Source organism: Nocardia mikamii NBRC 108933, from assembly GCF_001613505.1.
GTDB classification, from domain to species: domain Bacteria; phylum Actinomycetota; class Actinomycetes; order Mycobacteriales; family Mycobacteriaceae; genus Nocardia; species Nocardia mikamii.
Genome location: NZ_BDCM01000015.1, coordinates 172,042 through 229,013, shown reverse-complemented (window position 1 = coordinate 229,013; position 56,972 = coordinate 172,042). Strand labels below are relative to the sequence as shown.

Sequence of the window (56,972 nt, the reverse complement as noted above, 5' to 3'; positions counted from 1 at the left end):
CTTTCTGATCGACATTTCCGATTGGCGCCTGGTCTTCGCAGTGAACGTGCCGATCGGTCTGTTGACCGTGGTGGCGGCGCTGCTCTGGTTGACCGAGGCCAGAGACAGTACCGCGACCACGAACCCGGACAAGGTGGCGATCGTCTGCTCGGCCGGCGGCTTCGGGCTGCTGGCGCTGGGAATCGTCAAGGGCAACGACTGGGGCTGGACCGACTGGCGCACGATCAGCGCCCTCGGCGCCGGAATCGTTCTGGTGCTGTGGGTGGTTCAGCGCTGCCGCACCCATCCCGCGCCGTTGATCGAGGCTCGGATTCTCGCAGACCGCACCATTGCCTCGGCGAGTGTGAGCACCTTCGTCTTCGCGGCGGCGTTCTACGCGTATCTGCTCGCGAACGTATTGTTCCTGACCTCGGTCTGGCACTACTCGACGTTGCGCGCCGGTTTGGCGATGACGCCGGCTCCGCTGTTCTCCACCCTCGCCGCCCGCCCGGCAGGGGCGATCTACGACCGCTTCGGCGGTCGCTGGGTCGCCGTCACCGGCGCGGTGCTCGTGGCCGCCGGACTGCTGTGCTACGCCCTGCTCGCCGGCGCGGACCCCGATTTCCTGCTCGGCTGGCTACCCGGTGCGATCATCAGCGGTGTCGGAGTGGGAATGGTGTGGCCGAGCCTGGCCACCGCGTCGGTGCAGGGTGTCACCGGCACGCGATTCGCGACCGCGACGGCGTTCAACGGCGCCCTGCGTCAACTCGGCGGCGTCCTCGGCGTCGCCGCCTGCGTGTCGTTCCTGACCGCGCGCGGCGGTTCGGACCCGCTGCGGTCGTTCCACATGATCTGGATCGCGGGCGGCATCGTGTGTATCGCCGCGGGAATTGCGGCGTCGAGCCTGCGGCGCCCGCTTCCGGTCGCCCCAGCCGAGGTGAGTGTGCCGGCCGAAGCGCCGCTTCGGAACTGACGCCGGAGGGGCACCACCACCGATTGCGTCGCAATAGCTCACAATGGGGCGGAGGCCGTCCCCGAGGTCACAACTTCCCACCCAGAACGACCTGCCTAGGTGGGGCGACTCGCCACCCGCCCAGGCGACCGCGCGGCGGTCGCCCGGGCCGGGCGATGCGGTTGCTACATCACCGGCAGCGGCGGCGATTTGGGGAAGACGACCGGCAACGAAGCCAGCGCCCGGTGGAACGGACCGGGCCGCCATTCCAGTTGTGCGGCCGGGACGGCCAACTGGATCTCCGGCAGCGCGTCGAAGAGTTGGTCGATGGCGTTCTGGACCGTCAGATAGGCCACCGATTTGGCGGGGCAGGCGTGCGGTCCGGTGCTCCAGGCCAGATGCGAGCGGTTGCCGATACTGCTCGCTGCTTCGCCGCGGATCTTCGGATCGTTGTTGCACGCCGCGAGGCTGATCAGGACCGGCTGGTTGGCGGGCAGCCACACGCCGTCGATCATGATCGGCTGCCGCGGATAGGTGGTGCAGAAGTTCGCCATCGGCGGGTCGTTGAACAGGATTTCGTCGAGGGCGTCGGTGGTGGACAGGTTGCGGCCCAGGATGTCGCCGAACCGGAATCGCTCATCGGTGAGGATGAGCATCAGCGCATTGTTGATGAGGTTGCGCTGGGCCTCGAAGCCCGCTCCGTAGAAGGACATCAGCTGGGCGAACACCTCGATGTCGTTGAGGCCGTTCGGGTGATGGGCCAGGTGTGAGGTGACGTCGTCGCCGGGCTGCTCGCGCCGGAACGCGATGAGCTCCATGAGCGCTTCCTTGAGCATGTCCATACCCTGTTGACCCCTGACGGTGTCGAACCGGGCGGCCATGCCGTTGGCGACCCGGGTCCCGATGTCGGCAGGGCAGCCGACCATCCGGTTGAGGACCTCGAGTACGAGCGGGAACGAGTACTGCATGACGAGATCGGCCGAGCCCTGCTCACAGAAGGAGTTGACCAGCGGAACGGCAACCCTTTCCACGATCGCGGGCACGCTGTGGAGGTCGATGTGGTCGATCGCGGCGACCGACGGAGCGCGGTAGCGGGCATGGGGCGCACCGGTGTTGTACCGGGCCGCCGGATACCACTCCATCATCGGACGCACGGGTGAATCCTGCGGAATGGTCTTCTGCCAGGTGCGCGGATCGGAGGGAAAGTGGTCCGGGTCGTTGAGGATGCGAACCGCGACGGCGTAGTCGATGACCAGGGTGGCAGGCACACCCGGAGCGAGCTCGACGGGAACGAGGGACGGGTACTGCCCTCGCATCTCGCGATAGGCGGCGTGTGGATCGGCGACGAATTCGGCCGTGTACATCGGGAATCGGTCGTCGTCGGCATCGAAGGGCGAGCCGTGCTGGACGGGGCACATTCCGGTCGCCGTGGTGTAAGGCTCGGGGAGGGGTGACGGTGGTGTGGTCAAAGACGGGACTCCAGACGGATGGAACAAAAATTCGACGAGAGCTCGGCGGGTGCGGCACCTGTCGCACTCACATGGGCGGTACGAGGAAGACTGTGTGCCGGACCGTCTCGACGCCCACAGATCTGCAGACTTCGATGACCTGTCGTGCGGTGCCTGGCGGTTCGCCCACGCAAGCAACATAGCAGCGACGCGGCGACGGTGTCTGCGAACGTGGGAGTAGGGCCACCGCCACCGGCGTCCGGAGTCGATCGGATGTGCTTGTGGGTCAGTGCTTTCCGCTCATATCCGGCGATTGCACCGCCGCGGCCACGGCGCCCGGATCCGGGTCGCGCTCCGGGTCCGGGTCGTGCTCAGAGTCCGGGGCGTGCGGCGGACGGGACGACGGGTCGCCGCCGCGAGATATGCCGAGCAGACGGAGCATCGGCGCCGTCGAGGCGGTCGTCACCAGTGCCATTATGACCAGCAGCGAATACAACTGGGTGCCGATGAGGCCCGTGGTCAAGCCCACGTTCAGAATCACCAGTTCGGTCAGACCTCGGGTATTGAGCAGCGCTGCCACGGCGGCGGCCGCTCGCGACCGCATCCCGGTCAGCCGGCCCGCGATGTAGACGCTACCGACCTTTCCCACCACCGCCACACCGATGACCGCGATCAATTCGCCGATCGACGTCGCGTCGACCGAGCCGAGATCGACGGCCAGCCCGGCGATCACGAAGAAGCCGGGCATCAGCAGGAGGCACAGAATTCGCACGCCCGACTCGACCGTCTCGCGGCGTTCGCGCGGGAATATGACGCCGAAGGCGAAAGCGCCGAAGATCAGGTGCAATCCGATCCATTCGGTGATCGCGGCGAGCCCGAGCGCACCACCCACGCCGAGCACGATCATCGTCTGCTGGGTGCCCGATTCCGAGATCCGGGCCAGCACCGGTCGCACGAACCACCACAGCAGGCCGACCAGCGGGAGGAGCAGGACGAGCCGCCACTGGACCCCACCCGGGTGCGCGAGTGCGAGCACGACGGCGAGGACCGACCATGCCACGACGTCGACCAGCGCCGCGCAGGCCAGGCTGAGTTGCCCGATCTCGGTGCGAACAAGATTGCGGTCGTGCAGGATTCGCGCCAGAACCGGGAAAGCGGTCACCGCCATCGCACAGCCGACGAACAGGGCGAAGTGAAGCCGGTCGCCGGTCGTGTGGCGCGCCAGGACGGTGATCGCGACCGCGCTTCCCAGCGCGAAGGGGATCGCGTAGGCCGCCGCCGAAACCGCGGGTATCGAACGGCGGGCACCGCGGAAGATCTCCCGATCGAGTTCCAGACCGGCGACGAACATGAACACTGCCACCCCGATATTGGCGAGCAGTGTCAGATACGAGCGCCCGGCTTCGGGAAACAGGGTGGTGGACAGGTGATGTCCGATGACGGTGGGACCGGCGAGGATTCCGGCCGCGATCTCGCCGATGACCGGTGGCTGCCCGATCTTTTCGGCGAGCCGGCCGAGCAGGTGCGCGGCCGCCATGATGAGAACCAAGTCGAGTAGGACCGTGATGGTGGGAGCGGGCACTCGATTCTCCTCGAAAGCATTCGGTGGCAGCGGAAGTGGCGGCTGCCGGCTCGGCATGCCGGCAGCCGGAATCACGGCAGCCGGCGTGGGTCCGCGTCGTCGATCCGGATCGAGGGCCGATGCGCGGGCGACACGGTGGCGGGTCCCGGTTCGTCCTGCGGAGCCGGTTCCGGCCGCGGACCGGTCGTGTACGCGGGTGGGACGACCGCGGGATGGAAAACTTCGCGGATGTAGCACACGGGATGGCGGCCGAGCGTCATGACGTATGCCCTGGACGCACTGGGCCGGCCGTCCGGCCACGGCCGGATGCCCGCCCAGAGCAGGCGCCGGCGCTGCGGCAGGCCGCGGGTGAGCAGGCCGTGGCCGATCGGCATCCGGACATCGTCGATGCCGCTGGCTGCGGCCGATTGTGGCACGGCCACAACGTAATTGATCGACACGGTCGCCAGTTCGGGGGTGACCAGACGCGAGCGCCGGACCAGCGCGCCCTCGGCATCCTGCAGCCGGAGTTCGTCGACGATGAATGTGGGCAGTGTCCGCGGTGGCACCTGGTGCTGGCGCAGGACGTGCACGCTCAACGTCGTCTCGAGGATGTGTTCGAGCGCGGTCGTCGTGAAGTCCTCGCCCGACAGCAGGGATCGGGTCGTGGGGTCGTGGAATCGCTCGATCTGCGTGGCCGGGTTCGTCCGGAATCCCGGCCCGCTGGGCGTCGGTTCGCTCAGCGGGCCGGGGACGGATCCTGTGACGGTCACTGTCGACTCCACGTCTCGGTTCGCACCGGGAGTCCTGGTGACGTCACCGCTACAGTGCGGCGCCGGCGCCCTTGCGGGGCGGTTGGACCGGGAGCGCCACGGCCTCGCGCTCGGCGTCGGAGCGCGGACGGCTCGTCAGGCCGAAGACCGGTTCGGTGGTGATGCGGATCTCGCCCATCGTGGTGTCGGACAGCGGATCACGCCAGTGGTCCCAGACCGGCGACATATCCAGTCCGCCCATGTACTTGATGTTGACCCCGTCGGTGTCCGGGGCGGTGTGCAGGCGCTCCGCCTCGGAGACGATGACCTCGGTGCCGGTACGGTCCTGATCGCCCGTGGTCTCGCCGACATCGGTCAGACCGGCCATGATCCGGGTGAACGACTGCTCGGGCGAGTCACCGTCGTGGACGTCGGTGAGCTTGTGCGCGTGCGCGAAGTATTCCTCGGAGCCGATGTAGTGCTCGTACATCCGGGAGACCAGTGAGAGGAACCGGGTGTAGCCGCGGCGGTAGGTGTATTCGTAGTACGCCAGCGCATCGGTCTCGGACATCTCACCGCGCAGTGTGGTCGCGATCGCCGCCGCGGACACGAGCCCGGAATAGGTCGCCAGGTGGACTCCGGTGGACAGCAACGGGTCCAGGAAGCACGCCGCGTCGCCGACGAGGACGTAGCCGGGGCCGCAGAACCGGTCGGCGACATAGGAGTAGTCCTGTTCGGCCCGCACGTCGGCGATCTGCTCCGCACCCTCGAGCATTTCGCACATCGGCTTGCTCTCCCGGATGGTCTCCAGGTAGTACGACTGGCGCGAATCGTGCGCGCGCAGCTTTTCCGCGGCCAGCCGCGCCGAGACCACGTAGCCGACGCTGGTACGACCGTCGGCGAGCGGAATGTTCCAGAACCAGCCGCCCTCGGGGGTCGACACCACGTTGATCGCGCCCTCCGGGCTGTCCGGGTGCAGATGTGCGCCCTTCCAGTACGACCAGACCGCGACGTTGCGGAAGGCGGGATGTTGGCGACGCATGCCGAAGTGCTTGGCCAGCAACCCGTCTCGGCCCGTGGCGTCGACGAGGAAGTCGAACTCGGCGGTGTGGACGGTGTCGTCGCCGGCCTTGACCCATTCCGCCGCGGTCGGACGCTCACCGTCGAACAGGATGTTCTTGACGGTCGCCTGTTCGATGACCTGCGCGCCCTGGTCGGCGGCGTTGCGCAGCAGCAGGTCGTCGAAGGCGGCCCGGTCGACCTGCCAGGACCATGCCTCGGCATCGACGAGCTTGGACCAGTCCAGCAACCAGGTGTCGTTCTGCCACTGGAAGTAGCCGCCGCGCTTGATCTGGAAGCCGTGCGCGGCGACCTTGTCGTAGGCGCCGGATATCCGCAGCGTGGACAGGCACGAGGCCAGCAGTGATTCTCCGATGTGGTAGCGCGGGAACGTATCCCGCTCCAGGAGGGTCACCTGCACTCCGGACCGTGCGAGCAGTGCGGCGGCGGTGGACCCCGCCGGGCCGCCGCCTACCACCAGAACGCGCGGAATTTCGTTGTTCCCCATAGCAACTCCCTGGAACTGCGTACGAACGGACGGTGCGCCGGATCGGCTACCGGACCGAGTCCGGATGGTATGTCCTATGACAAAACCCGAGACCTCCGTAGCCGCTTGTTAACTCGAACTCGGCACACGGGAAATCAGTTTATCAGTAGTACTTGAATCATCAAGGGAAACAGTAAGTTTCGATGTAAATTCATACGGACAATGAGTAGCTAGAAAATAGCTGATATAAGTACGAAAATGCCGCTGTCTGTGATGCGCGGCTAGGGGTCACGACAGGGGACGCGACGTTGCGTTAGGTGAGTGCCGTTTTCGGCGAGCAAAGTGGAAGAGACGGTGACGGCGGCCCCGAGACGGGTTCGCGGTCCCGGTCCGGTCACATCCGGCATCACCCCACTTCCACCGACTCATCCAGAGTAAGGCCTTTGTCCGGTTCCCGCGTGGCATCCGCCGGATTCCGGCGGCTCCCTTCCGCGTATAGCCTGGTCGCGAGGCATGCGACGCAGAATCATTGGGGCCGAACGGGATTGCGGTATGCGGGCGACCGGGCCGGGCCGCGGTGCCGTGCGTCAGGGCGCTGACGTACGGCACCGGGACCCGTGCGGGTGGTGCTAACCGGTGGTCGTCTCGGCGGTCAGTGCCGCGGTCGTCTCGGCAGCGCGCCGCGCGTCCGCAACACTGCAGCGGCCGAGGCCGCACGCGGTCGCGACGCCGAACGCGGTGCGCCCGGCCGCCTGTTCGAACAGTTGCAGAGCGTGAGCGCTGTCGTCGGCGGAATCGGGTGACACCACCCCGGCGATGACATTCCAGTCCGGGTCCAGCCGGCGCAGGGGCGCGTAGAACGCGGCGTCCTGCGGCGCGGGTTCGGCACCGAACGCACACGGAATGTGCACCGCCGGAAAGGGAGTGCCGTCCGCGCGCAGCCGGCGGGCGGTGTGCTTCAGCAGGGTGACCGCGGGCGCCAGCGAACGCGGGCTGAGCAACGCCTTGTGCTGGTAATCGCCGTAGCACAGGTGGACCACCGCCTGTGCCCCGATCTCGTGTATGCCGGTGAGTACCCCGGCCAGCTGGCGAGCCAGCAGCGGCCCCGCCGCCCATTTCGCTCCCAGTTGGTCGGCCTTGACCATGCCCAGCAGCGCGAACGGTGATTCGACCTGCCAGACCACGCGATCACCGTAGCGCGCGTTCACCTCCGCGATCTCGTGCAGTGCGGCCTCGGTGAACACCGGCAGATGTCGCAGCGCGGCCGCGATGAGATCGGATCGGCGCAGTGCCGGACCGAGCGGGAAACCGTTCGACACCGCCGCACCGGCGAAGACGAACATCGCCAGATCCAGCGGATTGGGCTGGCTCAGTTGCAATCTCGTCCCGTCCAGTTCGGGCCGCGCGGCGCGCACCTCGTCGAAGGCGGCTACCACGGCGCCGATGCGGTCGAGCCGGTCCATCGCCACGTGCCGCGGTTCCAGCTCGGCCCCCGGGCGCAAGCCGTAGCTCGGGAAATCGCTGTAGTCGGAGTAGTCGCCGGTGCGGACGACATCGAAGACGTCCTCGTGCTCTCTGCGCCGGCGGAGGTAGTCGAGGATCCAGTCCGGATCCAGATCACAGGGCAATCCGGTCACGGGACGGCCCGCACTGCGATCGGCGAACCACTGCAGCACCGCAGCATCCCCGGTCATCAACTCGGCTGGAACACTTCCGACATAATGCGCACACCTGGTCATCGCACTCCTCGTAATTCCGTTTGCCCGTCTACATTCTCAGCCAGATCGTTTGCAGGTGAAAGAATTCCGGGAACCGGGAGGTAGACGCGGTGCTGCGCGGGAGGTGTGGGCGGTATTACGGGACGGCGGGGGTGCCGCCGGGAGCTACCGGCAGGCCGGCCGCCTTCCATGCCCGGAACCCGCCGACCAGATCGGTGGCGCGGGCCAGTCCGAGGCGCTGTGCGTCCGCGGCGGCCAGGCTCGATGCGTACCCCTCGTTGCAGACGATGATGACCTCGGTGTCGGACGTCAGGTCCGGGAGCCGGTGCGTGCCGCCGGGGTCGAGCCGCCATTCCAGCACGATGCGCTCGACGACGACCGCGCCGGGGATCTCGCCCTCGGCGAGGCGGTCGGCGTGCGGGCGGATGTCGACCACGAGGGCGCCCTCGGCCAACCGGTGCGCTGCGGTGACGGGCTCGACGCGGTTCAGTCCGGCGCGTGCCCGGGCGAGCAGGTCCTCGGCGCTCATATCGTCACTCCTCGGCGATCGGGCGATGGGGGCTACCGGCATGGTCACACACCGGTGAAATCCCGCAGCGACCGGTATTCGCGGACCGGTCGCAGCGGTGGCGAGTAGGCGTGCACCGTGGTGGCCGGCCGGGTGCTGCGGTTGTGCAGCTGGTGGGCGCGTTCGGGGCCGAACGCGATCGTGTCGCCGGCGCGGCGGCCCGCCGAGCGTACGGGTCCGGTGGGGTAACGGTAGTCCTCGTCGAGTTCGCCGATCGAGACGGTGAACGAACCCGACGCACCGCCGTGGTCGTGCGGTTCGGTGCCTTGTCCGGGCGCCCACGACAGCAGCCACAGTTCCACGCCCATCGTCAGCGCGAGCCGGGTCCACCAGCGCCGCGTGGTGTCGAACCGCACGATATCCAGCAGCGGTGTCGCCAGTTCGCTCGCCACCACCGCGGTGAGCTCGTGCAGTTCGGCCGGTGTCCACAGCGTGCGCTCGGCGACCACGGCGTCGCGGAGTAGGGGCACGTCGACGCCCGGATGAATGTCTTTCGCGTGCTCGAGTCGCACAGGCACGGACGTCGTCACCACTACCCCTTCCACACCGCGGTCACGCGAATTCTTCGCCGCCACACGCGGTTTGCCACCATCCAGACTCACCGTGAGCGAAACTCCGCGGCCCGCCGCACGGGATGAACGAGTGGCGGGACGGCCACGTGAATGAGACACCGTGTCCGACGGCCTGCGTCCCGAGAATCGATTCCTGGTTTATCCGCGAGCGGCCCGGCTTCGAATCATTAGGTGTTACGCCGGTGGCAGAGGTGTTCGTCGCCGGCGGCGTGACATCAGCTGCTGTCTCGCCGAATCACCGCGGTGATCCGGCCACGGATGAGGTGCTCGGATGACCAGTGCTGCCGGAATCGATGAGATGGGACCGATCGACTATCTCGTCATCGAGTTCCCCGCGGGCCGCCCGCCGGACGGTTCGGCATTGCCGGTGCTGCGTGATCTGGTCGGCCGGGGCATCATCCGCGTGCTGAATCTGGCGTTTCTCCGGAAGGAGGGCGACGGGTCGCTGACCGGCATCGACATCGCCGATATCGGACTCGAGTGCGAAGCGAGCGTGGCCTTGTTCGCGGAGGAGACGACGGGTGTGCTCGACGACGGCGATCTGCGGGAGGCGGGCGCCGCGTTGCACCCCGGGCGTTCGGCCGCCGTGCTGATCTACGAAAACACCTGGGCGGCACCGCTGTCGGTGGCCCTGCGACGCAACGGCGCCGAAACGGTCGCGGCGGGCCGCATTCCGGTCGAGGCCATTTTGACGACTTTGGACAGCCTCGACGACAAGAACTGACACCGGCGATTCAGCTGCCGAGGACGTGGATGCGCACCTCGTCCGTCCATTGCACGTACTCGACCCGCGTCCCGTCGGGGTGGCGGGCGTAGACGACCTCGCCGGTGGCGGAGGTGACCGGCTCGCCGAGGATCGAGCCGCCGATCTCGGCGAGGAACTCCGGGAGCGCGCTCAGATCGTCCACGATCACCGGGCCGACGGTGCCGCGATACCCGTCGATCGCCGCATCCGTCCCCGCGACGACGAGAAAGCCACCGACAGCGGCGATTTCGGCTTGCTCGAAATGAAAACGCAGGTCGGCCGGCGCGCCGACCAGTCGTTCGTAGATGGGCAGGGCCGCATCCATATCCGCGACGAACAGGCGGGCATAGGTCTCGAGAATCCGCACTCCTCGCACGCTACGGTCGATCTCTACGCTGGGTAAGTACGCACTTCCAGGTGAGAGGTACGCGGTGAGCGGGACGGAACAGGAGCAGGCGGCGGCTGTCGCCCGCCGAGTCTTCGCGACCCTGTCCACCAAGTGGGCGCTGGCCGTGCTGGAGGCGATCGGTGACCGCGAGTGCCGGTTCGCCGAACTGCACCGGGCCGTCGAAGGTATCAGCTACAAGATGCTGACCCAGACGTTGCGCACTCTCGAAGCCGACGGCATCGTCGCCCGCCACGACCACCACACCGCGAATCCGCGCGTCGACTATTCCCTGACCTCGGCAGGGCGCGACCTGCTCGCCACGGTCCATCAGCTGTGCACCTGGTCGCGCGCGCATCTGCGCGAGTTGCTCGACGGGGCGCCCGAGCAGGCGGGCGCGTAGCTCGAGCCCCCGCGGTAACGGCCGGTCGAACGCGGATCGGCCCGCGCGTTCGACCGGCCGAGACGAAGCGATGCCAGGCCGTGTCGTCCCCGGTCCGGCACCGGACGCCGTCACCGCACGTTGGGCTCGTCCGCGAGGTAGGGCGGGGCCGGCTCGTACTGCATGTGTTCGCGCACCCGCCGGGCGTGATCGCGGCCGTGCAGGGCCCCGATCAACCACAGCGCCATGTCGATGCCCGCCGAAATGCCTTGGGAGGTCACGAGATCGCCGTCCACGACGTAGCGGCTCCCGGTCACCACGGTGACGTCGCCGCGGGCCTGGAGCGATTCGTGGAACAGGCGATGCGTGGTGATGCGCCGCCCGCTCGCCAGACCCGCCTTGTGCAGCAGGAACGCTCCCGTGCACACGCCCGCGGTCCAGCTCACCCCGGCCGAGGTGGTGCGAATCCAGTCGACCAGGGCCGGATTGTGGACCTGGACGCGGGTGCCCTGGCCCCCGGGCACCAGCAGCACGTCGAGGGCGGGGTGGTCGTCGAAGGTGTGGTCCGGCAGGACGCGCATGCCGTTGACACAGCGGATCGGATCGGTGCGTTCGGCGATCAGCGCCGCGCGGTCCTGGTACTCGCGCAGCATCGCCGAGACCATGAACACCTCCCACGGCCCTGTGAAGTCGAGTTCCTCGACGTCCTCGAACAGCAGTACCCCATATGTCGTCATGAACGTGGTTCCTCCGAGAGCTGACGTGGATCGGACGATTCGATGCTGCCCGGCGCTCGTCGCGCCGGACCCTCTTCCCGCCACTGATGGCGGTTGTGCCAGCGCGCCAACGGTTTCGGCGCCCACCAGTTGGCGCGCCCCATCACCTTCATGAAGGCCGGCACGAGAAGTATGCGAACGAGGAAGGCGTCCATCAGCACGGCCAGCGTCAAGCCGAAGCCGAGACCGCGCGCGAACGACACCTGCGACACCATCATCGCGGCGAAGGCGATGGCCATGACGGTGGCGGCGGCCGTCACGATCCGTCCACTGCGGGCGAGCCCCACCGCGACGGATTGCCTGCTCGCGGCGTCGGAGCGATCCGAGCGCAGCCACTCCTCCCGGATGCGGGAGAGGACGAACACCTCGTAGTCCATGGCGAGACCGAAAGCCATGCAGCCCAGCAGAATCGGCATGGTCACCACGGTGCGCCCGATGGCGGTGGTGCCGAGCCCGCCCAGGTGGTGATCCTGGAACACCCACACCATCGCGCCGATCGCGGCGGTCAGCGAGAGGACGTTCATGACGATGGCCTTCAACGGCAGCACGACACTGCCGGTCATCATGAACAGCAGTGCGGCGGTGGCCAGCACCATCAGGGTCAGCGCGAGCGGTAGCCGGTCGCTGATTCCGTGCACCGCGTCCAGATCGCGTTGGGTCAGGCCGCCGAACAGGGTTTCGCCCGGCGCCGCAACACCTTTGAGTTCGGCCAGTTGGTCACGCCCGGCCTGCGAGAACGGGTCCTTCGTCGTCTGTACCGTCAGATACGCAGCATCCGCATGTGCGGCCGCATCCGTCGCCCGGTCGGACACCACTTGTCCCTTCGCGACGGTGGCGCCGGGGGATTGCACGGCGACGACCCCGTCGACCAGGGACAACCGCTGGGCGTAGGCGGTCAGTTCGGCGGCGGGCGGCGCGGCGTCCGGGAAGACGATCGGAGTTCGTCCCTGGCTGTCCACCGGGAACTGCGCGCGCAACACGTCACCGGTCCGACGCGACTGCGTACTGCCCGGCAGCGCCCGGTCGTCGGGATAGCCGAACCGTGCTCCGAGCAGCGGCAGGCTCAGGATCACCAGGAGGCCGGAGACCAGCACGATCACCGGCACGGCGCGGCGCATGGCGAACCTCGCGCCCCGGTACCAGGCGGTGCGCTGGACCTCGGGAGCCGCCGCGCCGGAGCGGCCGAACAGCCGCCGGATCGGCGGCCGGACGTCGAGGGCGTCCAGCCGGTCGCCGAGTACGACGATCAGTGCCGGCGCCACCACCAGCGCGCCGATGAGGCAGAACGCGATGGCGCCCAGACCGCCGAAGGCCAGCGAACGCATGAAGTACATCGGGAACACCAGCATCACCGACATGGCGATGCCGACGGTCAGCGCCGAGTACGCCACCGTCCGCCCCGCGGTGTTGAGAGTGCGGATCAGCGCCTGCTCCGGTGTCAGGCCGGCGGCCTTCTCCTCGCGGAACCGGCTGATGATGAACAGCGTGTAGTCGATGGCCAGCGCCAGGCCCAGTGCTTGCGCGACGTTGACCGCGAAGACCGCGACATCGGTGAACGACACCAGGATTCGCAGCCACGCCACCGATCCGGCGAGTGCGAACATCGAGATCGCGAGAGGCACCGAGGCCGCCAGTACGCTGCCGAAAACCCACACCAGCACGAGGAACGTCAGCGGGATGGCGATCATGTCCATCTTCACCGCGTCCACCTGCGACTGATGGTTGAGCTCGTACAGCGAGACCGCCTGACCACCGGCGGTGACCGTGACGCCGTCCCGATCGCCGATAAGGGGCGTGGCGATGTCGTGGGCACGCTGCATGGCGTCCTTGTCGGTGCCCGCGACCAGCCCGGCGATCAGCCCGGTTCGCCCGTCCCGGCCGGCCAGCGCCGACCGCTGCTGCGCTGGTTCGTCCCAATAGGACACGACCTGGTTGACCTGCGACGACTGATGCAATGCGGCGAGGATCGCCCCGGCCCGGTCGCGGGCCGGGGCGCTGTCCACGCCGTCCGGCGCGGTGACGGCGAACACGAGGGAGAAACCACCGGCGCCGAAGCGGTCGGTCAGGATCCGCTCGGCTCGGGAGGATTCGGCATCGGGTGGGTCGTAACCGCCGGCCGGTAGCTGCGTGAGCACCGAGGTGCCGAAGCCGCCTGCCAGCAGCAAAAACAGGAATGCGGCGATCAGGGTGATGCGCGGCGCTCGCAGTACGACCGCCGCCAGGCGCGTGAACATAAGGCTCCCAAAGGTTTCGGGGCGGGCCCCGGCGGGTTGCACGCCCGTCTAGGCGTCAGTAGCATTCCGAAAGTCGCTCCTACTTATAAGTTATTTGTAGCATCGAGTTCCAGAATGGAGAAGCTGATGGTCGAAGCGGTCACCGCGGAGAAGATCGACGCCTACGACCTCGGATATATCGCCGGCAGCAGGCTGGAGACCGAGGACGGCGTGCACATCTACTACGAGCGCTACGGCATCGAATCGCCGACGACGATCGTGCTCATCCCGAACCTCTTCCTGATCGCACCGCTGTGGCGCAACTTCAGCGCCGAACTCGCGACCAAGTACTCGGTCGTCTCCTACGACATGCGCAACAAGGGGGCGTCGACACAGGTCGACGGGGTGGTGGACTTCGAGCGGCACATCCACGACCTGCGCGCCGTGCTCACCCACCTCGGGGTCGAGCGCCCCTATCTGGTCGCCTCGTCGGACTCGACGCTGCTGGCGCGGGAGTACGCGCTGGCCTACCCGGACGAGGTGGGCGGGCTGGCGCTGTACGGCCCGGTCTTCAACGCGATCGGCGGCCGGCGGCGGCGCCGGCTGATTCAGGCGTGGCTGTCGACGGTGACGAACGTCGGCCCGACGGCGCTGTTCAACGAGATGTATCCGCTCATCTACTCGCACCACACCGTCGAATTCGGCGGCTCGCCGGCCTATCTCGCGCTGAAGGAACGATTCATCGCGCTGAGTTCGCAGCAGCAGTTGATCACCAACCTGAAGACATCGCTGACGGTCAGTGACGAACCGGACCGTCTGCGCCAAATCGCTTGTCCGGTACTGCTTTCCGCCGGCGAGAACGACTTCCAGACCTCCGGGGCGATGATGCGCGAGGTGGCGGCCATCATGCCCGATGCCGAGGTGGAGGTGATCCCGAACTCGGGCCATGCGCCGTACTTCGAGGCCACCGCCGAATTCGAAGCCTCGATCGACCGGTTCGTCCGGGCGACACTCGCCCGCTGACCGTCGCGGCCGAGGTCGAACCATGACTACTTTCGACACGCTCCTGACCGGGTGGGCCGCCGACTTCGGTGACCGCACGGCGGTCGGCGACGGCGTCTCGGGCGGGTACAGCTACCGCGATCTGGATGCGGCGGCCCGCGACGTGGCGGCCTGGTTGCATCGCGTCGTTCCGCGTCCGCCGTTCCTGCTCTTACCCGGTAATACGCCCGACGACGTGGCATTCCTGCTGGGCGCACTGCGGTCCGGCCTGGTCCCCTTGATCGGCGATCCGGCGTGGAGCGAGCGCGAGATCGAGGACACGGCCTGCCGCACCGGCGCTTCCGTGGTGATCTCGGGACGGCGAGGCGACGACGACCTGCCCGGTTACCGCGGTCGTGGTGGTGCTATGCGCACGGTGCGCACCGGTGCGAACGAGAACGGCTGTGCCACCCACGATCTGACCGGCATCGACTTCGGCCGCTTCACTTCCGGCAGTTCCGGCGCACCCCGCTGCCTGGGCTTCGGCAGCGCCGCCATGGTGAATGCCGCGGCGGCGTGGCGCACCGCGACCGGGCTCGACGCCGACGACTCGGTGATGTGTTTCGCCTCGCTCAACAACGGGCTTGCCTTCAACACGTCGCTGCTACCGGTCTTCGCCTCCGGCGCCACCTTGATCCTGCCCGGTGTGAGCCCGATTCCCTCGCAGTTGCTGAACGCGCTGCGTGACGGGGCGCCGTCGGTGCTGGTGGCGTTTCCGTTCATCTACGAGGTGCTCGCGAAACGCGATCTCAGCGCGCTCACCTCGCTACGCCTGCTGGTCAGCTCGGCCGCGCCGCTCACAGCCGATGTCGAGCGCCGGTGGTTCGAGGCGGTGGGACGGCCGGTGTGCAACTACTACGGGCTGGCCGAAGTAGGCCCGGTGACCTTCAACGACGGCCGGACCGCGGGAGCGCTGGGCCGGGCGCTGCCCGGGGTGGACATCGCCACCCATCGGACCGGCGGCGCGGACGACCCGGCCGCGCGCATCGCGGTCCGGACGCGGTCGATGGCCACCCGGTACCTCGATCCGCGGCCCCCGGAATTCGGCAGCCATCTCGACGCCGACGGCTACTTCCGCACCCAGGATCTCGGATACCTCGACGACGGCGACCTTTTCGTCACCGGCCGCGCCGACCGGATCGTCAACATGGCCGGACGCAAGATCGATCCCGCCGAGATTTCGGAGGTGCTGCAGCGCCATCCCGCCGTCACCGGCGCCCTGGTGCGCGGGGAGGGCGCCGGATCGCACACCGTGCTGTGCGCGTATGTGGAATCCACCGTCGCGACGCGCGAGGAGCTGGTCGAGCACTGCCGAAAATACCTGGCCCCCTTCAAGATTCCGCAGCGCTGGACGATCGTGCCGGCGCTGCCCCGATCCTCCGCGGGCAAGATCATGTCCGCCGGACTGGCAGCGATAGGAACAGCTTCGCGATGAACCACGCAGAGATCATGAGCACTCTCAAATCCCTGATCGTCAAGGAGTCGGGTGGGCAGATCGAGGAGTCGGATATTCAGGGCGGCCCCGAATCGCTGCGCCGATTGGGACTCAATTCGCTGGCCACCCTGCGCATTCTGGTGGCCGTCGAGGACGAGTTCGGCATCGAGTGGGACGACGATGTCGACGAGGCGGTCATGAGCGACGTGCAGGTGATGTGCGACCACATCGCGGACAAGCTGGGCATCGCGGCCTGACCCGCGCCGAGCCGGAATCAGGAATCGCCATGACATCGAGCCCGACGCCCGCCCGGCAGCGGCTGGCCGTCAATCTCGCCCTCGGCAGTCTGCAGCTGTCGGATACCGGACACGACGACTTCAATCAGGGGCAGATATCGGCACGCCTGCCCCGTACCGACCATTTCTTGATCAAGAGCGCGCTGTGCGGCTTCAGCGAGGCGACGCCCGCGGACATGATCGTCGCCGAGGTCGATCCGGAACTGCCGGTGCACCGGATGGCGCCGCCGGAACTTCCCTTGCACCAGGCGATCTACCGCGCCCGGCCGGACGTGAACGCGATCGTGCACAGCCACGCGCCCAACACCCTGGTCTTCGGCGCGCTGGATGTGGAGCTGGCCGCACTCTCGCACGACGCGGCGCCTTTCGTCGACCACTGCCCACGATTCACGCTGACCAGCAACACCATTCTCGATATCGAAACCGGCCGGGCCGTCGCGCGGGCGCTGGGCACCGCCCCGGCGGCCTTCCTGCGCAACCACGGTGGCGTGATCGTGGGGCGCACGCTGCGCCATGCCGTGGTCGCCGCACAACTGCTGGAACGCGCCTGCGAACTGCAACTGAAGGCGCTGGCCACCGGGGTGAAGTTCTTCAGCTCGACCGGCAGCGACATCGACGCGAAGAACGACTACATCTACAGCGATATCGCGGTGAAGAGCTACTGGGATTACGGCGTGCGGGCGATCGAACACCGTCACCCCCACGTGCGGGACTGGGCGGTGGCGCCGTGATCCGCATGGAACGGGTGCTGCGCCGGCAACAGCTCGACAGCTCCGCGTCCAAGGTCCGGCCCGTCTTCGGGCGGGTGCGGTCGGAGTCGTTGCGCGGACCGGCCGTGCGCACGCCCGGCGACGACCGGCTGCGGACCCTGCAGCGACTGCTGGAATCCGGATACGGCTGCACCACCTCCGACGGCGGCCGGATCCGCCGCCGCGCGCCTTCCGCGGGCGGGTTGTATCCGACCGAGGTGGTCTGCGTCGTCGCTCTCGAGGGGCACTGGACGGCACTCGCCTACGACTTCCACCGCCGGCTCTTCCGGGAACTGGCCCGCATCGACCGCGATATCGTGACCGCCGTCTGCGCCGCCCGCGACGATCAGGCGATCGTCGTGGTGACCAGCACGCTGTGGCGGACCCTGCAGCGCTACGGATTTCGCGGCTACCGCTACTGCCTGCTCGACGCGGGGATCGTGATGGGCACCCTCGCCCAGGTGTGCGGCGCCGAGCGGCGCACGGTGACCTATCCGGACAACTGGTCGCTGGCGCAGATCCACGAATCGCTCGGCCTGCCCGACAGCGAGATCGTCGCCTGCGCGGCGGTCGTGGACTGCGCCACGGCCGCGGCCGGTGATGTCGAGCAGCACCCCGATATCGTCACCGGGGCGGCCGTATGGCAGCAATCGCCCATGCTGGCAGCGGAATTGGAGCGGACCATCCGGCTCGATCGAGCCATGCGGGTGGCCGAGTCGCCGCACGAATCCCTGGTGCCGGTGGCGGCCGCCGCCGAGGTTCCGGCCGACCTTCAGGATCTGCTGGCCCGGCGCCGTTCGGCCCGGGGCCTGCGGCGAGGGCAGTTGGACTATGAACGCTGCGCGCCGCTGTTCCGCGCGATCGGCGCGGCGCTGACGGACTGGCCGGATCGATTGCGCGACAGCATCGTCGTCGGTGTCGCCGTACGCGACGAGCAGACCCGGGTGGCCGCCGTCCGGCAGGCGGTGCCGGAGTCGGTGGGGGTCGCCGACATCGGCCACCTCTCCGATTCGGCCGTGGCGGCCCTGTTCGGCGGCCAGGCGCTGATGGCCGACGCCGATCTGTTCCTGATCGCCGGAATGCGTTCGGACCGTGCGGAAGACGCCGTCGCGATGTTTCGCACCTGTCTGCTGCAGATCGGCCTGCTCACCGCCACGCTGCAACTGCTCGCCGTGCGCGCGGAGGTGGGGCACACGGTGGTCGGCGGATTCGACGACGAACGGCTGTCGACGGTGTTCGGCCACACCGTCACGCCGCTGATGGCGATCGCGTTCGGCACCGCGACGGAATGTACGACGAAGAACGACACGCTGAGGAGAACATCGTGACCGGATATCTGGTCGACGGCGCCACCGAATTGCTCGGAGCCGCACTGATTCTGGAACTGCTGGATCGCACCGACCGGCCCGTCCACGCCACGGCCGCACCGCATACCGGTGACGTCGCGACCGTGTTGCGGGCCGCCGCGAGCGCGTACGGATACGACGGCGAGAACGGCGGCGGTTTCCTCGACCGCCACGCGGAACGGCTGCATATCGCCGAGAGCGCACAGGCCGCGCTGGCCACCGGGACGATCGGCGACGTCTGGCACTGCCCGCAGCGGGTGGTCGTCGAGGACGAACTGCCCGGCGGGGATGTCGCCGTCGACGTCGAGGCGGCCCGCGCTCTGCTCGCCGCCGCCGAGGCGGCCGGAGTGACCCGGTTCGAACTGCTCGGCACGGCCTATGTGTCCGGGTCGGCCACCGGCCGCATCGATGAGGGCGACCCCGTCGACGGCGCCGTGGCGGGTAACGAATTCGAACGCAGCCAGCTCGCGATCGAACAGCTCGCCGGTGCGTCGGCGCTGACGACCCGCATCTGGCGGACCGGCATCGTGACCGGTCACAGCCGCACCTTCGAGGTCGTGGGCACTTCGCCGTTCTACGGTCTGTTCGACGCGATCGCCCGCACCAAGCACGGGGTGGAAGCCCTGGTCGGCTCGCTGATGAGCATGCGGGCCATGGCGATCGCGCTCGATCCCGCACTCGAACTGAATCTGGTTCCGGTCGATGCGGCGGTCGCCGCGATCGTCACCGCCTCCCTCGATTCCGAGGTCGGCGCCCCGATCGTCCACGTGACCAGTGCGCGGACCGTCACCCTGGGCGGGGTGTTCGCCGCGGCCTTCGACGCCCTGCGGATGGCGGCGCCCGACTACGTCGAGTCCACCGGGTCGTGCCTCGGCTTGGAAGAACAGTGCGATGCCGAAATCCGTTCCTACGGTTCATGTTTCACGGTACCGAAGCAGTTCGTCGGCGGGGCGGCGCACACCGGTGGCGCACTCGATATCGAGATCTCGCCCGAGGTGCTCGCGGGGCTCTTCCGGGCTCGCGCGGGGCTCGTCGAAGCGGGGCGCTGAGGTGGGCTTCGACCGCGAGGCCTTCACCGCCATCGCCGGCACGCTGAACCCGGAGGAGGTCGCCGCCCAGGAAGCCGCCGGTGCCCACCCGGGCGAACTGTTCCGCGCGCTGCTCGACACCGGGCTGGCCGAACTCGTCATCGCCGGTGTGCCGGGGTCCGGCGACCGCTGGGCCTTCTGCTCGGCGATCTCCGACCTCGCGCAGCGCTGGGTCGGCTTGGCGGAATCCATTCACTACCAGGTGCTGTCGATCTGCGCCTTCGCCGAATCGGGCTCGCCCGACCAGCATTCGCGCTATCTCGAGGCCATGTGCCGCGGCCGGCTGATCGCCTCGAACTGCTTCAACGAGGCGGGCGCGGGTTCGGATCTGGCGGCGATGCGGACCTCGGCGCGGCGCACCGGCGACGGTGACTACGTCCTCGACGGCACCAAACAGTGGATCGGCCACGCCCAGATCGCCGACCTGCTGTTCGTCTACGCCAAGACCGCCGATCGCGGACTGCGCGGGATCACCTGCTTTCTCGTGGACGCGCATGCGCCGGGCATCACGGTCACGCACCGCCCGAAAACGACCGGCGCCGGCAGTCTCCCGTCCGGGGATATCCGGTTCGATTCGGTCACGTTGCCGGACGACAGTGTGGTGGGCCGGGTGAACCGCGGCATGCTCGCCGGCGAGAGCCTGTTCACCCAGGGCCGGTTGGGGGTGGCCTCCTGTGCGCTCGGCCTGGCCCGCGCCGCGGTGGGCAGGGCCGGCGCCTACGCGGCCGAACACCACCAGTTCGGCAGTCCGATCATCGATTTCCAGGGTGTCGCGTTCCCGCTCGCCGAGATCAGCACCGATATCGCGGCGAGCGCGGCGCTGCTGCGGGCGGCCTGCGCCGCGGTCGAAGATCAGCGTCCGGACGCGCAAGTGCTTGCCGCCCAGGCGAAACTGCACGCGACCCGCACGGCCCGGCGGGCCACCGATACCGCCATCGGAACTCTCGGCTCGCGAGCCTTCGACGCGGCCGAACCCGTCCTGCGGTGGGCCTCCGAAGCGCATCTGCTGGAAGTGGTTCAGGGCACGCCGCAAATCCAGAAGATCGCCATCGCGGCGCAATTACGTTAGGAGCCAACGGTGCTGCCCACCTCTTTCGGATGTTTCACCCTGCCCTTCCATCCGCCCCGGCAGGACCCCTTCCACTCGCTCGGCGACGATATCGACCTGGTGTTGCTGGCGGAGGATCTCGGTTTCGACGAGATCTGGATCGGCGAACACCACGCCGGCGGGTGGGGCACCCTGACGGCGCCCGACCTGCTGATCGCGGCGCTCGCCCGGGAAACCCGCACCATCCGGCTGGGCACCGGGGTGGTGCCGCTGCCGTACCACCATCCCGTGCACGTGGCCGAACGAATCCTGTTGCTGGACAATCTCACTCGCGGTCGGGCGCTGCTCGGCTGTGGTCCGGGAGCCTTCGTGCAGGACATGGAGATGATCGGCGTGGACCCGGCGCAGGTGCGCCCGCACTTCGCGGCGGCCCTGGAGACGGTGACGGCGCTGGTGCGCGGCGAGACGGTCGACGTGCACACACCGTGGTTCACCGCCCGGGAGGCCCAGTTGCAGCTGCGCCCGTATCGCGATCCCGTCGAGGTCGTCGTGGCGAGTTCGCTCGGCGACCCCGCGATCGAGCAGCTGGCCGGCACCGGCACACACCCGCTGGTGAATCTGACGCCACCGTGGGGTGCGCTGCGGGCCGGCATGGTCGGCGATCCGATCGGTCAGCTGGCACAGCGGCTGGCGGTGCTGCGCGAGCACGCGGCGGGGCCGATCCGCCTGAATGTCTTCGTGCACGTGAGTGACTCGCGGGAAAGCGGTATCGATGAGATCTTCGAGGGCTGGATGCGGCAGCGTCTCGAGCTGTACCGGGGCACGCTGGGCATGCCGGTGCCCGGCTCGGAGAGCGCGGGCCGGTCCGCACTCGAGGCGTTGATCGACGCCGGGGCCTTCATCGTCGGGCCGCCGCAGAGCTGCGTCGAGCGGATCACCGAATTGTCCACGCGGCTGGGCGGTCTCGACACCCTGATCCTGTTCGTGCCGGGGTGGGTGCCGAACCCGCTGCTGGAACGCAGTCTGCGCGCCTTCGCTCGCGAGGTGGCCCCGGCGCTGCGCGGCTGGCACGCGGGAGTCGAAAAGTCTCTGGCGGCCGCCACCGCCGGGTCCGCTCGGCGCGCCGAAGTGCGGGCCGCCATGGCGAACGCGCCCGTCAGCGTCTGATCCGGCGGCATCCGATCGGGCAGCACCGCGGCGGCGGTCAGGCTCCTCCGGGCAGGCGGGAGGGGCCGCCACCGCCGTCGCGGCCGATCGCCTGCAGTACGCGCCAGCCGTCGCCGACCTCGCCGAGGCAATAGTCGCGCGGGAGTTCCACGCGGTCGAGAAGGACGGTGTCCACGCCGGCCCGAGGGGTGGCCCGGGCCTTGGCGACGGCCACGCCGGGTGCGGTCATATCGCAGATGAAACAGGTGAGGCCGTCGTATCCGGTCGCGGCCGGATCGGTGCGTGCCAGCAGCAGACCCCAGCGGGGTGCGTGTCTGCGGACGCCGAGCAGTTTGGTGCCGATGACCGACCAGTATCCGCCCATCCAGCAGGCTCTGGTCTGGACATCGGCCAACTCGGGGCCGGAGGTGAATTCGTCCAGTAGCTCACACCATTCGGCCCCCTGTGCCAGTGGCCGGGGCCAACCGGCCGCGCGCTCGTGCGCGAGATAGCGTCTGATCCGGTCTCCGGCATCACCGGTTCCGGCGGTACGGCGACGAATGCGGAACGCGGTGAGTTCATGGTGGTCTGCCGACGCGGTGGGCATCGTTCCCTCCTTCGAATCACAGCCATTCTCGAAGCCCCCGGTCGTGCCCCGCTCGTCGCTTGTGAACGAACCGGGGTCCGGTCCGCTGGACGAACTATCCAGCACCGCCGGTAACGAAGACCGCATGCCCCGGTCTCTAGGCTGAAGGCAGTTGTCGGACGAACGGTGGAACCGGACAGGAGAACGGTGGGTGGCGGCAGTACGCGGTGAGGGCTCGCCGGGCAGGTCCCGCAGGCAGCGATCCCAGCTCTCGGACCAGGTCGCTCACGAACTCCGGGCCCGGATCATGGCGGGCACGCTGCGCCCGGGGGACGCGATCCACCTGGAGGACACCGCTGCCGAACTCGACGTCAGCATCACACCGTTGCGCGACGCGCTGCTGACGCTGCGCGGCGAGGGTTTCGTCGAACCGGGCGCGCGCCGCGGCTTCGTCGTCAGCGAGCTCAGCCGCGACGACGTCATGGATGTGTTCTGGCTACAGCGGCAGATCGCGAACGAACTGGCCCGCCGCGCGGCGCGCCGGCTCACTCCGGAGGCGTCGCAACGGCTCGACGACCGCATCGGCTCGCTGCGCGCGGCGGTCGCCGGAGGTGATGCCGAGGCGATCTCCGATGCCGAGTTCGCCTTCCACCGCGAACTCAACCGCCTGGCGCGCGCGCCGAAACTGGCGTCGTTCCAATTGAAGATGGGATGGTACGCACCGCATCGCCTGTACTCGGCCGATCGTTCCTGGGGTGAGTTCGCCGTCGCCAGTCACGAGCGGCTGGTCGCCGCGATACGGCGCGCCGATATGGACGAAATCGACGCCGAGACGCGGGTGCTGTTCGCCGACGCCGCTCAGCGCCTGCTCGCTCATCTGGATCGGGTCGGGATGTGGGAGGAAACCGCCGACGAGTCCGCTGCCGAGTCCGGTGCCGACCGCTCGGCGATGCGATCGTAGAGTTGCGCGGCCGTGAACCAGCCCGCGGGCAGCCGCACCAACTCCCCGGCCAGCCGCAACGCCCCCAGTGCCGCCGCCCGGATGTCGCGCACGGAATGGTTGAGCTCCAACGTTTCCGGGCCCGCGGTGAAGACGACGTGATGGTCGCTGACCGCCGGTCCGTACCGCACGGAGGTGATGTCGGCGTGGCCGCCCATCGTCTCCCGGAGCAGGCGTGCGGTTCCGGACGGGGCATCGCGTTTGGTGGTGGGATGGCGATCGACGATCATCGTCTCCACATCGTCGGTGATCGCCCCCGCCAGCTGCGCCGCCAGCGCCGCGGTACGCACCTGAATCCAGTGCAGCGGACTGAGATTCGTGGCCACGGCGACGGGTATCTCGGCGCTCAGTTCGCGCAGCAGGCGCAGCCGCTCCCCGCCGGGATCGGAGACGCAGTACAGCAGGGCAGAGCCGGTGCGCCGGCACAGATCTGCCGTATCGTCCAGTGCCGCAGGGTGACTCGCGTCCACGACGACATCCGGACGCTCGGTGCCGATCCGCCGGCCGCCGGACCACACCTCGGCCACGATCGGCAGCCCGCGCCGCGCGCATTCGCGGGCGACAGCACTACCGAGCCGGCCGGTGGACCCGACGATGGCGACCGTGTTCACATCCATGGGCGGCGACGCTACGACCGCGGCGTGGGCGGCGCCATGGCGGAGTCGGCCGATCCGCGCACCGCGTTCTTGGACCGAACATCCAGTGCCACAGGCGTTTCCGTGAGTTGCCGATTATCCAGGGCTGGTGTCGCGGGTGGATTCGTCGATGCCCAGCGATGCCGCGCACCGCAACGCGACCTCGAGCTCCAGACGCCGCGCCTCGATGGGATGGCCGAGCAGGTGTTCGATGCGTTCGAGGCGGTATCGGACGGTGTTGCGGTGTATCCCCAGCTCGCGGGCGGTAGATTCCACACTGCACATGCGCTCCAGATAGCAACCCAGGGTCTCGCGAAGGCGTGCCAGCGCCGCCCCTGGCCCCGACAGGGCGCTGAGTTCGCGCTCGACGAAGGCACGCATCGCCTCGTCGTCCTGACTGACCAGGTAGTCGAGCTCGACCGAGTCGTAGAGCACCACCCGGCCGGTGCGCCGCCGCATACGCTGAATACGTTGCGCCGCCAGCGATTCCAGGTGACTGCGGCGGAACCCGGCCAGTCCGGGCGCGGGAAGGCCGAAGGCGAGGCGCATCGAACCGGCCGCGGCCAGACCGGACAGCTCCGGGGTGGCGCACCGGTTGGTGCGGGCCCAGGCCCACACGGTGCGGCTTCCGCCCGCCAAGGCGAAACTGCCGCGCGCGTCGAGCTGTGCCGCGATGCGCTGGGCGGCCCGTTCGAGGTCGGCGAGGCTGCCGGGCGCGTCGTCGTCGAGCCACAACAGATAGGCCAGGTGGACGTCGTCGAGGCAATATCCGAGCCGCAGTTCGGCCACCGCGGGATCGATGACCGACCCGGACACGATCGCGCGCACCGTCTCGCGGCGGCGGGCGAACCGGCCGGACTGGTCGGGGGCGTGCTGGGTGGCGAAGGTCGGGCTGAGCTGTTCGACGCAGGTGCCGGCCCAGTCGGTGACGCATCCGGCCGCGTGCCGGACCAGCTCACGGGTGGCGTCGGCGTCGAGGGAGGCCAGGCTGATCTGATCGGTCAGGACCCGGATCATCGCCTGCTGTCCGGAACGGTAGATGCGCAGCAGGACCCGCAGGTCCATGCCGTTGTGCGCGATCGATTCCGCGAGCACGTACGCCTCGTCCGGAAGTTCGGTGGGGGTGGCGCCCGTCGCGAGATTGGGCAGCATGATCCGGCCCAGGGCCAGTGTGCTCGCGTGCAGATTGGCGCGCAGCGCGGGCGTATCCATCTCCGGCACGTCCCGCAGAATGTGGCCGTCGGTATAGGCGACGATCGACTCGAGTTGCTTGTTGTCGAGTAGGTCCGGGATCAGGCTGTCCAGCCATGCGCGGGCCTCGGGTCCGATCGTCGCACCGGTCATCACACCCCCATCGGCGAGTCGTGTCGATGCGAACCGACTCGCAGCAGCCATTGCCGAAAGGAGTGTGCGGGACTCGCTTTCGAATGTCAGGCAGCTTACCAAGCTGCGACTCCCGTGTGAAGGCATGTGCCTTCAGTCCAAGATCGGCGCCCGGAATTGGGCCGATTCATCCAAGCCGATATCCGCGCATCCGTGCCAGGCTCGCCCGAACGGCACGGCTACGAGGACCGAGCCGATTGCCCGCGATATGGCGCACAGGAGCAGACGTGTCGAAGATCGAAGCCACGCCCGGGGTCGACGGTGTGAACGGAAAGGCGCCGGCGACACCCGCGACCGAAATCGAAGTGCGGAATCCGGCATCCGGTGAGCTGGTGGGAACGGTGGCGATCGCATCGGCCGAGGATGTGGCCGAGGCGACCCGGGCGCTGCGCCGAGCCCAGCCGGCCTGGGAGGCCATCGGTCCGAGCGGCCGGAAGAAGTGGCTGCTGAAGCTGCAGGACTGGGTGATCGACAACGCCGAGGAACTGGCCGACGCCATCCAGTCCGAAACAGGTAAGCCGCGCATCGATGCCCGGATCGAAATCGCCTTCACCGTCGACCAACTCGGTTACTGGGCGCGCAACGCCGCGAAATTCCTCGCCGACCAGTCCGCGTCCCCGCATACGCCGCTGATGCGGGTGAAGCAGCTGACCACGGTGTACCAGCCGTATCAGGTCGTCGGTGTGATCACGCCGTGGAACTTCCCGCTCGGAATGGGCATCGCGGACGTCGTGCCCGCCCTGGCGGCCGGCGCCGCGGTCCTGCACAAGCCCTCGGAGGTCACGCCGCTGACGCCGCTGGTGCTGCAGCGCGGCTGGGCCGAGATCGGCGCGCCGGCGGTGCTCGCCGTGGTGTCCGGGGCCGGGGCCACGGGGGCGGCCCTCATCGACAATGTCGACTACGTGCAGTTCACCGGTTCGGTGCCCACGGGCCGCAAGATCGGCGTCGCCTGCGCCGAGCGGATGACACCCTACAGCCTCGAGCTGGGCGGTAAGGATCCGGCGATCGTGCTCGCGGACGCCGACCTGGACCGCGCCGCGTACGGCATCGCCTACGGCGCGCTGGTCAACGGCGGGCAGCTGTGCATCTCGATCGAGCGGGTGTACGTCGAGGCGCCGGTCTACGACGAATTCGTCGGCAAGCTGGTCGCGCACGTCAAGGAGCTGCGTCAGGGCCAGGACGATCGCAGCAACTCCTTCGATCTGGGCCCGCTCGCCACGGCCGCCCAGTTGCAGATCGTGAAGCGGCACGTGGACGAGGCGATCGCGGCCGGAGCGACCGCGCTGACCGGTGGAAAGCCCACCGGCACAGGCACTTTCTTCGAACCGACCGTCCTGGTCGACGTCGACCACTCGATGTCGTGCATCACCGAGGAAACGTTCGGACCCACCATTCCGGTGGTGAAGGTGGCCGACGAGGCCGAAGCCGTTCGGCTGTCGAACGATTCGATCTTCGGGCTGTCGGCGTCGGTGTGGACCGGAAATCGCGCCCGCGGTCAGCGCCTCGCGCGCGCGCTCGACGTCGGTGCGGTGAACATCAACGATTCGGTCATCAATCTGTTCAATCCGACCATCCCGCACGGTGGTTGGGGACAGTCCGGCACCGGCTACCGCTGGGGCGGCGCGAACGGCCTGCGCAAGTACTGCCGCCCGAAGGCGATCACCGCGCCGTCGCTGCCCACCCAGAAGAAGGAAATGCTCTGGTTCCCGTACTCCCCGTCCAAGTTCGGGTTCATGGAGGCGGCGATGCGCGCGATGTCGGCCCGCGGTCGGCGACGCTTCGGCCCACGCTGATCGTTCATCGCTGATCGTTCACCGCGGCCGGGCCGAAATATCGGTCCGGCACCGGCTGTTGTGCAGGGTTGTGAGCAATGGCGAGGTGAAGATCCGGTTCGGGGTGGGTACGGGTTCGGCCGCCGATCCGGACGATCTGGCGGCGCTGGTGGATCGGCTCGAGGCGGCGCGGGTCGATTCGCTGTGGTTCTCCGAACTGGTCTTCGCCCCGGCCGTCGATCCGACGGTGGGGATGGCGTTCGCGCTGGCCCGCACGAGCCGTCTGAAGGTCGGTACCTCGGTCGCGATTCTGCCCGGGCGCCATCCCGTGCTCGTCGCCAAGCAGCTGGCGTCCCTGGCCGCCCTGGCTCCGAAGCGGGTACTGCCGGTGTTCGGGTTACAGCCTGCGGGGCCCGGGGAGAAGGAACTGTTCCCGGTGCCGGGGCCGCGCGGCGCCGTCTTCGACGAATCGCTGCGCCTGCTGCGAGCGGTGCTGCGCGCCGACGATGTCGATTTCGACGGTGACTATTTCACCGTTCGCGCAGCGACGGTCGGAAAGCGGCCGGTCCGCCCGCTCGACATCTGGCTCGGTGGTCGCGCGGCGGGCGCCTTCCGCCGCATCGGCCGATACGGCGACGGCTGGCTGGGCAGTTTCGTGACCCCGGCCGAGGCGGCGGCCGCGGTCACGGCGATCAACGCGGCGGCGGGCGCGGCGGGCCGGGAGATCGAAGCCGACCACTTCGGCATCACGCTGTTGCTCGCGGAGAACGGCATCCCGGCCGGACTGGCGGCACGGATCGGCGCGCAGCGATCGGGTGCCGATCCGGGCGATGTGATCGCCGGGAGCTGGGCGGACCTGCACCGGCTCGTGGACGGGTATCTCGCGGCCGGACTGAGCAAATTCGTGGTGGTGCCGGCCGACGGCACGATATCGGCGAAATTCGTGGACCGGTTCGTCACCGAACTGCTGCCGCGTCAGAACTGACGACGACGCACCGAGGCGCGTCACTGCCGAGTGCGTGGCACGCCTGTGGACCAGAGCGCCCATGCGACCAGAACGGGCTGGAACAGCAGTCGCGCGAATCGGCGGTTGTCGGTGTTCAAGCCGAAACCGTCGCGCTTGTTGACGAATTGGGCGATGTTTCCGGGAAATACGGCCACGAAGAAGGCAGCCGCGATTCTGCCGAGTAGTACGCGGTCCCGGCGCAGCACAGCGAGCCCGGCACCGAGCATGATCTCGACGCCACCGGATGCCATGACGACGCCGTCCTCGTCCAGCGGAACGGATTTCGGCACCTGTGCGCGGAATGTCTCCCGCCCCCAGAACATATGGCTGAGGCCCGCGAAGATCAGACCACCCGCCAATGCGAGCCGCGCGGCGGTACGCGCGGGCGTCGTCGGTGGGGGCGGGGGAAGTTCGTCTCTCGGCACGGTCGGCTCCTCGTCGGGGACAGGGGATACATGGTGTGCTGCGGGGACCGGTGGCGTCACGGCACGTCGATGACGAGCTTGCCGGCGTTGTGCCCCTCGTCCAGCTGTTCGTGGATCGCGACTATGTCGTCGAGCGGCATGATCTTCGCGATGCGCGGGTGGACGAGGCCGCGCTCGAACAGCGGCGTCATCTCGGTGAGCCGACGGCGTTCGCGGCTGAGGAAGATGCCGTAGAGGGTCTGGTTGCGCTGGTAGAGATCGTCGAGCCGGCCCTCCGGGCCCAGAATGGTGGCGATGCGTCCGCCGTCGCGGGTGGCGGCGCAACTGCGGCCGACATTCTCACCGCCCACGGTGTCGAGTACCGCGTCGACGCCGGCGCCGGCGGTGTGCGCGCGGGCGACCTCGACGAAGTCCTCGCTCTTGTAGTCGATCGGGGTCGCGCCGAGATCCCGCAGCAGCCCCTGATGATCGGCTCCCGCGGTGGCCAGCACGGTGGCGCCGGCCGCGCGGGCGAACTGCACCGCGAAGGTGCCGACCCCGCCGGATCCGCCGTGTACCAGAACCGTCTGTCCCGGGCGCACGGCGAGCCGGCGCACGATCGCCTCCCACGCGGTTCCGCCGGCCAGCGGAATCGCGGCGGCCTCCGCGAACGACAGAGTCGTGGGTTTGGGCGCCACGATCGCGGCGGCCGCCACGTGGTACTGGGCATAGGCGCCGCCGCCCGCGGCCAGTTCCGACGTGTAGTACACGGCGTCGCCGACCGCCACGTCGGTGACGCCGTCGCCGACCTGTTCCACCTCCCCGGCGACATCGCTGCCGATCACGGCCGGCAGCGCCAGATTCGGATTCGCCAGTCCGCGGCGGATGATTCCGTCCACCGGGTTCGCGCTCGACGCCCGGACTCGCACCAGCACCTCTCCCGGTCCCGGACGCGGCGTGTCGACGTCCTGAACGGCCAGCGCGTCCGGACCACCGAATTCCCGCAGCACCGCTGCACGCATGTGCATCTCCTCCTTCGAACGGTCAGCCCGCGACACCGGCGGCTGCGGTCTTGCGGGGCAGGGAGCGAATCAGTTTGCGATTGGCGAATCCGAACATGCCGAGTTCGGACAGTTCGCGGCCGAAACCGGACTGCTTCACGCCGCCGAAGGGCAGATCGGCCTGCGAGGAGGTCGGATGGTTGATCCACACCATGCCGCTGTCGATCTGCTCGGCCACCGCTCGCGCGCGGTCCGGGTCACTGCTGTACACGGTGGCTCCGAGACCGAACTTGGAGGTGTTCGCCAGATCGATCGCCTCGCGTTCGTCGCCGACGCGGTACACCACCGCGACCGGGCCGAACAGCTCCTCGGCGTAGGCGCGCATATCGGGGGTGACATCGGTCAGCACCGTCGCGTCGACGAAGGCGTCGCGCCGCCCCGGCGCGGGCACGTCCGGCCGGCCGCCGCCGGTGACCACCGTGGCACCCTTCTCGCGCGCATCCTGGACCTGTTCCAGCAGGTCCTCGGCGGCCTTCGTCGAGGACAGCGGGCCGAGTGTAGTTTCCGGATCCGACGGATCGCCGGGGCGCAATGCGCCGAACCGCTCGGCCAGACCGGCCACGAAGCGGTCGCACAATTCGTCCGGAACGATGAAACGCTTTGCGGCGACACAACTCTGGCCGGTGTTCGCCATTCGGCCGGTGGTCGCCGCATCGAGCGTGTCGTCCAGATCGTCGGCGTCGAGCACGATGAACGGGTCACTGCCGCCGAGTTCGAGCACGCATTTCTTGATGTGCCGCCCGGCGATCTCGGCCACCGACGCACCGGCGGCGTCGCTGCCGGTGAGGGATACCCCCTGGACAGCGGGGTGGGCGAGCACGTGCTCGACATCCGAGATCCGCAGGAAGATGTTGGTGTAGACCCCTTCGGGTGTGCCGGCCTCGGTGAAGATCTTCTGCAGTTCGATCGCGGTGAGCGCGCAGATCTTCGCGTGTTTGAGCAGAATCGTGTTGCCCAGCACCAGATTCGGCGCCGCGAACCGCACCACCTGATAGAGCGGGAAGTTCCACGGCTCGATGCCGAGCAGCACCCCCAGCGGTGCGTTGACGATCTGGGCTTCGCCCTCTTCGACCGGCAGTGCGGTGGGCTCCAGGATGCGCGGTCCGTTCTCGCCGTAGTACTGCAGGATGCTCGCGGCGAGGTCGACTTCGAATTCGCTCTCGGAAATGCGTTTGCCCATCTCGCGGGTGATCAGCCGGGCGAGGTCGTCCTTGCGTTCGCGCATCAGATCGGCGGCGGTGGACACCACCCGCGCACGCTGCTCGATCGGTGTCGCGCGCCACGAGCGGTAGGCGTCGTCCGCGCGTTCGAGCAGGGCATCGAGTTGATCGATCGCCAGATAAGGCAGTTCGGCGAGAGTTTCGCCGGTATAGGCGTCGATCGTCTCGAACGGTTCGGCGTCGGGACCCGAGGCGCTCATCGGCTGGACGTTGGTCGATGTCATCGGTCACCACTCCTCGTACGACGGAATCCGACCCGGTCGGTGTCGGTCGTTGTCAAGGGGTGGCTACCCGCCCACGGCGCGCGAAACATCGGCGGGGATGCGGGGCTGCGGCGGCCCACCGGTCGGGGTGGGCCGCCACGTCCTCAGGAGACCTTGACGTTGGCCTCGGTCTTGAACTCCTCACCCGCGATGATCTGCGAGACGAAGCCGTCCGGGCCCACCGGGCGGTCGCCTACCACGGTCACCCGGTGCAGGGTCCGGGTCACGTCGAGGTGGCCGAGGTCCTGGGGGCCGAGGTGGGCGGTCGAACGATTATCCCAGACGGCGACGCTGTGGGCGTCCCAGCGGAACCGGACCGTGTATCGGGGGCTGCTGAGGTGGCCGAAGAACAACTCGAGGATCTTGGCGCTCTCGACGGGAGAGACTCCGGCGATGTGGTCGGTGAAGCCGGGGTTGACGAACAGCGCCCGCTCACCCGTTTCGGGATGCACGCGCACCACCGGATGTTCCGAGATCAGCAGATTGTCGTTGATCCGGCGCGCGTAAGCCTCGTTGTCGTCGAACTTGCGGCCCGCCGAGAACCGGTGCACCGCGGTGAGTCCGTCGGCGAACGCCCGCAGCGGCGCGGACAGACCCTCGTATGCCGCAACGAGATTCGTCCAGGTGGTGTCGCCGCCGAATTCCGGAACCACCTCCGAGCGGAGGATGGAGATGGCCGGCGGGTTCACCGAGGCCGTCACATCGGTGTGCCAGCCGCTGTAGTAGCTGTACTGGCGTTCCTGAGCGTCCGGCCGTGCCGAGCCGTAGCGCCGCTCGTAGACCTGAGGGTCGATGGTCAGGATCTGCGGGGCATCGCTGGGCGGCGCGTCCTCGTGCGGGTGCGCGTGAGTGAGTTCGCCGAAGCGGCGGCCGAACTCGATCTGCTCGGCGTGGCCGAGGTGCTGGTCGCGGAAGAACAGCACCTTGTATTTCAGCAGCTTGCGGCGCAGCCGCGCGACGGTCTCGTCGTCGAGGGGCTTGCTCAGATCCAGTCCACCGATTTCCGCACCGATATGCCCGGCCACCCGATGCACGGTGAAGGCGCCGTCATTACCTTCGGTCGTTTCGTTTTTTTCGACAGCCAATGTCATTTCACTACACTCCATCGGATTCGAATGCACCGGCCGAGAGTCGCCATTGGTGCGGGAGATACCGTGGGGCGCAATATTTTCCGATCCCCACGACGGTTCCGATGGTAAATTCCGCACCCCGAGTGCCGCACTTGTTGCCGTCGCTGTGATTTCAAATATCCGCAAAATTTATTTTTCCGGGCAAAGAAATTCCGATCGGTTCTACAATGGCATCCCGGCGCGCGCACGGCCGATTTGCCCGAGTTCGGATCACGCTGATGCGGAACGGTGCCGAACGCCACCCGGTCTCGTAGGGTCGGCCGCAGATGTACGGGGACCAGACGGGACCGAGGCCTATGAGACCGGCGAGAGGGTGGCCGACGGCCGCGGGCGCGGTGCTTCGCGCGATCTTGGAATTGGGCGGCGCATCGCGGTCGGTGGTCGCCGCCCACGCGGGGCTGTCCCCGGCGACGGTGACGAGCCAGACCCGGGCCTTGCTCGAAGCGGGTCTGCTGCGCGAAGCACCACCTGTGGACCGCTCGCAGCGAGTGGGCCGGCCGCATTCGCCGCTGGAGCTCGACCGCCGGAACGCGGTGGCGGCCATTCATTTCGCCGCCACCCAGACCCGGGTGGCGGTGGTCGACATCGCCGGCACCATCGTCGCCGGTGCGCTGGTCCCGCATCGCACGCTCGAGGGAGCCGATCTGGTCGCCGACGCGGCCGGCGCGCTCGCCGCGCTGCGCCGCGATCTTCCGGAGGGCATCCGCCTGTCCGGGGTCGGCGTCGCGACCGGCGGCTGGGTCGATCCGGAAGCGGGCGTGGTGCTCTCGCACCCGCTGCTGCGCCTCGAGGACACGCTCGTCCGGGACGTGCTGGTGCAGCTCACCGGCCTGCCGGTGGAACTGGACAGCCACGCCCGCGCGATGGTGCACGCGGAACAACTGTTCGGCGCTCTGGATTTCGACGCCTCCGCCGCCGTGCTGTTCGTCGGCAATGTCATCGATGCGGCCTTCGCGGTCGACGGCCGGGTTCACTATGGCCCCGGTTCGTCGGCCGGCTCGCTGGCCACGCTCGTTCCCTCCGACCTCGGTCCGGGTGGCCCGGGCCCGCTCGACACCTATTCCGACCGTTCGCTCGAAAGGCGCGCGGCCGGTGCGGGGCTTATCGCCGAGCCCACGATTCCGGCGCTGATCGCCGCCGCCGAAACCGATCCGCGGGCCCATGCCCTGTTCGAGGATCGGGCGCGCGGACTGGCCGCGGTGGCCGCCGCGCTGCTCGATGTGCTGAATCCGGAGACGCTGATCATCACCGACCGGGCCTTCACCGGCCTGCCGGCGGTGCGCGCCACGTACTTCGAGGCGATCGCGGCGCGAGCGCAGGTGCGTTCCGCGCGGCACCGCATCATCGGCACGTCGTTTCCCAACCGCTCGCTGGAGACCGCCGCCGCGGCGGTGCTGCTGCATCGCCTCTACGCCGATCCGCTCGCCGTCGCGGCGGACGGGTTCGGCGCACACCGGAGGGAGGAGTCCGGGGCGCGGTTCGAGTCACCGCAGTTCAAGTCTCGGTAATTTTAAGTAGGCCGAATATTGTGGGCCGCAACAGAATTCGCGACGATCGATAGATGAGAAAGCTCATCGAAGCGCGACCGTCTACGCGTAGGATGCGCCTCACCCGCAGGGTCGGCGCGGCGTCGTTCGTGGTGCTGGTCGCCGCCTGTGCCTCGTCGGCGTGCGCGACCTCCGGAGGGTCCGCCGACTTCAGCAAACCGCTACCGACCAGCGTGCCGCCGGGTACCTCGCTGAAGATCTCGGCCACCGATATGAAGGTCGCCCTGACCAGTAGCGGACAGATCGACAAATTGCCCTTCACCGTGCCCGACTGGCCGAATGTCTCCGCCGGTCCGGATGTGATCCAGGCATTCAAGGGCGGCGCGGTGGAGTTGGCCGGCAATGCCGGAATCCCGTCCATCCAGGCCCATGCGCAGGGCCTCGACACCCGCATCGTCGCCGTGCTGTGGCGCAGCACCCCCAACTACGGTCTGGCCACCGCCCCGGGCAGCGATATCCACAGCCCGCAGGACCTGCGCGGTAAGAAGATCGCCTTCTCGCCCGGCCAAGCGCAGGGCGGTGTGGTGTTGCGGACCTTGCAGCAGGCCGGCCTCAGCACCTCCGACGTCACCCTCGTTCAGCTCAACAGCCCGCAATTCCTCACCGCGCTGCAGGGCAAACAGGTCGACGTGGCGCCGCTGGCCGAGCCGTCGCTGACGAAATACCTCGCGAAGTATCGTTCCGAGGGCGCCGGCACGGTGCCGTCCGACGCGGTCGACGCCTTGAGCATTCTCTGGGCGCCGACCTCGGTGCTGGCCGACGACGCGAAACTCGCGGCCGTCACGGAATTCGTCAAATTCTGGGCGCGCGCGAAGGTCTGGGAATGGGAGAACCAGGACCGGTGGATCGCCGACTATTACGTCAAGAATCAGGGCGTGAGCGAGGCCGACGGCCGTCGCATCATGGCCACGACCGAACGGCCGTATTTCCCGGACAACTGGGACAAGTCGATCGACTGGGAACAGCAGACGATCGACTTGATCACCTCCTCGGGTGCCTTCGGGAAATCCTTCGACGCCCATCAGTTGTTCGATCGGCGATTCGAGAAGATCGCCGCCGACGCGGTGGCTCCGCAATATCGCACCAAGGCACAGGGGTGACCCGATGACCGTCGTCTCCGCACATCTTCCCGCTCTCGGCGCGCGCCCCGCCGTCGCCGCGGGATTCACCGCCCGGCCCGCCCGCCGCCGCCTCGGCCTGCGCCGGCAGATCCCGTTCGCACGGCTACTCGGCGTGGTGCTGCTGCTCGCCGCCTGGTCGGCGGGGGCCTATCTCGGACTACTCGATCCGCGCAAATTGTCCGCCCCGTGGACGGTGGTGACGACCGGGTGGGACTTGCTCACCGACGGTCATCTGCTCACCACTATCGCGGTGTCCATGCAACGCGTGGCCACCGGGGTGTTGCTGGGAATTCTGATCGGCACCGCCCTCGCGCTGATCGCCGGCCTGTCGCGGGTCGGAGAATCGTTGGTGGACGGCGTGGTTCAGCTCAAACGCTCGATTCCCACCCTGGGCCTGGTTCCGTTGATGATTCTCTGGCTCGGTATCGGCAACGGTTTCAAGATCGTGCTGATCATGCTGGCGGCCGCGGTCACCCTCTACGTCCCCACGCATTCCGCACTGACCGGAATCGATCGGCGGCTCGTCGAACTGTCGGAGATCCAGAGCGTTTCCCGGTTCGACTTCATCCGGCAGGTGGTGATTCCCGGATCGCTGCCGGGGTTCTTCCTCGGGTTGCGGCTCGCGGTGAATACGTCGTGGCTGGTGCTGGTGGTGGTCGAGTCGGTCAACGCGACCGACGGGCTGGGAAAGCTGATGCAGGACGCCCAGAACTACGGCCAGGCCGACGTGATCCTCGTCGCGCTCGCCGTCTACGGAATCTTCGGCCTGGCATGCGATTCCGGAATCCGGATCCTGGAGCGAAAGGTGCTGTCGTGGCGGCAAACACTGGCGGACTGACCCCCGACCCCGGTGCGGGTGTGCAACTGGACGGGCTGACCCGCAGATTCGGCGGCCGAGCCGTACTCGACACCGTCGATCTGACCATCCCCGAGGGCCAGTTCGTGGCGTTGCTGGGCAAGAGCGGATCCGGCAAGTCCACGCTGCTGCGGGCGCTGGCCGGCATCGACCACGGTGTGGCGGGCGAAGGCCTGTTACGGGTACCGGACCGGACGTCCATGGTGTTCCAGGATTCCCGGCTGCTGCCGTGGAAGCGGGTGCTGCCCAACGTCCTCTACGGTCAGCCCCGTTCCCGCCGGGCCGCGGCCTCCGCGCTGCTCGGCGAGGTCGGCCTCGCCGGACGCGAAAAGGCTTGGCCGGGAGAGCTTTCCGGCGGGGAACAGCAGCGGGCCGCGCTGGCTCGCGCCCTGGTGGGTGAGCCGGAGCTGTTGCTGGCCGACGAGCCCTTCGGCGCCCTGGACGCGCTGACCCGCATCCGCATGCACGCCCTGTTGCGCCGTCTCGTCGCGGCTCATCGCCCGACCGTGCTACTGGTGACCCACGACGTCGACGAGGCCATCACCCTCGCCCAGCGGGTGCTGATTCTGGACCGCGGGCGCATCGACGTCGATATCGATATCGACATCGACGGCCCGCGCGATCCGGCGCAACCGCAATTCCAGCGGATCCGCCGCGCGCTGCTGAGCGCGCTGGGCGCCGACCCGATCGCGGCCTGAGCGCCGATCATCCACTACCGGAAAGACTTTCGAGCACCGATGAGCAGAACGCTGCACTTGAACGCATTCCTGATGTCGACGGGCCACCACGAGGCGTCGTGGCGCCTGCCGGAATCGGACCCGTTGGCGCACCTGAATATCGAGCACTACATCCATCTGGCGGAAACGGCCGAGCGCGGCCTCTTCGACTCGATCTTCTTCGCGGATTCCCCGGTGTTGCAAGGTGATCCCGGCCGCCGGCCGGTCGGCAAGCTGGAGCCGACGATCCTGCTGACCGCGATCGCGTTGCGCACCCGCCGCATCGGCCTCATCGCCACGGCGTCGACCAGCTACAACGATCCCTACAATCTGGCGCGGCGCTTCGCCTCGGTGGACTGGGTGTCCGGCGGCCGGGTGGGCTGGAACATCGTCACCACCGCCGGCGCCGACGCGGCCCGCAACTTCGGCCTCGACGACGTTCCCGATCACCGGCTGCGCTACGAGAAGGCCGCCGAATTCGTCGACGTGGCGACCAAACTCTGGGACAGCTGGGACGACGACGCCTACATCGGCGACAAGGAGCTCGGCATCCACTCCGACCCGGACAAGGTGCGCGAGATCAACCATATCGGCGAGTTCTTCCGGATAGCGGGGCCGCTCAATGTGCCGCGATCGCCGCAGGGGTATCCCGTTCTGGTGCAGGCGGGTTCGTCTGAAGACGGGAAGGGATTCGCCGCCCGCTACGCCGAGGCGGTCTTCACCGCGCAACAGACCCTCGAGGACGGCAAGCAGTTCTACGCCGATCTGAAGGAGCGGGCGCGCCGGCTCGGACGTGACCCCGACACCGTCAAGATCCTGCCGGGCATCGTCCCGGTGATCGGCGACACCGAAGCGCACGCGCGGGAACTCGACGAGGAACTGACCCGCCTCATCCAGCCGGAATACCAGCGCCGCACCCTCGCCGAGCGGTTCAAGCTGCCGGTGGAGGCGCTGGATCTGGACAGCGAACTGCCCGCGGATCTCCCGACCGAGGACGAGATCCAGGGGGCGAAGAGCCGGTTCACGCTGATCGTCAACCTCGCTCGCCGCGAACGACTCACGGTGCGCCAGCTGATCGCGCGCCTCGGCGGCGGGCGCGGGCACCGGACCTTCGCGGGCACCGCGGAACAGGTCGCCGACACCATCCAGCAATGGTTCACCGACGGCGCCGCCGACGGATTCAACGTGATGCCGGCCGCCCTGCCCTCCGGGCTGGAGAGGTTCGTGGACGAAGTGGTGCCGATTCTGCAGGAGCGCGGCCTGTTCCGTACCGAATACGAGGCGACCACCTTGCGCGGGCACTACGGATTGGCGCGTCCGGAGAACCGGTTCGGCGTGGCCGCCGCCGCGGCGATCGCCCAGTGAGCCGGCCGGATTCGGCCGCCGATCAGGGGTGGGTGCGATATCTGCTGCATCGATGTCTGTCGCATCCGCGTGCCGTCGCGGGTGCGGCCGCAGGTGCTCTGGGTAGCGCCGCGCTGACCGCGGCACTACCCCTGGTGGTGCGTCATGTCGTCGATACGCTGGGCGATTCCCGAGTGCCGCTGGCGGCCGCCGTCACCGTCCTGATCGTCATCGGTGTGCTCCGGTTCGGGCTGTCGATGCTGCGCCGGGTGTGCTCGTCGACGCTGTCCCTGGGCGTCCAGTTCGATCTGCGGTCGGATCTGTTCGCCGCGCTGGTGCGGATGCCCGGCCGCGAACAGATGGCGGTATCCACCGGACAGGTGGTGAGCCGCGCGATCAGCGACATCACGCTGATTCAGATGTTCCTGCAACTGATTCCGATCGTCACCGGCAATGCCGCGCTGCTGGTCGCGGCGCTGGTGCTGATGGCGACGATGTCGTTGCCGCTGGCGGGCATCGCGCTGGTGCTGTTGCCGGCATTGTGGTTCGTCACCCGCCGCTCGCAGCGAGAACTGTTCCCCGCCAACTGGGATGCGCAGGCCCAGGCTGCGGAGGTGGCGATGCGGGTGGAGTCCGCGGTCGCCGGTGTCCGCGTGGTCAAGGGGTTCGGGCAGGAGCGCCGGGAGACCGGTGAACTGGAGCGGCGCGCCCGCGACCTGTTCCGGTCCCGGCTGCGCGTGGTGCGGATCACCAGCCGGTTCACCCCCGCGATGGCGGCGCTGCCGGCGCTGGGGCAGGTGTTCATCCTGGTGGTGGGCGGTCTGCTCGCCCTCCACCAGAGCATCAGCCTGGGCACGTTTCTGGCGTTCATGACCTATCTCGGGTCCTTCGTGAGTCCGGTGCGGCAATTCTCGACACTGCTCACGGTGAGCCAGCAGGGGAAGGCGTCATTGGATCGGGTGCGCGAGGTCATCGAGGCCGGTCCGGGCCGGGCGGCGGCGGTCCCATCGCCCGCCGTGGCCGCCGCGCCGCCGCGGATCGACCTGTCCGGGGTGAGTGTGCGAATCGGCGACACCGCGGTTCTCGACCACCTGGACCTGACCATCCCCGCCGGTGCGACGGTGGCATTGGCGGGCGGCGCCGGTTCCGGGAAATCGACTCTGACCGCACTGCTGCCGCGACTGATCGATCCGGATGCCGGAGTGGTGCGGCTCGACGGCGTGAATGTGCGCGAGGTACCGGATATCCGCGGCCGGGTGGCCATCGTCTTCGAGGACACTCACCTGATGGCCGACACCATCCGGGCGAATGTGGCCTACGGCCGTCCGGAGGCCACCGACGATCAGGTCTGGCACGCCCTGTATCTGGCCGCGGCCGACGACTTCGTCCGGCGGCTGCCCGAACAGCTCGACACCTCAATCGGCGAACGGGGACAACGCCTTTCGGGCGGGCAGCGGCAGCGACTCGCACTGGCGCGCGCGCTGATCACCGACGCACCCGTGCTGGTGCTCGACGATGCGACCTCCGCGATAGATGCGAAGGTGGAGCAGACCATCTTCGAACGCATCGCCGCCGAGGTGCGGCGCCGCACGACAGTCGTTGTCGCACATCGAGTATCGACACTCGCCCTGGCCGACCGGGTGGTGATCCTGGACGACGGCCGGGTCGCGGAATCGGGCACCCTGGCCGAGCTCCAGGAATCCGGAGCCCTGTTCGCCGCGCTGTTCACGCCACCGGATGTCGCGGAAATCGGTGCGGCACTGCGCAGTGCGACCGACAGTGTGCCGACCGAGATGCTGTGGGCCGAACCCGCCGAGTACGGCGACGAGAGCCGAACTCTCGAGCAGATGGCGCGGGCGTTCTCCCACCACGCGGCCGGGGCGGGCGGTTTCGGGCGCGGCGGCGGCATGATGACCTCCGCACCGCCCAGCGGTGATGTGCAGGCCCTCATCGACGCGCTGCCACCGGTGACCGGTGAACCCGCGGTGTCCGACACATTCACTCGCACAGCCGATCCCCAGTTCGGCCTGCGCCGTTTGCTGCGGCCGTTCGCCGGTCCGCTGCTGGCCGGCCTGGGCTTGGTCGCGCTGGACGCGATCGCGCAGATTCTGATCCCGGTACTGGTGCGCTACGGCATCGACCGGGGTGTACTGGTCGGCGCGCGCGACGTTCTGCTCGGTGCGGCGGCGCTCGCGGCCGCGGTGGTACTCGTCGACTGGGCGATCAGCGTCGCGCAGGTGCGGGTGACCGGGCGAGCCGGGGAAAGGCTGCTGTTCGGCCTGCGGGTGAAGACGTTCGCCCAGCTGCAACGGCTGGGCCTGCAGTACTACGAACGTGAACTCGGCGGCCGGATCATGACCCGTATGACCACCGATGTCGACGGTCTGTCCACCTTCCTGCAGACCGGCCTGTCGACCGCGCTGACCTCCTCGCTGACCATCGGCGGCGTGGTGATCGCACTGCTGGTGATCGACGCCCGGCTGGCCGTGGTGGTGCTGGCGCTGATGCCGATCCTCATCGCCTCCACGGTGTGGTTCCGCCGGCTGTCGGTGCCCGCCTACAACACGGCGCGCGACAAGGTCAGCGCGGTCAACGCCTATCTGCAGGAGAACGTCGACAACATCAAGGTCACGCAGGCCTACCGCCGGGAAGCGCTGAACCAGGCCAGGTTCGACCGGCTGTCGTGGGAGTACCGCGACGCGCGGCTGCGCAGCCAGACCCTGATGGCGGTGTTCTTCCCGTTCATCGAATTCCTGTCGGTGGTCGCGACGGCCGCGGTCCTCGCCGTGGGCGTGCATCAGGTGCGCGGCGCGGCGCTGAGCGCCGGGACGCTGATCGCGTTCCTGCTCTACATCGATCTGCTGTTCGCCCCGATTCAGCAGCTGTCGCAGGTGTTCGACAGCTATCAACAGGCGGTGGTGGGTGTCGATCGGCTCGGCCGGTTGTTCGCCGTCGAGGTCGCCACCCCGCAGGCGGCGCGGCCGCAGGCGGTGCACCGCGTCGACGGTGCGATCGAGGTCCGGGAGGTGAGCTTCCGGTACCGGCCCGAGGACGCCGCCGTTCTGCACGACGTGACGTTGCGTATCGAACCCGGGCAGCGGGTCGCGCTGGTGGGCGAGACCGGGGCCGGAAAGTCCACCTTGGTCAAACTCCTGGCCCGCTACTACGACCCGAGCGACGGACTGATCCTGGTGGACGGCAAGGATATTCGCGAGTTCCGGCTCGAGGACTACCGTAAACGACTCGGCGTGGTGCCGCAGGAGCCGTACCTGTTCGGCGATACCGTGCGCGACGCCATCGCCTACGGGAAACCGGACGCCGATCCGGCGGAGATCGAATGGGCGGCGCGGGCGGTCGGAGCCCACGAGATGATCGCCGGACTCGACCACGGCTACCACCACCCGATCGGACCGCAGGGCAGGCTGTTGTCCTCCGGGCAGCGGCAACTGCTCGCCCTCGCGCGAGCTCAACTCGTCGAACCCGACATCCTCATCCTCGACGAGGCCACCGCCTCCCTCGACCTCGCCACCGAGGCCCGGGTCCGCGCGGCCATCGACGTGCTCACCGCGGGCCGCACCACGATCGTGGTGGCGCATCGGCTGGCGACCGCGGCGGACTCCGACATCGTCGCGGTGATGGTGGGCGGCCGGTTGGCGGAGGTCGGCCCGCACGCGGAACTGCTGCGGGCGGACGGAACATACGCGGCGCTGTGGCGGGCGTATGTGGGGGCGTCACGAAGCGAAAACGCCCGCGAATCGGCGCGGTCGCAGGGCGGCGCGCCGGTTCGCGCGGCCGCCGCGTCCCCGCTCACCGCACGCTGACCATCCGGGAAACCCCGTCGCGCCGTCCGGCATCGGTGGACGGCGCTGAGCGGGCAGGGTGGCTCCGGTAGCGCGGCGGCGGCGAAGCCGACCGGACGGAGCCGATCGTCAGCTCATCGACATGGTGGCGATCGGGGCTGTGGTCGGGACCGGAGAGCCGCCCGCGGGTTCGACGGTGATGGCCAGCGCGTCGCCGCCGGCGTAGGTGGCCACCATCGGTGCGGACGCACTCGGCATGTGGTCCATCACCCCGGCCGAGCGCGGCGCACCGGTCGGCGGCAACACCCACAGCTGATACACATGGCCCTGCGGCGCCGGCGGCACGCTGTCGAAAGCCACTGTCGCCACGCCCATTTCGGTGGACGCGTGCACGGTCAGCACACCGCCGATACTGAGCGGCGCGCTCGCGGTGTGTGCATCCGGTTGCCGCATGATCTGTTCCGCCATCGGTGGATGTGCCGTCTGCCCGGCGTATTGCTGGGCGACGATGCCGCCGCCGACTCCGGCTGCCACCACTACCGCGGCCGCCGCGGCCAGCCACCGTAGCCGAGGCCTCCTGGACGGCCGGGTGAGCGGAACCGCGGCGGACGGATCGGCGGGCCGCGCCCGGTCGAGTGCGGCGAGTATGCGCGCTTCCAACTCCGGCGCGGGCTCTTTCGCATCGAGAACCGACAACGCACCCATCGTCTCGCGGACCGCGCGAACCACCACCGAGAAGGACTGGCTCGTGTCCGGGCCGGCGTCGGCGACGCGCTGTTCGATCTCGTCGCGCTCGGAATCACCGACCGCGTCCAGTGCGTAGGGGTAGGCCAGGTCGAGCAACTCGTGGTCGGATGTGTCAGGCATGGGAGGCAACCCCCGAGAGGCAGGTGTGAAGCCGTTTCAGCGCATCCCGGATACGGCTCTTGACGGTGGGCAGTGGCGCGTCGAGATGTTCGGCGACCTGCCGATAGGTCCGTCCGCTGTAGTAGGCCAGTGCGATCGCCTCCCGCTGGGTCGCGGTGAGGGTGTCCAGGCAGCGCAGCACCGCCTGCTCTTCCAGCCGCTGACCGACCGTCTCCGCGACGGTGTCGTGGTCACGTCCCAGGTGGGTGTGACCGTAGACGCGGTCACGGGCGATAGCCGACTCCTCGACGCGCACGCGGTCCACGGCACGCCGATGAGTGAGCATCATCAGCCAGCCGATCGGGCTGGCCAGAGCGGAATCGTAGCGTTCGGCAGCCGTCCAGGCCTGCAGGTACACCTCCTGCGTCACTTCCTCCGCGGTGGTGTGACTGCGCAGGATGCGCAACGCGAGACCGAACACTCGCGCGCTGGTGGCGCGATAGAACTGTGTGAACGCGTCGCGGTTGCCGGTGGCGGCAGCCGCGAGCAGGGTGGCGAGCTCACGCTGCGTTCCCGCTCGCTCGCCCCCGCCCGGAGGGCACGACGGTGAGTCGTCGGTGTCGGCCAGGCGGATCGAGGTGAGCTCCGGATCGCCGGTCATGAGCGCGTCCCTGCATACATGAGAAGAGGTTCGACATGCCCAGCGTGGCGGATGGGTGCGGATTTCGGGGCATTTTCGCCCGGGTGCGCGACATCGACCGAACCGCGCCGGTACGCGCTCCGACCAGCGCGGACCGCAGTGGTGACAACTCAGGCGGGCGGCATCAGCACGGTATCGATCAGATAGACCGTCGCGTTGGCGGTCTTCACACCTCCGCAGACGACCGACGCGTCGTTGACCTTGATCGTGTCGCCGGAACGGGTCACGTTCACCGTGCCGCCCCCGGCCGTCTTGTGCTCACCCGCGATGGCGTCGGGCGCGACCTGCCCCGGCACCACGTGGTAGGTGAGGATCTCGGTGAGCGTGGCGCTGTCGGTTTTCAGGCTGTCGACCGTGGCCGGCGGCAGTTTCGCGAACGCGTCGTCGGTGGGCGCGAACACGGTGAACTGGCCACCGTTCAGGGTGTCGACCAGGTTGACCTGCGGGTTCAGCTTTCCGGACACCGCCGCGGTGAGCGTGGTCAGCATCGGATCGTGTGAGGCGGCGGTCGCCACCGGATCCTGTGCCATCCCCTCGACCGATCCCGGGCCCGTGGGCACCTGCTCGGCATAGGCCTTGCAGCCGGGGCCGACCAGGCCGGCCATGGCGTCGGCGGCCGGACCGCTCGGCGACATCATGGGGCTGGCGGTCGCGTTACCGTTCATCGCTTTCTCTCGGACGACCCGGCGGTCGCATATCTCGTCGTCGGCGACAAGGAGTTCGCGTTGTCCGATCCGGCGGATGGGGACGAATTTCGCACCGGCTCGCTGTGCGGCTGCGAGCCGGCGAACACGGGTTACTAGGCTGACCGCCGTGCTGCTTTCCGATCGCGACATTCGTGCCGAGCTGGCCGCCGGGCGGCTCGGGCTGGAACCGTTCGACGAGAAATTGGTTCAGCCGTCGAGTATCGATGTGCGGCTGGATCGAATGTTCCGGGTGTTCAACAACACCCGCTACACCCATATCGATCCCGCGCAACGCCAGGACGAACTGACCACCCTGGTCGAACCCGGCCAGGGTGAGCCGTTCGTCCTGCATCCGGGCGAATTCGTCCTCGGTTCGACGCTCGAGGTCTGCACCCTGCCCGATGATCTGGCCGGACGCCTGGAGGGTAAGTCGAGTCTGGGGCGGCTCGGGCTGCTCACCCATTCCACGGCGGGATTCATCGACCCGGGTTTCAGCGGTCACATCACGCTGGAGTTGTCGAATGTGGCGAATCTGCCGATCACGCTGTGGCCGGGTATGAAGATCGGCCAGCTGTGCCTGTTCCGCCTGAGCAGCCCCTCGGAACACCCGTACGGCAGCGCGGCGGCCGGCTCGAAGTATCAGGGCCAGCGCGGACCGACGCCCTCGCGGGCATATATGAATTTCCCGCTGCCGCAGGATTCGATCCCGCAGCCCGCGGAGTCCTGATCAGCACGTCGAATCCGGCGCGGCCTGTACAAGGCCGCGCCGGCTCGGCGTCCGGCTAGCTCGGCGGCAGCACGTGCGCGCCCGACTTGTCCGTCGACAGGGCCAGTGAACTGATGTATTGGATTTCACCCTCCGGCCCGGGGACCGCGGAGGCGATCATGTCGGGGCGTTCGAAGTCCATTCCGGTGACGTGGCAGGTGAGGGTTTCGCCGGACGGGTTGCCGTGTTCGTCGAACATGTCCAGCTCGATTCCGTCGTCGCCCCGGCGCAGGTAGTACTTGCCCTTGGTGAGAACGGCGGTGAGCGGGGTGGCGACGAAGGCGATCACGACGGCGACGATCGGCGAATACGGTTTCAGCGCCGCGCCGAACACACCGAAGAAGGTCATGATCGACAGCACCGCCGACAATCCGAAGCCGACCAGGCCGACAGGATTGAAGTTGTAGAGCATGCCGCGCCGGAATTCGGGCTGTTTGGGCGAGAGCTTCAGCAGATACTTGTTGACCGCGATATCCGTTGCGACGGTGACGATCCAGGCGATACCGCAGTTGGCGTAGAAGCCGAGGATGTCGTTGAGGAAGTCGAACATATTGGCTTCCATCAGGATCAGCGCGATCGCCAGATTCACCCCGAGGAATACCAGCCGGCCCGGATACGTCTTGGTGACGCGGGTGAACGAGTTGGTCCACGCCAGCGAACCCGAATAGGCGTTGGTCACATTGATTTTGATCTGCGAGATGACCACGAGCACCACCGCGAGCGTCATCGCCAGCCAGGACGGAACCATATCGCGGTAGATCTCCAGGAACTGATGCACGGGCTGATTCGCGATGTCCTGGGCCCCGGGCAGGTTCGCGATCAGATAGACCGCGAGGAACAGGCCGACGACCTGTTTGACGGCACCGAAGATCACCCAGCCCGGCCCGGCCAGCAGCATCCAGCCCCACCACTTGCGTGCGTTCTCCGGGGTTTTCGGCGGCATGAACCGCAGATAGTCGATCTGCTCGGCGATCTGCGCGATCAGCGACAGACAGACACCGGCGGCCAGCAGCGCACCGGAAAGGCTCACGCCCGCACCGTCCTTACCGCCGTAGGCGAAGAACGAGTCGATCGATTCGGGGTGGCGGATCAGCAGGAACGCGAATGGCAACACCATCAGCAGCAGCCACAGCGGCGTCGTCCAGACCTGCAGTTTCGCCAGCGTATTCATGCCGTAGACGACCAGCGGGAAGATCAGCACCGTGGAGAGCAGATAACCCAGCCACAGTGGGATGTGCAGGCCCAGATTCAGGCCTTGGGCCATGATCGAACCCTCGGTGGCGAAGAAGATGAAGGTGAACGAGGCGAACACCAGGTTGGTGATCACCGAACCGTAGTAACCGAATCCACTGCCGCGGGTGATCAGATCCAGATCGATGTTGTAGCGGGCGGCATAGTAGGCCAGCGGAAATCCCGTGATCATGATGATGATCGCGAAGATGCCGATGCCCAGCAACGCATTTCCGGTGCCGTTCGCGATGCCGATATTGGCGCCGATGGAGAAATCCGCGAGATAGGCGATGCCGCCCAGCGCGGAGACGCCGACCACGGCCGGACTCCATTTGCGATAGCTGCGGGGCGCGAAGCGCAGCGTGTAGTCCTCGAGGGTTTCCTTCGTCGCGGCGGTGGCGGTCGCCGGACGGGTTTGCACATCAACCACGATCTACTCCTCATCGTTCCCGCGCTCGGCGCGGCCTTTCGAGGGTGCAGGCCCGATGTGGTGTCCGTTTTGCCGCTCGGTTACCGCCGTGTAACGCCCCGCGACGTGCGGTTTTGCGCTCTCCCTTTACCGTGGTGCATGAGCTTTGACTCGACAGCGAAGGCGAACGACCCCGGTGCGGGCGCGGCCATCCGGCCCTCCGTGGCCGACCGGATCCGCTCCTGGACGGCGCTGGTCCTGGCCGCCGCACCCACCGCGGCGATCCTCACGGTGGTGCTCTACGGCCTCGGTTTGGCGATGGGCTTCGGCACCGTCGGCATTCTCGCCATCGCGTGGTTCGTGGTGTGTGTTCTCGTCGCGGTGGTGTGCTTCCTGGGCGCCGAGCGGCCGTGGTTGCCGGCGCGTTTCGGGGTGCGCGCGCCCACCTCCGGCGAGCGGCACGCGCTGACGGCGGCGTGGGAGCGGGTGGCCCGCCGATCCGGCATCGCCTCCTCGTCGCATTCGCTGTGGATCCGGGAGAGCGAGCGCGAACTGCTGCTGCCCCGGCGGATGATCGCGGTCCCCGCGGCCGTGCTCGGTGCGCCCCCGCGGGAACTCGAAGCGGTGCTCGCCCGGGAGCTCGGGTATCGATCCGAGGGACGGGTGTCGTTGTGCCAGTTCGTGTTCCGGTATTTCAATCTACCGCTGGTGTGGCTGGAGCGGGTGTTGCTCTCGGGCCCTGCCGCGGTCGGAGCGTGGCTGACGCGACGCATGGCGCCACCGGCGGCCCGGATCTTCGGTATCGGCTGGAGTGCGGTCAGCCGGGTGCTGGTCGCCTGCCCGGCCATCGCGGCCACCACCGTGATCGTGGGGCTTCCGGCCGCGCTGCTGCTGCGTATCGCTCCGGAGGTGGCGGCCTGCGCTCTCGTGCCGGTCGTGCGCCGCATCGACTACCGGGCCGACCGGGCGGCCGTCGACCTGGGCTACGGCACGGATCTCGGTGTGGCGCTGCAGGAACGGCGGGCGGAGTCCGACGACGCGGCGGCGCTCTACGCCCTCTCGGTGTCCGCGTACGCGCCGCGCACCGCGGTCGGCGAACGGGTTCGCCACATCCGCGACCGCATGGACGAGCGGGTGCGCATCGCCGGCTATTCCGGCCCGGTGCTTCCGGAAAATGGTGCGGCTCGAGGTTTTCCGAGTTCCGATCGGTGAGATGGCGGATCGGCCGGTGAGTGAGCCGGAGGTCGTGGAGCCGGTGCCGGGGTCACCGGTTCAGCAGTCCTCGAAGACGGCTTTGACGTATCCGGAGGACTGATACAGGTACTGGTAGGCCCACCGTGCCACACCGATGCGCGGATGCGCGTCGACGAACAGAACCTCACCGCCCCAGCACTTTCCGAGCACATACCGGGCGCGGGAGATGTGCGGAGTGAAGGTCACCACGATCACGCGCCGCCAGTTCTCCCGTGCCGCGCGGGCGGCCAGTTCGCGTCCCTCGCCGCGCGTGGTGCGCGGGTCGGGATCGAAGCAGCTCACGCGGAAGCTGTATCCGCCGTGACAGATTCGATTGATCAGCGGGGAGTGGTCGTAGGGATCGGAGAACACCACCTGCGGCGCGTAACCGTCGTGAGCCAGGCGCAGCGCCAGTTCCTCGCGGCCGTCGTGGGCGCCGCCGAGGACCAGGATGGCATCGGCCGGGTGCGGTGCGTCGATTCGAGGGCGCACGTACACCGGCCACAGCGCCGCCACCGCGACGGCGAGCACGAGCACCACCCCCGCCGCACCGCGCACCCACCACCGTTTTCGCACTCTGCGATGGTAGGTGGTCGGCGAATGCGCTGATCGGCGGCGGTTTCTCCCTGTACACCCACTGTTGCCTGCGCTCTCGCCTCGTGGACGCGGACCGGCCATACCCGGCGCGTATCAATCGACTATGCGTCTGACGGTATTCGGGACGGGATATCTGGGAGCCACCCATGCCGCCTGCATGGCCGAGCTCGGTCACGAGGTGCTCGGGGTGGACATCGACCCCGGCAAGGTGGCCAAATTGTCCGACGGCGTCGTGCCGTTCTACGAACCCGGACTGGAGGCGGTGCTGCGCCGCAACCTCGACGCCGGGCGACTGCGCTTCACCACCTCCTACGAGGAGGCGGCCGCGCACGCCGACGCCCACTTCCTCGGCGTCGGCACCCCGCAGAAGAAGGGGGAATACGGCGCGGACCTGAAATATGTCCACGCCGTGGCCGATTCGCTGGCGCCGCTGCTGGAGCGGCCGTCGGTGCTGATCGGCAAGTCGACGGTGCCCGTCGGCACGGCCGCGGAACTGGGCCGCCGGATGCGAGCCCGCGCTCGCGTCGACGTCGAGGTCGCCTGGAATCCGGAATTCCTGCGAGAGGGGTTCGCGGTGCGCGACACCCTGCGGCCCGACCGGCTGGTCCTCGGTGTCGACGGCGAACGCGAGCGCGCCGACTGGGTGCGAGCGCAGGTGCGCGAGATCTACGCCGACCTGATCGCGGCGCAGGTGCCGTTCCTGCTCACCGATCTGGCCACGGCGGAACTGGTGAAGGTGTCGGCCAACGCGTTCCTGGCCACCAAGATCTCGTTCATCAACGCCGTCTCCGAGGTCTGCGAGGCCACCGGCGCCGACGTCACGATGCTGGCCGACGCGCTCGGCCACGACGCCCGCATCGGCCGGCGATTCCTCAACGCCGGGCTGGGTTTCGGCGGGGGCTGCCTGCCCAAGGACATCCGCGCGTTCATGGCCCGCGCGGGGGAGCTCGGCGCCGATCACGCGGTCGCGTTCCTGCGTGAAGTCGACAACATCAATATGCGCCGGCGCACCAAGGTGGTCGATATGGCGGCCAAGGCGTGCGGCGGTTCGCTGCTGGGCGCCAACGTGGCGGTACTGGGCGCGGCCTTCAAACCGGAATCCGACGATGTGCGCGATTCGCCCGCGCTGAACGTGGCCGGAATGATCCAGTTGCACGGCGCGGTGGTCACGGTCTACGACCCGAAAGCGCTGGAGAACTCCCGTCGCGTCTTTCCGACGCTGAATTACGCGACCTCGGTGGCGGAGGCGTGTGATCGGGCGGATGTCGTGCTTGTTCTCACGGAGTGGGACGAGTTCACCGCACTCTCGCCGCGTGACCTCGAGCCGGTGGTGCGCGGGCGTTCCATCATCGACGGACGCAACTGTCTCGAGCGCGCCGCGTGGACCGCCGCGGGATGGGTGTACGCGGGACTCGGCACGTCGTAGGGTGGCGGGAGCCAGGTAGAGTGGCGGCGCCCTGCGGCATGCGCATCGGGCCCGTTCACGACGGCCTGGGAATGCTCACACGGCCCAGCGCAGGCCGTCCGGGGGCGGTGGCCGGGGAGTACCGGTCGTGAAGCGTGAAACGAGATGGGCGGTAGATGAGTTCGGTACTGGGAGTTTCGGTGGGGGCCGGCGCCGTTCGCGTCGCGATCCCACATCCCGGTAACTCCGCCGAACGATTCGTCTCGACCGCCTTCGACGTGCAGGCGATGCCGGTCGGCGAACAGCAGTCCATGGACGATGTGGCCGCCGAAACCGTCGGCGCCGTTTTCGGTTCCGCGCCCGAGATCGCCGCGACCGCGCTGGCCTATCGCAACGAACAACATGCGCGCACGCTGCGGGGCGCCCTCGCGCGCCGCCAGCTCACCAACTACGAGCTCGTGCCCGAGGTCGCGGCGGCGCGGGAATTCTTGCGCGCCACCGGTGAACTGCAGGGCTATCGCACGGTCGCGCTCTACGACATCGGCAGTTCCGGCCTCTCGGTCAGCGTGATCGACGTCGAGTCCGGAAAGGTGAGCCACAGCGAGCGCACCAGCGATATCAGCGGCGACTATCTGGATTCGCTGATCCGCGAACAGCAGATCGCTTCCGGCCGGATCGAACATCCGCCCACCGCACAGGGTTTGGCCGCGCTGGACGGCGTGTGCCGGCAGGCCAAGGAGCAGCTGTCGAGTACCACGGCGGTCGCGGTGCCGTCCGAGCACGGCCTGGTGTTGTTGTCGCAGGAGAACTTCGAAGCGCTGATCATGCTCGCCGTCGAATCCTCGGCCCGCATGACCCGCGATGTGATGATGCGCTCCGAACAGGCCGTGCAGGCGGTCTTCGTGATCGGCGGTTGCGCCCGGATTCCTCTGATCGCGCGCATTCTGGAGCGGTGGATGGGGATGCCGGTGCTGGTGCCCGCCGACCCGGAGACGGTGATCGTGCGCGGCGCGGCACTGCTCGCCCGCCCCGCCCAGGTGGCCGCACCCGCGCCCGTTCTCCCGGCTCCCGGGCCCGGATCCGCCGACGACACCGTGCAATTGGCGCCGGTGTGGTTGTCCGAGGATGCCCTGCGACGCGCGCGCAAGCGGAACAAAGCCCGCGCCACGAGCACCCTCGGCAGCAAGATGGGTGCCGTCGGTGCCGGTCGTCGCCGGGAGTTGAGCGTGGCGGGGGTGGCGGTCGGTGCGCTGGTCGTGGTCGCCGCGCTCGGGATCGGGCTCGGCTGGGGCCAATCGGTTCTCCGCGGCGATTCCCAGAGCAACAGCTCCGCCTCCAGTTCGGTTCCCGCCGCGCCGCCGCTCGCCTCCGCGGCCCCGTCGGTCGCGCCGACCACCGATGCCACCAATGCCTCGCTGGCCGCGCCCACTCCGAACTGGCAGGCGCCGACCACCACGACCACATCTGCGCCGCCGGGGCCGCCGACCATCGTCGTCCCGGGCCTGCCGCCGATCGTGGTGCCGACCATCCCGCCGCTGCTGCCGCCGTTCCCCCCTCGGCAGTAGGGGTTTCGCCGCTGCCGCAGTAGGCGGTTCCGCGAATCGGATTAGCCTGTTCATCACCTGTCGGCAGGCCCGAGGAGTGTGCGAGATGTCCCCTGTTCAGGTCGCGGTCTGCGGGCCGCGCGACTGCACCGACACCGAGGCCGATACCGCGCGGGAGGTCGGCCGGCTGTTGGCTCGGGCGGGTGCGGTCGTGTTGTGCGGCGGCGGAAGCGGGGTGATGGCGGCGGTCGCCGAGGGCGCGTCGGCCGAAGGCGGCCTGGTGATCGGGGTCCGGCCGGACACCGACCGCGCGGGTGTGTGTGACGGTCTCTCCGCCGTCGTGTACACGGATATGGGTGAGGCGCGCAACGCGATTCTGGTCCGCTCGGCTGACGCGGTGATCGTGGTGGGCGGTTCCTGGGGAACGCTGTCGGAATTGGCACTCGCCAATCGACGTGGGGACGTGCCGGTGGTGTCGATCGGTGGATGGCAGATTCTCGATGCCGACGGCCGAACGATCGAGGGGAGCCACCGGGCGGCGGATGCGGCCGAGGCGGTCGCATACGCCGTGGCTGGTGCCCGACCCGGCGGCTGACGCTCGCCTCAGGGGGCGATTCCGGTGAGGGAGAAGAACTCCTGACGAGAGCGGGCGTCTTCGCGCAGTGTGCCCAGCAGGGTCGAGGTGACCGTGGTCGTGCCCGCGGCCTGGACGCCGCGCAGGGTCATGCAGGTGTGTTCGGCCTCGATGACCACGCCGACGCCCTTGGGCTCGAGGTGTTCGGTGAGCCAGTCGGCGATCTGTTTGGTCAGGCGCTCCTGCACCTGCGGCCGGCGGGAGAAATGTTCGACGATGCGGGCCAGCTTCGACAGCCCGAGAATGCGCTCGCCGGGCAGATACCCGACGTGGGCCACGCCCACGAACGGCAGCAGATGGTGTTCGCAGACCGAACGCAGCGGGATGCGCCGGGCGAGCACGAGTTCGTCGTAGCCTTCCTCGTTGGGGAAGGTGGTCAGGTCGAACGAGCGCGGGGTGAACAGTTCGGCGTAGGCGCGAGCCATCCGGCCCGGAGTGGCCCGCAGATGTTCGCTGTCGAGGTTGACGCCCAGCGCGGTGAGGAAGGTGCGAGCGGCATCCTCGGCGACCGCGAGGTCGATGGCGCCGGTGTCGTGGACGACGTGTAACGCGGGGACGGACACGCTAGCTCCCACCGACGCCGAGAGCCGTGAGCAGCACGAGCACGAGCGTCGCGACGGCCAGGACGCCGTGTCCGCCCACGATCGCCACCGGGAAATGCCGCTCGGCGGGCTCTGCGGCCTCGTGTGCCCCGGCAAGGTTTGCCGCCGCGTGGTCGGTGGCCTGGTTCGCGGTGCGGGCGCGGAATACCGGTAGCCAGCGGAAGAACATGACGAATCCGAGCAGCGCGACGGGCACGAGCAGGGCGAATCCGACCCACGCGAGGGCGTCGTCGTCGATGACCAGGTAGATGATCCACACCACGAGACCGGCGGCGGCGAGCAGGAAGTGCCCGAAGACCACCGGTGGCGGCAGATGACTCGAACTTGGTTGTCGTGCACCGCCTTTGGCGATCCAGGTGGCGAGCAGGAAGAACCCTCCGCCGGCGGTGAGCAGCCAGAGGACCAGAGCTGCGATGCCCATGATGACTCCCGAAGGTGAGAAGGAAAGGTCAGCGGCGGTAGCCGGTGGCCTGGGTGGTTTCGCCGGCGACTCGCACGCCGTAGCGGTAGGCGAGTTTGCCGCCGAGATATCCGGATATGCCCAGCACGAGCAGGGATGCGATCGACAGGACCAGGGGCCCGACAGGTGTCGCACGATCGGTGCCGGCCGCGGTCCGCCACCAGAAGTTCAGTGCATAGGCGACGGTGATGACCAGATTCAGGCTCATATGCGTCAGTCCGGTGCGGAACGCGGGCGTGCCGGACGGGATGGCGAACAGGTCGAGAAAGCCGATCGAGGCGGCGGCCAAGGCGCCGAGCACGCCGATCGCCACCAGCCATTCGGCCCCGCGGGCGAGGAACTGCGGGTCGTCGACGATATGGGAGCCGATGTCGAAGACGAGGCTCGCGATCCACGCCCCGATCGGCACCGTCACCAGGATCGGGTGGAACGGATGCCCGTACGGTCCGGCCAGTGCGGCACTGACGGGTTGTTTGGCCTGCTCCGTATCTCCGGTCACGACATCATCCGCCATGACTCCACCCTCCTCGGTCGAGGTTCAGTTTCGCCAATAAGTATTGGTGAAACTGTATCGGTGGTCAATGCAACGCCCGTGAATCGGTGTGATCGATCTTTCAGCCCATGTGATTAGGCGTTATCGTGGTCGCATGACCAGCGATTCGGCGATCGGTGCGGTCGCGGTGCTCGACGATGAACTGCGGCGCGGCATGTACAGATTCATCCGCGCCGCCCGGCGGCCGGTGACTCGTGACGAAGCGGCCGAACGGGTCGGTATCTCGCGGAAACTGGCTGCCTTCCATCTGGACAAACTCGTCGCCGCCGGACTCCTCCAGGCACGCTACGAACAGACCAGCGGCCTGCGCCGCGTCGGCCGCGCGCCCAAGGTGTACGAGCCCACCGACGCCGAGGTACGGGTGAACATCCCCGAACGCCGTCACGAAGTGCTGGCCGAAATCCTGATGGATGCGGTGCTGGCCGAGAGCGCCGGCGAAACGGCGCGCGACGCGGCCGAACGGGTGGCGGCCGAACGCGGAAACACCTTGGGCCACAACGCTCGCGAGCGTTTACGCCCCGGCCGCCTCGGCGTCGAGCGCGCCCTCACGGTGGTCCAGTCGATCCTGTCCGACCAGGGCTTCGAACCCAGCCGCGATCCGATGAACTGCCTACGCCTGCGCAACTGCCCCTTCCACCCCCTCGCCATGCAAGCCCCCGGCCTGGTCTGCGGCCTCAACCACGCCTATCTGCGCGGAGTCCTGTCGGGCCTGAAGGCCGAGACGCTCGAAGCGGTGCTGGCACCGACCGCCGGCGAATGCTGCGTGGAACTCCGCCCCGCGCAGTAGGGGGTGGGCGGCGGCGGGATCAGGCGAGTATTTCGTCCAGGGTGGTCGCGGTGAGGATGCGGGCTGACCAGGTGCGTACTTGCTCGGGAGTGGCCGCGTGGACGGTCTCGATGATGTGAGTGGGCAGTGGGCCGAATTTGACGGTGAGCTGTTCGGTGAGCGCTTCGGCGCGTCCGCGTGCTTCTCCTTCGGCGCGTCCGCGTGCTTCTCCTTCGGCGCGGAGCCGTTCGGCAGTGGTCACGATTGCCTCCTTGGCTGGCGGTCCGAGCTGATCGACCAACGGGAGTAGATCAACTTCCGAGATGTCGCTGACGGTCATCACGTAGGCGATGACGGCCTGGAACTGTGCTTTCTCCCCGCAGCCGGAGAGAGAGCGGCCCCGGACCTCGAGCGTTCCATGAGGCGGGTCAGGTGAAGATTTCGTCCAGTGTGGTCGCGGTGAGGACGCGTGCTGTCCAGGTGCGTACTTGCTCGGTGGTGCCCGAGTGGACGGTCTCGGTGATGTGCGTGGGTAGTGGAGCGAATTTGAGGGTGAGCAGTTCGAGCAGTGCTTCTGCGCGGCCGCGTGCCTCGCCGCGTGCCTCGCCGCGTGCTTCGCCCTCTGCGCGGAGCCGTTCTGCTGTGGTCACGAATATCTCCTTCGCTGGTGGTCCGAGTTGGTCGATCACGGGCACCAGATCGGCGACTTCTGTCGGAGCGTTCCAGCGGCGGCCGCTGTGGTTGTTGTGCACGACCAGTGGAATGACGGCGGGCAGGGTGCGCTCTTCGGGTCGATGATTCCGGTGCTGGTTCCAGATGTTGACGACGTATTCCAAGATGCGCAGGGCCATGAAATGGTCGCTGCGGCTTTGGTGTTCGATCAACAAGTAGATGTAGGCGGGATGGCCGTCGAGGCGGGTGCGGTAGAGCAGGTCGCTGTAGCGGGAGCGCAGATCTGCGGAGACGAAGCTGCCGGACTGCAAACGTAATGTGTCCCAGTCGATCCGGTCGGTGACGGCCGCCGGGAGCGCCGCGCGGAGTTCGCACGCGGCATCGGCGGGGCGGCTCAGTACGCGCCGGAAGTAGGCGTCGTGCGGATTCGACGGGTTGGCGGGCATGGACGCGAAGCTACCTCGAGGCTACGACAGCCGGAGGGGTTCATTTGTAGACCATGCGCCCAATTGACGTAACACGTCGAGCGCCGAAACGAGTTGTACACGAACAACATTCAGCAAAATACCGGTGTGGCGGTGCCCAAGCCGCAGCGGGCGAGACCGGCTCCCACCGCTCGAGCGGCAATCGAATGTCGTGCGCTGCCGCGTGGGCGGAAAAGGGGTCGAGCGGCGGGTGCCGGGCGATCTACTATCGCCCGGTGGTGGACGCGGTGAACAGGCAATGGGTGCTGCGGCGACGGCCGATAGGGGCACTGCGGGACGAGGATTTCGAGTTGAGGGATGTGCCGGTGCCGGTTCCGGGGCCCGGTGAGGCCCTGATTCGGGTGCACTGGCTCGGGATCGATCCCACACAGCGGGGCTGGCTCAACGAGTCCGACAACTATATCGACGCCGTGCCGATCGGCGCGGTGATGCGTGGCAGTGGTGTGGGGCAGGTGGTTCGCTCGAACGACCCGGATTTTCCGGTGGGTAGCTGGGTCGCGGGAATGGTGGGGTGGCAGGACTATGTCGTTCGGTCGGCCGGTGGGTTGTTCGGGTTGAATCGTGTGCCCGACGGTGTGCCGCCTCCATCGATGCTGAGTTTGTTCGGACCGCCGGGTTTGACCGCGTACTTCGGTATGACCGATATCGGCCGTCCCGAGCCGGGGCAGACGGTGCTGGTTTCGGCGGCGGCCGGTATCACCGGGTCCATCGCGGGGCAAATAGCAAAGGCATTGGGCTGCAAGGTCATCGGAATCGCCGGCGGACCGGAGAAGTGCTCCTGGATCATCGACCACGCGGGTCTGGATGCCGCCCTCGACTATAAGCACGACGATATCGATGCCTGTTTGACCGATCTCGCCCCCAACGGTGTCGACGTCTTCTTCGACGGTGTCGGCGGCCGTATTCTCGAATACGGTCTGGCGCACCTGGCCCCGCGCGCACGTGTCGTCCTGGCCGGGGCGATCTCGTCCGGTTATGAGGGTGCCGATCCGCCGTGCGGGCCGCGGAACTATATGAGGCTGGCGCTGGATCGAGCGCGCATGGAAGGGTTCATCTTCCTCGATTACCTCGACCGTTTTCCGGAGGCGTTCACGGCATTGCGCGACTGGCAGGCCCAAGGAGCGATCACCATTGCCGAAACCGTCAGCAGGGGACTGGAATCCGCGCCGAGCGCATTGCGCGCCGTCTTCGAAGGCCGCAATCTCGGCAAGCAGCTGGTCGAGGTCGCAGAGTCCTGACACCTGGTGGGTGCAGGACGCTCACGCTCGGTCGAACACGCCGCTTTTCGCGCCGCCGACGAAGGCATTCCATTCGCCGGGGGTGAAGATCAATGCGGGGCCGGAGGGGTTCTTGCTGTCACGGACGCCGACCATGCCGTGGTCGAGGAAGGCGACCTCGACGCACTCCTTGCCGCCCTGGCTGCGACTGCTCTTGAACCACTTCGCGCCAGATAGGTCAACGTTCACGCTGCTCATGCTCCCTTGCCACCCGCCGAAGCGGGTCGCACCTGGGTGTACCCGGCGCGTGTGCGCCACTCGACCAGATAGCGGCCCAGTTGCCGCCGCGGGAGAGTTGATCCGGTAGCGCGCTGCGGCGGGGACCACGGACGTACCGCGACGGATTCGGGCGGAACTACGACCGGCAGCGCGGACGCGAAGATCATTTCCCTGCAATCCGATTCGCGGAAGCGGCGGCGATGAACCCCCCCCTGCTCTCAGGCGGCCAGATCTGCCAACTGCGGAAGCCGCGACACCAGCGCGTCGAGTTCTTCGCGCCAGCGGCGATGCACGTTGA

General features: G+C 68.2%; 56 protein-coding genes (2 of these 56 only partly in view). 27 read left to right on the top strand and 29 right to left on the bottom strand.

The annotated features are described in order from the left end of the window. Positions 1-952 carry the 3' portion of an MFS transporter gene (locus NMI01S_RS25795; RefSeq protein WP_063920857.1) on the top strand. It extends 488 nt beyond the left edge of the window, so 952 of the gene's 1,440 nt are visible here — the last part of the coding sequence; its start codon lies off the left edge, out of view; the stop codon is at positions 950-952. A 164-nt stretch (positions 953-1,116) separates the two neighbouring features. Here NMI01S_RS25795 and NMI01S_RS25790 read toward each other — a convergent pair whose 3' ends face one another. From NMI01S_RS25790 to NMI01S_RS25760, 7 genes are all read right to left on the bottom strand, one after another. Further along, complete coding sequence (locus tag NMI01S_RS25790; protein ID WP_439956300.1) at positions 1,117-2,400, bottom strand: cytochrome P450 family protein; 1,284 nt, start codon at positions 2,398-2,400, stop codon at positions 1,117-1,119. Between the two features lie 265 nt (positions 2,401-2,665). Beyond that, positions 2,666-3,961: a cation:proton antiporter gene (locus NMI01S_RS25785; RefSeq protein WP_167669940.1), complete on the bottom strand. Its 1,296-nt coding sequence runs from the start codon at positions 3,959-3,961 to the stop codon at positions 2,666-2,668. 71 nt (positions 3,962-4,032) lie between these two features. After that, complete coding sequence (locus NMI01S_RS25780) at positions 4,033-4,713, bottom strand: hypothetical protein (protein WP_063001282.1); 681 nt, start codon at positions 4,711-4,713, stop codon at positions 4,033-4,035. 49 nt (positions 4,714-4,762) lie between these two features. Next, the gene (gene qhpG / locus NMI01S_RS25775; RefSeq protein ID WP_063001281.1) at positions 4,763-6,259 is read right to left on the bottom strand and encodes a flavin-dependent monooxygenase QhpG; all 1,497 of its coding nucleotides are present in this window, start codon (positions 6,257-6,259) and stop codon (positions 4,763-4,765) included. 608 nt (positions 6,260-6,867) lie between these two features. Continuing rightward, entirely contained in the window at positions 6,868-7,932 is a 1,065-nt protein-coding gene (locus tag NMI01S_RS25770) for a hypothetical protein (RefSeq protein ID WP_063001280.1), read from the bottom strand. Positions 7,933-8,092: 160 nt separating this feature from the next. After that, positions 8,093-8,485: a rhodanese-like domain-containing protein gene (locus tag NMI01S_RS25765; protein ID WP_063001279.1), complete on the bottom strand. Its 393-nt coding sequence runs from the start codon at positions 8,483-8,485 to the stop codon at positions 8,093-8,095. A 44-nt stretch (positions 8,486-8,529) separates the two neighbouring features. Next, complete coding sequence (locus NMI01S_RS25760; RefSeq protein ID WP_063001317.1) at positions 8,530-9,054, bottom strand: cysteine dioxygenase; 525 nt, start codon at positions 9,052-9,054, stop codon at positions 8,530-8,532. Positions 9,055-9,367: 313 nt separating this feature from the next. On the opposite strand from NMI01S_RS25760, the gene NMI01S_RS25755 reads away from it, so the two are divergent. Next, positions 9,368-9,820 carry a DUF6325 family protein gene (locus NMI01S_RS25755; RefSeq protein ID WP_030514283.1) on the top strand — a complete coding sequence of 151 codons (453 nt, stop codon included), beginning with the start codon at positions 9,368-9,370 and terminating at the stop codon, positions 9,818-9,820. A 10-nt stretch (positions 9,821-9,830) separates the two neighbouring features. On the opposite strand, the gene NMI01S_RS25750 is transcribed toward NMI01S_RS25755, so the two are convergent. Further along, positions 9,831-10,208, bottom strand: coding sequence for a VOC family protein (locus NMI01S_RS25750; RefSeq protein WP_063001278.1), 378 nt, complete (start codon positions 10,206-10,208; stop codon positions 9,831-9,833). A 64-nt stretch (positions 10,209-10,272) separates the two neighbouring features. Here NMI01S_RS25750 and NMI01S_RS25745 point away from each other — a divergent pair, with 64 nt between their 5' ends. Beyond that, complete coding sequence (locus tag NMI01S_RS25745) at positions 10,273-10,629, top strand: winged helix-turn-helix transcriptional regulator (RefSeq protein ID WP_063001277.1); 357 nt, start codon at positions 10,273-10,275, stop codon at positions 10,627-10,629. A 110-nt stretch (positions 10,630-10,739) separates the two neighbouring features. Here NMI01S_RS25745 and NMI01S_RS25740 read toward each other — a convergent pair whose 3' ends face one another. Together NMI01S_RS25740 and NMI01S_RS25735 are read right to left on the bottom strand one after the other, a co-directional pair. Beyond that, positions 10,740-11,345 carry a DJ-1/PfpI family protein gene (locus NMI01S_RS25740; protein ID WP_063001276.1) on the bottom strand — a complete coding sequence of 202 codons (606 nt, stop codon included), beginning with the start codon at positions 11,343-11,345 and terminating at the stop codon, positions 10,740-10,742. Continuing rightward, complete coding sequence (locus NMI01S_RS25735; protein ID WP_063001275.1) at positions 11,342-13,618, bottom strand: MMPL family transporter; 2,277 nt, start codon at positions 13,616-13,618, stop codon at positions 11,342-11,344. Before NMI01S_RS25735 ends, NMI01S_RS25740 begins: the two co-directional genes overlap by 4 nt. A gap of 114 nt (positions 13,619-13,732) precedes the next feature. Between NMI01S_RS25735 and NMI01S_RS25730 the strand changes: the two genes are divergently transcribed. From NMI01S_RS25730 to NMI01S_RS25695, 8 genes are read left to right on the top strand one after another with little or no spacing between them, the layout of a single operon-like run. Beyond that, positions 13,733-14,620, top strand: a complete 888-nt coding sequence (locus NMI01S_RS25730; protein ID WP_063001274.1) for an alpha/beta fold hydrolase — start codon at positions 13,733-13,735, stop codon at positions 14,618-14,620. A 22-nt stretch (positions 14,621-14,642) separates the two neighbouring features. After that, positions 14,643-16,073, top strand: a complete 1,431-nt coding sequence (locus NMI01S_RS25725; protein ID WP_063001273.1) for a class I adenylate-forming enzyme family protein — start codon at positions 14,643-14,645, stop codon at positions 16,071-16,073. Positions 16,074-16,087: 14 nt separating this feature from the next. After that, on the top strand, positions 16,088-16,330 hold the full coding sequence (locus tag NMI01S_RS25720; protein WP_157126362.1) for a phosphopantetheine-binding protein: 243 nt from the start codon (positions 16,088-16,090) through the stop codon (positions 16,328-16,330). A 29-nt stretch (positions 16,331-16,359) separates the two neighbouring features. Beyond that, the gene (locus NMI01S_RS25715; RefSeq protein ID WP_063001271.1) at positions 16,360-17,100 is read left to right on the top strand and encodes a class II aldolase/adducin family protein; all 741 of its coding nucleotides are present in this window, start codon (positions 16,360-16,362) and stop codon (positions 17,098-17,100) included. Next, positions 17,097-18,446 carry a nitroreductase family protein gene (locus NMI01S_RS25710; protein ID WP_063001270.1) on the top strand — a complete coding sequence of 450 codons (1,350 nt, stop codon included), beginning with the start codon at positions 17,097-17,099 and terminating at the stop codon, positions 18,444-18,446. Before NMI01S_RS25715 ends, NMI01S_RS25710 begins: the two co-directional genes overlap by 4 nt. Then, positions 18,443-19,513, top strand: a complete 1,071-nt coding sequence (locus NMI01S_RS25705; RefSeq protein WP_063001269.1) for an SDR family oxidoreductase — start codon at positions 18,443-18,445, stop codon at positions 19,511-19,513. Before NMI01S_RS25710 ends, NMI01S_RS25705 begins: the two co-directional genes overlap by 4 nt. 1 nt (position 19,514) lies before the next feature. Further along, positions 19,515-20,621 carry an acyl-CoA dehydrogenase family protein gene (locus tag NMI01S_RS25700; RefSeq protein WP_063001268.1) on the top strand — a complete coding sequence of 369 codons (1,107 nt, stop codon included), beginning with the start codon at positions 19,515-19,517 and terminating at the stop codon, positions 20,619-20,621. Between the two features lie 9 nt (positions 20,622-20,630). Continuing rightward, positions 20,631-21,767: an LLM class flavin-dependent oxidoreductase gene (locus tag NMI01S_RS25695; RefSeq protein WP_063001267.1), complete on the top strand. Its 1,137-nt coding sequence runs from the start codon at positions 20,631-20,633 to the stop codon at positions 21,765-21,767. Between the two features lie 37 nt (positions 21,768-21,804). Here the strand turns inward: NMI01S_RS25695 and NMI01S_RS25690 are convergent, their stop codons facing one another. Next, complete coding sequence (locus NMI01S_RS25690; protein WP_063001266.1) at positions 21,805-22,353, bottom strand: acyl-CoA dehydrogenase family protein; 549 nt, start codon at positions 22,351-22,353, stop codon at positions 21,805-21,807. A 190-nt stretch (positions 22,354-22,543) separates the two neighbouring features. Here NMI01S_RS25690 and NMI01S_RS25685 point away from each other — a divergent pair, with 190 nt between their 5' ends. Next, positions 22,544-23,293: a GntR family transcriptional regulator gene (locus NMI01S_RS25685; protein WP_063001265.1), complete on the top strand. Its 750-nt coding sequence runs from the start codon at positions 22,544-22,546 to the stop codon at positions 23,291-23,293. Here NMI01S_RS25685 and NMI01S_RS25680 read toward each other — a convergent pair. Both NMI01S_RS25680 and NMI01S_RS25675 read right to left on the bottom strand, forming a co-directional pair. Next, positions 23,206-23,949 (bottom strand): dihydrodipicolinate reductase C-terminal domain-containing protein, encoded by a 744-nt coding sequence (locus tag NMI01S_RS25680; protein ID WP_063001264.1) that lies wholly within the window; start codon positions 23,947-23,949, stop codon positions 23,206-23,208. The two genes, NMI01S_RS25685 and NMI01S_RS25680, sit on opposite strands and share 88 nt — an antisense overlap. A 114-nt stretch (positions 23,950-24,063) precedes the next feature. Then, positions 24,064-25,311: a PucR family transcriptional regulator gene (locus NMI01S_RS25675; protein ID WP_063001263.1), complete on the bottom strand. Its 1,248-nt coding sequence runs from the start codon at positions 25,309-25,311 to the stop codon at positions 24,064-24,066. Positions 25,312-25,586: 275 nt separating this feature from the next. Between NMI01S_RS25675 and NMI01S_RS25670 the strand changes: the two genes are divergently transcribed. Continuing rightward, a complete protein-coding gene (locus NMI01S_RS25670) occupies positions 25,587-27,143 on the top strand; it encodes an aldehyde dehydrogenase family protein (protein WP_245717025.1) in 1,557 nt (518 codons plus the stop codon). A gap of 85 nt (positions 27,144-27,228) precedes the next feature. Continuing rightward, a complete protein-coding gene (locus tag NMI01S_RS25665) occupies positions 27,229-28,107 on the top strand; it encodes a TIGR03854 family LLM class F420-dependent oxidoreductase (protein WP_063001315.1) in 879 nt (292 codons plus the stop codon). 20 nt (positions 28,108-28,127) lie between these two features. On the opposite strand, the gene NMI01S_RS25660 is transcribed toward NMI01S_RS25665, so the two are convergent. From NMI01S_RS25660 to NMI01S_RS25645, 4 genes are all read right to left on the bottom strand, one after another. Continuing rightward, positions 28,128-28,553 (bottom strand): DoxX family protein, encoded by a 426-nt coding sequence (locus NMI01S_RS25660; protein WP_157126360.1) that lies wholly within the window; start codon positions 28,551-28,553, stop codon positions 28,128-28,130. Positions 28,554-28,609: 56 nt separating this feature from the next. Next, complete coding sequence (locus NMI01S_RS25655) at positions 28,610-29,554, bottom strand: zinc-binding dehydrogenase (RefSeq protein ID WP_063001261.1); 945 nt, start codon at positions 29,552-29,554, stop codon at positions 28,610-28,612. Between the two features lie 22 nt (positions 29,555-29,576). Beyond that, positions 29,577-31,037 carry an NAD-dependent succinate-semialdehyde dehydrogenase gene (locus tag NMI01S_RS25650; protein WP_157126359.1) on the bottom strand — a complete coding sequence of 487 codons (1,461 nt, stop codon included), beginning with the start codon at positions 31,035-31,037 and terminating at the stop codon, positions 29,577-29,579. Between the two features lie 143 nt (positions 31,038-31,180). Further along, a complete protein-coding gene (locus NMI01S_RS25645; protein WP_063001259.1) occupies positions 31,181-32,167 on the bottom strand; it encodes a TauD/TfdA dioxygenase family protein in 987 nt (328 codons plus the stop codon). Between the two features lie 335 nt (positions 32,168-32,502). Here NMI01S_RS25645 and NMI01S_RS25640 point away from each other — a divergent pair, with 335 nt between their 5' ends. The 6 genes from NMI01S_RS25640 (at position 32,503) to NMI01S_RS25615 (ending at position 41,611) form a co-directional block, all read left to right on the top strand. Beyond that, the gene (locus tag NMI01S_RS25640; RefSeq protein WP_167669939.1) at positions 32,503-33,714 is read left to right on the top strand and encodes an ROK family transcriptional regulator; all 1,212 of its coding nucleotides are present in this window, start codon (positions 32,503-32,505) and stop codon (positions 33,712-33,714) included. A 92-nt stretch (positions 33,715-33,806) separates the two neighbouring features. Beyond that, positions 33,807-34,853: an ABC transporter substrate-binding protein gene (locus NMI01S_RS25635; protein ID WP_063001257.1), complete on the top strand. Its 1,047-nt coding sequence runs from the start codon at positions 33,807-33,809 to the stop codon at positions 34,851-34,853. A gap of 4 nt (positions 34,854-34,857) precedes the next feature. Then, positions 34,858-35,712 (top strand): ABC transporter permease, encoded by an 855-nt coding sequence (locus NMI01S_RS25630; protein ID WP_063001256.1) that lies wholly within the window; start codon positions 34,858-34,860, stop codon positions 35,710-35,712. Further along, a complete protein-coding gene (locus NMI01S_RS25625) occupies positions 35,688-36,428 on the top strand; it encodes an ABC transporter ATP-binding protein (RefSeq protein ID WP_063001255.1) in 741 nt (246 codons plus the stop codon). The genes NMI01S_RS25630 and NMI01S_RS25625 overlap by 25 nt, the downstream gene beginning before the upstream one ends. Positions 36,429-36,467: 39 nt before the next feature. After that, positions 36,468-37,811 (top strand): LLM class flavin-dependent oxidoreductase, encoded by a 1,344-nt coding sequence (locus tag NMI01S_RS25620; protein WP_063001254.1) that lies wholly within the window; start codon positions 36,468-36,470, stop codon positions 37,809-37,811. Beyond that, positions 37,808-41,611 carry an ABC transporter ATP-binding protein gene (locus NMI01S_RS25615; RefSeq protein WP_063001253.1) on the top strand — a complete coding sequence of 1,268 codons (3,804 nt, stop codon included), beginning with the start codon at positions 37,808-37,810 and terminating at the stop codon, positions 41,609-41,611. The genes NMI01S_RS25620 and NMI01S_RS25615 overlap by 4 nt, the downstream gene beginning before the upstream one ends. A gap of 108 nt (positions 41,612-41,719) precedes the next feature. Here the strand turns inward: NMI01S_RS25615 and NMI01S_RS25610 are convergent, their stop codons facing one another. From NMI01S_RS25610 to NMI01S_RS25600, 3 genes are all read right to left on the bottom strand, one after another. After that, positions 41,720-42,457 carry an anti-sigma factor gene (locus NMI01S_RS25610; RefSeq protein ID WP_063001252.1) on the bottom strand — a complete coding sequence of 246 codons (738 nt, stop codon included), beginning with the start codon at positions 42,455-42,457 and terminating at the stop codon, positions 41,720-41,722. After that, positions 42,450-43,097 (bottom strand): ECF RNA polymerase sigma factor SigK, encoded by a 648-nt coding sequence (sigK, locus tag NMI01S_RS25605; RefSeq protein WP_063001251.1) that lies wholly within the window; start codon positions 43,095-43,097, stop codon positions 42,450-42,452. The genes NMI01S_RS25610 and sigK overlap by 8 nt, the downstream gene beginning before the upstream one ends. 149 nt (positions 43,098-43,246) lie before the next feature. Further along, the gene (locus NMI01S_RS25600) at positions 43,247-43,801 is read right to left on the bottom strand and encodes a fasciclin domain-containing protein (RefSeq protein ID WP_084513256.1); all 555 of its coding nucleotides are present in this window, start codon (positions 43,799-43,801) and stop codon (positions 43,247-43,249) included. A 148-nt stretch (positions 43,802-43,949) separates the two neighbouring features. Here NMI01S_RS25600 and dcd point away from each other — a divergent pair, with 148 nt between their 5' ends. Then, complete coding sequence (gene dcd / locus NMI01S_RS25595; protein ID WP_039783301.1) at positions 43,950-44,549, top strand: dCTP deaminase; 600 nt, start codon at positions 43,950-43,952, stop codon at positions 44,547-44,549. Positions 44,550-44,604: 55 nt separating this feature from the next. Here the strand turns inward: dcd and NMI01S_RS25590 are convergent, their stop codons facing one another. Further along, on the bottom strand, positions 44,605-46,248 hold the full coding sequence (locus NMI01S_RS25590; protein WP_245717021.1) for a purine-cytosine permease family protein: 1,644 nt from the start codon (positions 46,246-46,248) through the stop codon (positions 44,605-44,607). Positions 46,249-46,386: 138 nt separating this feature from the next. On the opposite strand from NMI01S_RS25590, the gene NMI01S_RS25585 reads away from it, so the two are divergent. Further along, positions 46,387-47,439 carry a M48 family metalloprotease gene (locus NMI01S_RS25585; protein WP_157126358.1) on the top strand — a complete coding sequence of 351 codons (1,053 nt, stop codon included), beginning with the start codon at positions 46,387-46,389 and terminating at the stop codon, positions 47,437-47,439. A gap of 60 nt (positions 47,440-47,499) precedes the next feature. Here the strand turns inward: NMI01S_RS25585 and NMI01S_RS25580 are convergent, their stop codons facing one another. Continuing rightward, positions 47,500-48,036, bottom strand: a complete 537-nt coding sequence (locus NMI01S_RS25580) for a YdcF family protein (RefSeq protein ID WP_063001248.1) — start codon at positions 48,034-48,036, stop codon at positions 47,500-47,502. Between the two features lie 124 nt (positions 48,037-48,160). Between NMI01S_RS25580 and NMI01S_RS25575 the strand changes: the two genes are divergently transcribed. The 3 genes from NMI01S_RS25575 (at position 48,161) to NMI01S_RS25565 (ending at position 51,601) form a co-directional block, all read left to right on the top strand. Beyond that, positions 48,161-49,483: a UDP-glucose dehydrogenase family protein gene (locus NMI01S_RS25575; RefSeq protein ID WP_063001247.1), complete on the top strand. Its 1,323-nt coding sequence runs from the start codon at positions 48,161-48,163 to the stop codon at positions 49,481-49,483. A 155-nt stretch (positions 49,484-49,638) separates the two neighbouring features. Then, positions 49,639-51,027: a DUF7159 family protein gene (locus NMI01S_RS25570; protein WP_063920856.1), complete on the top strand. Its 1,389-nt coding sequence runs from the start codon at positions 49,639-49,641 to the stop codon at positions 51,025-51,027. Between the two features lie 85 nt (positions 51,028-51,112). Then, entirely contained in the window at positions 51,113-51,601 is a 489-nt protein-coding gene (locus NMI01S_RS25565) for an SLOG cluster 4 domain-containing protein (RefSeq protein WP_063001246.1), read from the top strand. A gap of 8 nt (positions 51,602-51,609) precedes the next feature. On the opposite strand, the gene folE is transcribed toward NMI01S_RS25565, so the two are convergent. Genes folE through NMI01S_RS25550 form a run of 3 tightly spaced genes read right to left on the bottom strand, consistent with a single transcriptional unit; the run spans position 51,610 to position 53,216 of the window. Then, positions 51,610-52,203, bottom strand: coding sequence for a GTP cyclohydrolase I FolE (gene folE / locus NMI01S_RS25560; RefSeq protein ID WP_063001245.1), 594 nt, complete (start codon positions 52,201-52,203; stop codon positions 51,610-51,612). A gap of 1 nt (position 52,204) precedes the next feature. Next, positions 52,205-52,663 carry a hypothetical protein gene (locus NMI01S_RS25555; RefSeq protein ID WP_063001244.1) on the bottom strand — a complete coding sequence of 153 codons (459 nt, stop codon included), beginning with the start codon at positions 52,661-52,663 and terminating at the stop codon, positions 52,205-52,207. Positions 52,664-52,691: 28 nt separating this feature from the next. Next, positions 52,692-53,216 carry a DUF2231 domain-containing protein gene (locus NMI01S_RS25550; RefSeq protein ID WP_063001243.1) on the bottom strand — a complete coding sequence of 175 codons (525 nt, stop codon included), beginning with the start codon at positions 53,214-53,216 and terminating at the stop codon, positions 52,692-52,694. 133 nt (positions 53,217-53,349) lie between these two features. On the opposite strand from NMI01S_RS25550, the gene NMI01S_RS25545 reads away from it, so the two are divergent. Next, the gene (locus tag NMI01S_RS25545; protein ID WP_063001242.1) at positions 53,350-54,042 is read left to right on the top strand and encodes a helix-turn-helix transcriptional regulator; all 693 of its coding nucleotides are present in this window, start codon (positions 53,350-53,352) and stop codon (positions 54,040-54,042) included. 19 nt (positions 54,043-54,061) lie between these two features. Here the strand turns inward: NMI01S_RS25545 and NMI01S_RS25540 are convergent, their stop codons facing one another. Beyond that, a complete protein-coding gene (locus NMI01S_RS25540) occupies positions 54,062-54,283 on the bottom strand; it encodes an RpnC/YadD family protein (protein ID WP_157126357.1) in 222 nt (73 codons plus the stop codon). Positions 54,284-54,449: 166 nt separating this feature from the next. Then, positions 54,450-55,139 carry an Rpn family recombination-promoting nuclease/putative transposase gene (locus NMI01S_RS25535; protein ID WP_063001240.1) on the bottom strand — a complete coding sequence of 230 codons (690 nt, stop codon included), beginning with the start codon at positions 55,137-55,139 and terminating at the stop codon, positions 54,450-54,452. Between the two features lie 254 nt (positions 55,140-55,393). Between NMI01S_RS25535 and NMI01S_RS25530 the strand changes: the two genes are divergently transcribed. Then, positions 55,394-56,416: an NADP-dependent oxidoreductase gene (locus NMI01S_RS25530; RefSeq protein ID WP_218021113.1), complete on the top strand. Its 1,023-nt coding sequence runs from the start codon at positions 55,394-55,396 to the stop codon at positions 56,414-56,416. Between the two features lie 21 nt (positions 56,417-56,437). Here NMI01S_RS25530 and NMI01S_RS25525 read toward each other — a convergent pair whose 3' ends face one another. Next, positions 56,438-56,644: a DUF397 domain-containing protein gene (locus NMI01S_RS25525; protein WP_063001311.1), complete on the bottom strand. Its 207-nt coding sequence runs from the start codon at positions 56,642-56,644 to the stop codon at positions 56,438-56,440. A gap of 248 nt (positions 56,645-56,892) precedes the next feature. Further along, positions 56,893-56,972: the 3' portion of a hypothetical protein gene (locus NMI01S_RS25515; protein ID WP_063001238.1), read on the bottom strand. 349 nt of this gene lie beyond the right edge of the window; the window shows 80 of its 429 coding nt (coding positions 350-429); the start codon falls outside the window, past its right edge — the gene reads right to left on this strand; its stop codon occupies positions 56,893-56,895.

Coding starts and splice junctions, on each gene's coding strand:
- NMI01S_RS25765 (WP_063001279.1), bottom strand. CDS start 8,485: ATGAGCGCCGAGGACCTGCTCGCCCGGGCACGCGCCGGACTGAACCGC.
- NMI01S_RS25600 (WP_084513256.1), bottom strand. CDS start 43,801: ATGAACGGTAACGCGACCGCCAGCCCCATGATGTCGCCGAGCGGTCCG.
- NMI01S_RS25545 (WP_063001242.1), top strand. CDS start 53,350: ATGACCAGCGATTCGGCGATCGGTGCGGTCGCGGTGCTCGACGATGAA.
- NMI01S_RS25715 (WP_063001271.1), top strand. CDS start 16,360: ATGACATCGAGCCCGACGCCCGCCCGGCAGCGGCTGGCCGTCAATCTC.
- NMI01S_RS25735 (WP_063001275.1), bottom strand. CDS start 13,618: ATGTTCACGCGCCTGGCGGCGGTCGTACTGCGAGCGCCGCGCATCACC.
- NMI01S_RS25550 (WP_063001243.1), bottom strand. CDS start 53,216: ATGGCGGATGATGTCGTGACCGGAGATACGGAGCAGGCCAAACAACCC.
- NMI01S_RS25645 (WP_063001259.1), bottom strand. CDS start 32,167: ATGACATTGGCTGTCGAAAAAAACGAAACGACCGAAGGTAATGACGGC.
- qhpG (WP_063001281.1), bottom strand. CDS start 6,259: ATGGGGAACAACGAAATTCCGCGCGTTCTGGTGGTAGGCGGCGGCCCG.
- NMI01S_RS25655 (WP_063001261.1), bottom strand. CDS start 29,554: ATGCGTGCAGCGGTGCTGCGGGAATTCGGTGGTCCGGACGCGCTGGCC.
- NMI01S_RS25675 (WP_063001263.1), bottom strand. CDS start 25,311: ATGACCGGTGCGACGATCGGACCCGAGGCCCGCGCATGGCTGGACAGC.
- NMI01S_RS25730 (WP_063001274.1), top strand. CDS start 13,733: ATGGAGAAGCTGATGGTCGAAGCGGTCACCGCGGAGAAGATCGACGCC.
- NMI01S_RS25725 (WP_063001273.1), top strand. CDS start 14,643: ATGACTACTTTCGACACGCTCCTGACCGGGTGGGCCGCCGACTTCGGT.
- NMI01S_RS25650 (WP_157126359.1), bottom strand. CDS start 31,037: ATGACATCGACCAACGTCCAGCCGATGAGCGCCTCGGGTCCCGACGCC.
- NMI01S_RS25585 (WP_157126358.1), top strand. CDS start 46,387: ATGAGCTTTGACTCGACAGCGAAGGCGAACGACCCCGGTGCGGGCGCG.
- sigK (WP_063001251.1), bottom strand. CDS start 43,097: ATGACCGGCGATCCGGAGCTCACCTCGATCCGCCTGGCCGACACCGAC.
- NMI01S_RS25535 (WP_063001240.1), bottom strand. CDS start 55,139: ATGCCCGCCAACCCGTCGAATCCGCACGACGCCTACTTCCGGCGCGTA.
- NMI01S_RS25575 (WP_063001247.1), top strand. CDS start 48,161: ATGCGTCTGACGGTATTCGGGACGGGATATCTGGGAGCCACCCATGCC.
- NMI01S_RS25570 (WP_063920856.1), top strand. CDS start 49,639: ATGAGTTCGGTACTGGGAGTTTCGGTGGGGGCCGGCGCCGTTCGCGTC.
- NMI01S_RS25755 (WP_030514283.1), top strand. CDS start 9,368: ATGACCAGTGCTGCCGGAATCGATGAGATGGGACCGATCGACTATCTC.
- NMI01S_RS25555 (WP_063001244.1), bottom strand. CDS start 52,663: ATGGGCATCGCAGCTCTGGTCCTCTGGCTGCTCACCGCCGGCGGAGGG.
- NMI01S_RS25740 (WP_063001276.1), bottom strand. CDS start 11,345: ATGACGACATATGGGGTACTGCTGTTCGAGGACGTCGAGGAACTCGAC.
- NMI01S_RS25620 (WP_063001254.1), top strand. CDS start 36,468: ATGAGCAGAACGCTGCACTTGAACGCATTCCTGATGTCGACGGGCCAC.
- NMI01S_RS25640 (WP_167669939.1), top strand. CDS start 32,503: ATGAGACCGGCGAGAGGGTGGCCGACGGCCGCGGGCGCGGTGCTTCGC.
- NMI01S_RS25565 (WP_063001246.1), top strand. CDS start 51,113: ATGTCCCCTGTTCAGGTCGCGGTCTGCGGGCCGCGCGACTGCACCGAC.
- NMI01S_RS25610 (WP_063001252.1), bottom strand. CDS start 42,457: ATGCCTGACACATCCGACCACGAGTTGCTCGACCTGGCCTACCCCTAC.
- NMI01S_RS25690 (WP_063001266.1), bottom strand. CDS start 22,353: ATGCCCACCGCGTCGGCAGACCACCATGAACTCACCGCGTTCCGCATT.
- NMI01S_RS25720 (WP_157126362.1), top strand. CDS start 16,088: ATGAGCACTCTCAAATCCCTGATCGTCAAGGAGTCGGGTGGGCAGATC.
- NMI01S_RS25630 (WP_063001256.1), top strand. CDS start 34,858: ATGACCGTCGTCTCCGCACATCTTCCCGCTCTCGGCGCGCGCCCCGCC.
- NMI01S_RS25635 (WP_063001257.1), top strand. CDS start 33,807: ATGCGCCTCACCCGCAGGGTCGGCGCGGCGTCGTTCGTGGTGCTGGTC.
- NMI01S_RS25680 (WP_063001264.1), bottom strand. CDS start 23,949: ATGGATGTGAACACGGTCGCCATCGTCGGGTCCACCGGCCGGCTCGGT.
- NMI01S_RS25770 (WP_063001280.1), bottom strand. CDS start 7,932: ATGACCGGGGATGCTGCGGTGCTGCAGTGGTTCGCCGATCGCAGTGCG.